At 58.1% G+C, this 40,731-nt stretch carries 36 protein-coding genes; 19 read left to right on the top strand and 17 right to left on the bottom strand.

Features of this window, described 5'->3' with window-relative positions; translation table 11 throughout:
* Nucleotides 1–205: 205 nt before the first annotated feature.
* Nucleotides 206–2,383, bottom strand: coding sequence for a tRNA(Met) cytidine acetyltransferase TmcA (locus ACTH3D_RS02920; RefSeq protein ID WP_441665070.1), 2,178 nt, complete (start codon nucleotides 2,381–2,383; stop codon nucleotides 206–208).
* A gap of 309 nt (nucleotides 2,384–2,692) precedes the next feature.
* On the opposite strand from ACTH3D_RS02920, the gene dctP reads away from it, so the two are divergent.
* The 4 genes from dctP (at nucleotide 2,693) to ACTH3D_RS02900 (ending at nucleotide 6,524) form a co-directional block, all read left to right on the top strand.
* On the top strand, nucleotides 2,693–3,796 hold the full coding sequence (gene dctP, locus ACTH3D_RS02915) for a TRAP transporter substrate-binding protein DctP (RefSeq protein WP_441665068.1): 1,104 nt from the start codon (nucleotides 2,693–2,695) through the stop codon (nucleotides 3,794–3,796).
* A gap of 177 nt (nucleotides 3,797–3,973) precedes the next feature.
* Nucleotides 3,974–4,474: a TRAP transporter small permease subunit gene (locus tag ACTH3D_RS02910; RefSeq protein ID WP_441665066.1), complete on the top strand. Its 501-nt coding sequence runs from the start codon at nucleotides 3,974–3,976 to the stop codon at nucleotides 4,472–4,474.
* Entirely contained in the window at nucleotides 4,471–5,805 is a 1,335-nt protein-coding gene (locus ACTH3D_RS02905) for a TRAP transporter large permease (RefSeq protein WP_441665064.1), read from the top strand. The genes ACTH3D_RS02910 and ACTH3D_RS02905 overlap by 4 nt, the downstream gene beginning before the upstream one ends.
* Nucleotides 5,806–5,843: 38 nt before the next feature.
* Nucleotides 5,844–6,524, top strand: coding sequence for a fumarylacetoacetate hydrolase family protein (locus ACTH3D_RS02900; protein ID WP_441665062.1), 681 nt, complete (start codon nucleotides 5,844–5,846; stop codon nucleotides 6,522–6,524).
* A gap of 89 nt (nucleotides 6,525–6,613) precedes the next feature.
* Here ACTH3D_RS02900 and ACTH3D_RS02895 read toward each other — a convergent pair whose 3' ends face one another.
* Together ACTH3D_RS02895 and ACTH3D_RS02890 are read right to left on the bottom strand one after the other, a co-directional pair.
* Nucleotides 6,614–7,570 carry a homoserine kinase gene (locus ACTH3D_RS02895; RefSeq protein WP_441665060.1) on the bottom strand — a complete coding sequence of 319 codons (957 nt, stop codon included), beginning with the start codon at nucleotides 7,568–7,570 and terminating at the stop codon, nucleotides 6,614–6,616.
* 74 nt (nucleotides 7,571–7,644) lie between these two features.
* Complete coding sequence (locus tag ACTH3D_RS02890; protein WP_441665058.1) at nucleotides 7,645–7,968, bottom strand: DUF2782 domain-containing protein; 324 nt, start codon at nucleotides 7,966–7,968, stop codon at nucleotides 7,645–7,647.
* A gap of 212 nt (nucleotides 7,969–8,180) precedes the next feature.
* Here ACTH3D_RS02890 and polA point away from each other — a divergent pair, with 212 nt between their 5' ends.
* On the top strand, nucleotides 8,181–10,988 hold the full coding sequence (polA, locus tag ACTH3D_RS02885; RefSeq protein WP_441665056.1) for a DNA polymerase I: 2,808 nt from the start codon (nucleotides 8,181–8,183) through the stop codon (nucleotides 10,986–10,988).
* 96 nt (nucleotides 10,989–11,084) lie between these two features.
* On the opposite strand, the gene ACTH3D_RS02880 is transcribed toward polA, so the two are convergent.
* On the bottom strand, nucleotides 11,085–12,110 hold the full coding sequence (locus ACTH3D_RS02880) for a Fe(3+) ABC transporter substrate-binding protein (RefSeq protein ID WP_441665054.1): 1,026 nt from the start codon (nucleotides 12,108–12,110) through the stop codon (nucleotides 11,085–11,087).
* Between the two features lie 398 nt (nucleotides 12,111–12,508).
* Here ACTH3D_RS02880 and ACTH3D_RS02875 point away from each other — a divergent pair, with 398 nt between their 5' ends.
* Nucleotides 12,509–13,585: an ABC transporter ATP-binding protein gene (locus tag ACTH3D_RS02875; RefSeq protein ID WP_441665076.1), complete on the top strand. Its 1,077-nt coding sequence runs from the start codon at nucleotides 12,509–12,511 to the stop codon at nucleotides 13,583–13,585.
* Here ACTH3D_RS02875 and ACTH3D_RS02870 read toward each other — a convergent pair.
* Entirely contained in the window at nucleotides 13,547–15,154 is a 1,608-nt protein-coding gene (locus tag ACTH3D_RS02870) for an ABC transporter permease (protein WP_441665074.1), read from the bottom strand. The genes ACTH3D_RS02875 and ACTH3D_RS02870 overlap by 39 nt on opposite strands.
* A 679-nt stretch (nucleotides 15,155–15,833) precedes the next feature.
* Between ACTH3D_RS02870 and glnA the strand changes: the two genes are divergently transcribed.
* Nucleotides 15,834–17,240, top strand: a complete 1,407-nt coding sequence (glnA, locus tag ACTH3D_RS02865; RefSeq protein ID WP_441665052.1) for a glutamate--ammonia ligase — start codon at nucleotides 15,834–15,836, stop codon at nucleotides 17,238–17,240.
* Between the two features lie 54 nt (nucleotides 17,241–17,294).
* Here the strand turns inward: glnA and ACTH3D_RS02860 are convergent, their stop codons facing one another.
* On the bottom strand, nucleotides 17,295–18,008 hold the full coding sequence (locus tag ACTH3D_RS02860) for a ZIP family metal transporter (RefSeq protein ID WP_441665050.1): 714 nt from the start codon (nucleotides 18,006–18,008) through the stop codon (nucleotides 17,295–17,297).
* A gap of 88 nt (nucleotides 18,009–18,096) precedes the next feature.
* Between ACTH3D_RS02860 and ACTH3D_RS02855 the strand changes: the two genes are divergently transcribed.
* From ACTH3D_RS02855 to ntrC, 3 genes are all read left to right on the top strand, one after another.
* Nucleotides 18,097–18,768, top strand: coding sequence for a DUF4124 domain-containing protein (locus ACTH3D_RS02855; RefSeq protein WP_441665048.1), 672 nt, complete (start codon nucleotides 18,097–18,099; stop codon nucleotides 18,766–18,768).
* Between the two features lie 96 nt (nucleotides 18,769–18,864).
* Nucleotides 18,865–19,911, top strand: coding sequence for a nitrogen regulation protein NR(II) (glnL, locus tag ACTH3D_RS02850; RefSeq protein ID WP_441665046.1), 1,047 nt, complete (start codon nucleotides 18,865–18,867; stop codon nucleotides 19,909–19,911).
* Entirely contained in the window at nucleotides 19,904–21,334 is a 1,431-nt protein-coding gene (ntrC, locus tag ACTH3D_RS02845; RefSeq protein WP_441665044.1) for a nitrogen regulation protein NR(I), read from the top strand. The genes glnL and ntrC overlap by 8 nt, the downstream gene beginning before the upstream one ends.
* A gap of 18 nt (nucleotides 21,335–21,352) precedes the next feature.
* Here ntrC and ACTH3D_RS02840 read toward each other — a convergent pair whose 3' ends face one another.
* Nucleotides 21,353–23,167: an aminopeptidase P family protein gene (locus ACTH3D_RS02840; protein ID WP_441665042.1), complete on the bottom strand. Its 1,815-nt coding sequence runs from the start codon at nucleotides 23,165–23,167 to the stop codon at nucleotides 21,353–21,355.
* A gap of 200 nt (nucleotides 23,168–23,367) precedes the next feature.
* Between ACTH3D_RS02840 and ACTH3D_RS02835 the strand changes: the two genes are divergently transcribed.
* Together ACTH3D_RS02835 and ACTH3D_RS02830 are read left to right on the top strand one after the other, a co-directional pair.
* Nucleotides 23,368–24,705 (top strand): deoxyguanosinetriphosphate triphosphohydrolase, encoded by a 1,338-nt coding sequence (locus ACTH3D_RS02835; RefSeq protein WP_441665040.1) that lies wholly within the window; start codon nucleotides 23,368–23,370, stop codon nucleotides 24,703–24,705.
* 30 nt (nucleotides 24,706–24,735) lie between these two features.
* Nucleotides 24,736–25,506, top strand: a complete 771-nt coding sequence (locus ACTH3D_RS02830) for a ribonuclease T2 family protein (RefSeq protein ID WP_441665038.1) — start codon at nucleotides 24,736–24,738, stop codon at nucleotides 25,504–25,506.
* A 41-nt stretch (nucleotides 25,507–25,547) separates the two neighbouring features.
* On the opposite strand, the gene ACTH3D_RS02825 is transcribed toward ACTH3D_RS02830, so the two are convergent.
* A complete protein-coding gene (locus ACTH3D_RS02825) occupies nucleotides 25,548–26,441 on the bottom strand; it encodes a nuclease-related domain-containing protein (RefSeq protein WP_441665036.1) in 894 nt (297 codons plus the stop codon).
* A 95-nt stretch (nucleotides 26,442–26,536) separates the two neighbouring features.
* Between ACTH3D_RS02825 and ACTH3D_RS02820 the strand changes: the two genes are divergently transcribed.
* Complete coding sequence (locus tag ACTH3D_RS02820) at nucleotides 26,537–27,385, top strand: NAD-dependent protein deacetylase (RefSeq protein ID WP_441665034.1); 849 nt, start codon at nucleotides 26,537–26,539, stop codon at nucleotides 27,383–27,385.
* A gap of 3 nt (nucleotides 27,386–27,388) precedes the next feature.
* Here the strand turns inward: ACTH3D_RS02820 and ACTH3D_RS02815 are convergent, their stop codons facing one another.
* The gene (locus ACTH3D_RS02815) at nucleotides 27,389–27,763 is read right to left on the bottom strand and encodes a translation initiation factor Sui1 (RefSeq protein WP_441665032.1); all 375 of its coding nucleotides are present in this window, start codon (nucleotides 27,761–27,763) and stop codon (nucleotides 27,389–27,391) included.
* A 158-nt stretch (nucleotides 27,764–27,921) separates the two neighbouring features.
* Entirely contained in the window at nucleotides 27,922–28,605 is a 684-nt protein-coding gene (locus tag ACTH3D_RS02810) for an HAD family hydrolase (protein WP_441665030.1), read from the bottom strand.
* Nucleotides 28,606–29,133: 528 nt separating this feature from the next.
* On the opposite strand from ACTH3D_RS02810, the gene folE2 reads away from it, so the two are divergent.
* Nucleotides 29,134–30,030 carry a GTP cyclohydrolase FolE2 gene (gene folE2 / locus ACTH3D_RS02805; RefSeq protein WP_441665028.1) on the top strand — a complete coding sequence of 299 codons (897 nt, stop codon included), beginning with the start codon at nucleotides 29,134–29,136 and terminating at the stop codon, nucleotides 30,028–30,030.
* 42 nt (nucleotides 30,031–30,072) lie between these two features.
* Here folE2 and ACTH3D_RS02800 read toward each other — a convergent pair whose 3' ends face one another.
* Entirely contained in the window at nucleotides 30,073–30,900 is an 828-nt protein-coding gene (locus ACTH3D_RS02800) for a metal ABC transporter permease (RefSeq protein ID WP_441665026.1), read from the bottom strand.
* Nucleotides 30,900–31,673, bottom strand: a complete 774-nt coding sequence (locus ACTH3D_RS02795; protein WP_441665024.1) for an ATP-binding cassette domain-containing protein — start codon at nucleotides 31,671–31,673, stop codon at nucleotides 30,900–30,902. The genes ACTH3D_RS02800 and ACTH3D_RS02795 overlap by 1 nt, the downstream gene beginning before the upstream one ends.
* A gap of 137 nt (nucleotides 31,674–31,810) precedes the next feature.
* On the opposite strand from ACTH3D_RS02795, the gene ACTH3D_RS02790 reads away from it, so the two are divergent.
* The gene (locus tag ACTH3D_RS02790; protein WP_441665022.1) at nucleotides 31,811–32,833 is read left to right on the top strand and encodes a zinc ABC transporter substrate-binding protein; all 1,023 of its coding nucleotides are present in this window, start codon (nucleotides 31,811–31,813) and stop codon (nucleotides 32,831–32,833) included.
* A gap of 151 nt (nucleotides 32,834–32,984) precedes the next feature.
* On the opposite strand, the gene ACTH3D_RS02785 is transcribed toward ACTH3D_RS02790, so the two are convergent.
* Nucleotides 32,985–33,368, bottom strand: a complete 384-nt coding sequence (locus tag ACTH3D_RS02785) for a Fur family transcriptional regulator (protein WP_441665020.1) — start codon at nucleotides 33,366–33,368, stop codon at nucleotides 32,985–32,987.
* 309 nt (nucleotides 33,369–33,677) lie between these two features.
* On the opposite strand from ACTH3D_RS02785, the gene pyrB reads away from it, so the two are divergent.
* The gene (gene pyrB, locus ACTH3D_RS02780) at nucleotides 33,678–34,709 is read left to right on the top strand and encodes an aspartate carbamoyltransferase (protein WP_441665018.1); all 1,032 of its coding nucleotides are present in this window, start codon (nucleotides 33,678–33,680) and stop codon (nucleotides 34,707–34,709) included.
* Between the two features lie 6 nt (nucleotides 34,710–34,715).
* Here pyrB and ruvX read toward each other — a convergent pair whose 3' ends face one another.
* From ruvX to ACTH3D_RS02760, 4 genes are all read right to left on the bottom strand, one after another.
* On the bottom strand, nucleotides 34,716–35,159 hold the full coding sequence (gene ruvX / locus ACTH3D_RS02775) for a Holliday junction resolvase RuvX (RefSeq protein WP_441665016.1): 444 nt from the start codon (nucleotides 35,157–35,159) through the stop codon (nucleotides 34,716–34,718).
* Nucleotides 35,160–35,186: 27 nt separating this feature from the next.
* Nucleotides 35,187–35,744, bottom strand: a complete 558-nt coding sequence (locus tag ACTH3D_RS02770; RefSeq protein WP_441665014.1) for a YqgE/AlgH family protein — start codon at nucleotides 35,742–35,744, stop codon at nucleotides 35,187–35,189.
* Between the two features lie 156 nt (nucleotides 35,745–35,900).
* A complete protein-coding gene (gshB, locus tag ACTH3D_RS02765; RefSeq protein ID WP_441665012.1) occupies nucleotides 35,901–36,869 on the bottom strand; it encodes a glutathione synthase in 969 nt (322 codons plus the stop codon).
* A gap of 118 nt (nucleotides 36,870–36,987) precedes the next feature.
* Nucleotides 36,988–37,665 carry a CvfB family protein gene (locus ACTH3D_RS02760; protein WP_441665072.1) on the bottom strand — a complete coding sequence of 226 codons (678 nt, stop codon included), beginning with the start codon at nucleotides 37,663–37,665 and terminating at the stop codon, nucleotides 36,988–36,990.
* Between the two features lie 163 nt (nucleotides 37,666–37,828).
* Between ACTH3D_RS02760 and ACTH3D_RS02755 the strand changes: the two genes are divergently transcribed.
* The 3 genes from ACTH3D_RS02755 to ACTH3D_RS02745 all read left to right on the top strand — a co-directional run bounded on the left by ACTH3D_RS02755 (nucleotide 37,829) and on the right by ACTH3D_RS02745 (nucleotide 40,681).
* Complete coding sequence (locus ACTH3D_RS02755; protein ID WP_441665010.1) at nucleotides 37,829–38,995, top strand: iron-containing alcohol dehydrogenase; 1,167 nt, start codon at nucleotides 37,829–37,831, stop codon at nucleotides 38,993–38,995.
* Nucleotides 38,996–39,411: 416 nt separating this feature from the next.
* Complete coding sequence (locus tag ACTH3D_RS02750; protein WP_441665008.1) at nucleotides 39,412–40,266, top strand: hypothetical protein; 855 nt, start codon at nucleotides 39,412–39,414, stop codon at nucleotides 40,264–40,266.
* 118 nt (nucleotides 40,267–40,384) lie between these two features.
* Complete coding sequence (locus tag ACTH3D_RS02745; protein WP_441665006.1) at nucleotides 40,385–40,681, top strand: hypothetical protein; 297 nt, start codon at nucleotides 40,385–40,387, stop codon at nucleotides 40,679–40,681.
* Nucleotides 40,682–40,731: the final 50 nt, after the last annotated feature.

Raw genomic sequence — 40,731 nt, 5'->3', positions numbered from 1 at the left:
CTACTCGACGGCTACGGGTCTGAGCGCACGATAAATTTTGAATAGCCACTTAGATCAACCGACCTATTCGATTGTTTTCAATCCAGAAGATTCTACACGTGGGCCTAGTTAGTGCGGCTGCTAGATGATGACGATGATCGAACAACACAGCGAGATGAAACGAGGCGATACACTAGACGTTCACCCTGTGATCACAACTCACTACCTAGCGGAAAGGTGATCTCTTAGCTATCGACAATAACTCCACCAGCTGCTTACGTCGCCAAGCATCCACTTGACGTGAGCCAGTGAGCTCTAACTGCGTGGCTAGCCATCTATCGCTACGCCCCTGAAATGCCCAACCCACTAACAGCACCAGCATTTTTGAGCGACTCTCTATCTGCATGTCCTTTACGCAAGACAGCAGCAGCGCCTGAATAGCAGGCCGCACCATGGCGGCGTCGCGGCTGGCCAACGCCACATCCTGAAGGTCTTGCACGTCACTGGCGTGCCAGTCGCTACAAGTGTTAACTCCGGGAGCTTCGGCCAGCAGTGCCAGCGCGACTTCAGGGACCAGCTCGCGCAACTCAAAGGCCAACAGCCCGGACAGCTGGCGGTGAAAGCGCTGTGTCAACCGCTGCTCCAGCGCCTGCCCCAGGGCACTGGTGGCGGTCAGCGTCATCACGGTGTGCTCACCAGTGGAGGTTTCCCGGGCCAACCCCAGGCGCACGCTGCTCATGCCTTCGCTGCGCCAGAACGCCATCAACCCTGGTTCGGCGCCGAAACTGGCGCCCAGCAAGTCAATGCCCTGCGCGGCAGCCAGCTGGCGCTCTAAGTCAATCATCCAGTGGCCCAGCCCCTGCCTGCGGCGCTGTGGATGTACGGCAATACGCAGCACCCGACGCAGCCTGGCTGTCAGAGCGTCGCGCTCGCCAGCATGAGCGGCCAACGACTGCGCCAGCAGATGACCTCGCACACGGCGCTCACCACGAGCGACATGCTCGGCAAGCTCGGGGGAGAAGCCCCCTTCATCGGCTACAACCATTACTGCTTGGGGGCCAGAGTCATCCTCCAGCGCCACCAGTCGTGTATCTGGTGCGTCCAGCAGGCGGCGTAAATCACTCGGTGTCGTACGATAGTGAGCTTGTACTAGCAGACCAAAAAATGCCCGCAAGCGCAGCTCATCGCGACTCAGCTCGGCCCCCGGCAACTCAACCCGGCGCAATGGGCCGCCGCCGGGCAGCACGGGTTCGGCATCTAGCATCAGCAGCTGGGTGGTCAGTGCTTCCAGCGGGTCGTTTGCCGCCCAGCGGATCGGCTGGTTCAAATGAATGGCGCGCCAGTCAGGGGTATGCTTTTCCAATCGCTGGCGAAAGCGCAGTGCAAAGCCGCGCCCGGCACCTTCATAGCCGTGTACCGTGGTAGCAAAGGCCAAGCGTGGAAAAGCCTTCAGCCACTGGCCCAGCAAAGCAGCAGGAATCGCGGCTGCTTCATCCACAAGCAGGCATTGGCCGGGACCACCAACTTCACCGCGCGCAACCCGCTCACTCAGCGCATCCGGGGCGATAAAGCGAACAACACCAGCGTCTGCATAAAACGCTGGGCCACGGCGCTCACCATCTGGGCGCAGCACAGCAAGCCGCTCGAACAGTGGCTCCACGGCACTGGGTCGCGGTGCGGTAACCAGTATTTCCGCATCGCCATCTGCCAGGCGTCTGGCGCAAGCAATACCCAAGGCAGCGCTTTTCCCCCGCCCACGATCGGCAGTAATCACCACTGGCCGCCGTCGGCGTAATGAGACCAGCCGGGCCACGGCGTCGGCCTGATCCCATGTCAGGCAGTCTGGATCATCGGGGCGCGGCGCAGGCTCACTGGCTATCGGCCATTCAGGGATCTGCGGTACTTGCTCCGGGGACCAAGCAATGACCTGCAATGACTCTCCCAGCAGTCGAGCCAACCGAGCCAAATAGTGCGATGTAAGCGCCTGGGCATTCCAAGGGTGCGCTGCCAGCCGCGAATAATCAGCATCCGGGGCGGTGCCCCAGTTTTCGGGCGTCATTAGCACCAGCAGTCCGCCGGCCTGCAAGGTGCCAGACAGTGCGCCGAAGGCATCGGGGTCAAAGCCGGCGCCCGGCGATACCGCGTCCATCACAATCAGATCACGCTCAGCGCCCAGTAGCTGGCGTGCCTTGCTCATGGGCAGCGCGTAGTTGGCCAGCTCTGACGGTATAGACTCGCTGCCGGTAACCCATAGTGGCGCGGCAGGCGACAGTACCTTCCACAAGGCCAGTGCACGGCGTCGGCAGTCTTCGGCTCCACCTTGCAGCCATACCAGCCCGCGCCAGTGACGTACCAGCAACTGCTGCTGGGCATCAACCAGTGCTTGTAGGGCTGTTGTTCGCATTTTTACGTCCTATGGCATTGAACTTTGGTCTGGCTTTGCGGGGTTATTACAGAGAAACTTCAAGATTTTTCGCGGATTTTCAGCCATTTTGCCGAGCTTTCGTTCGCTTGGAAACAACTCATCTTCTTGATTTAAAAAAACTTATGTTTATATGATACCTGTAGGTAACGATACGACTAGCGTCGAACCCGCATGACAGGATAGCCTCGAATTTCGCGCCCTGAGCATGCTAGCGTATTTGTGATCTTCAGACGCACCAAAGCACAGCTATTCCGAAACGATGCAATAATGACAATCAAGGGAGCACCAATGAAGAGATCACCGTTCATCATGACCGCATTGGCCGCCGGCATTACCATGGCCACCATGAGCAGCAGCGCCATGGCCAAGGAAGAGTGGACCATGACGACTACCTGGCCGGACAACCTGGACCTGATCCAGATTGACCGCCACTGGGTCGACCTGGTCAACAAGCTAGCCGGCGACGAACTGGAAATCACCTTCCGCGCTGGCGGCACCCTGATGCCCGGCACCGAAGTGTTCGACGCGACTGAAACCGGCAGTATCGAAGCCGCCGGCGACTGGCCCGGCTACTGGGCTGGCTTGAGCCCGGCGTTCTCGCCGCTGGCCACCACCACCAGCCTATTCAACGGCGTGGACTATCTGAACTGGATCCAGCAGTGGGGCGGCTGGGATCTCTATCAGGAGGTCTACGGCCAGTACAACATGGTGTATCTGCCCTACGGCATCACCAACAACGAATCGGGCTTCCGCGGTAACACGCCAATCGGCAGCCTCGCGGAGCTTGAAGGAAAGCGCCTGCGCCTCTCGGGCCGTGACCAGGGTCGCGTACTGGAGAAGCTGGGCGGCTCTCAGGTCACCCTGGCAGGCGGCGAGATCTATCAGGCCATCGAGCGTGGCGTAATCGATGCCGGCGAGTTCTCTACGCCGGGTGTTGATTACAAGGCTGGCTTCTCTGAAGTGGCGGATAACTGGTCGGTTCCCGGCTGGCACCAGTCGGCCAGTGTGTTTGGCGTGATGATCAACAAGGACGCCTGGGACGCACTCTCCGAAGAGACCCAAGAGAAGCTGAAGATCGCCGCCGACGCCACCATGGCCTGGTCGCTGGCCTGGTCTGAGCGTGAGTCCAACGAAGGCACCAAGAAGTTCATCGAAGATGGCACCGAGATCAACCAGCTGTCTGCTGAGGATCTGGCCGAAATCCAGAAGGTGACCAACGAAGTGATCGTTCAGGGTGCCTGTGAGGATCCGCTGCACGCCAAGGTGTACCACTCCATGATCACCTACATGGAAGATTACGCCACCTGGCGCGATGTCAGCGCGCCTTATAATATGAGCCGCGTGATCGATAACCTTCCTTCGCTGGAAGAAATCGAGGCCTGCATGGAGTAATACTGGTCTGTGCATTTACCTGTTAAATTCAGGGTCACAGTCGGCCGCTGCCCTCGCGGCGGCGGCCGAACTGTTTCATGCAGTTCATCTCTACCGGCGCACCCCTGCTGGCGAGCTTACTGGTGACTCACCTTTTCTGGTTCAACTCATACGGCAACGCCACACGAGGCCCCTTTCATGAATGCCATTGCCAGGGCCATCGATGCCCTCAACGAATGGTTCGGACGCCTGATCGCTCCGCTGCTCGCCGTCATCACGCTGATCGTGATCTATGACATTGCCATGCGCTTTTTCTTCGGACGCCCCAGCGACTGGGCATTTGATGTCACAAAAATGCTGTTTGGTGCCCACTTCATGCTGATGGCTGCTTACGGCCTGCGACACCATGTGCATGTGGAAGTTGACGTGGTGAAACGTCTGCTGTCGCTGCGTGGCCGCGCGATTATCGACCTGCTGGGCTATGTGATCTTCTTTACCCCCTTCATCTGGATGCTGCTGACCTACAGCTGGTACTTCTTCGAGCGCTCCTTCAGCCGCGGTGAGACGACTTACGGCATGGTATCGATTCCAGTGTACCCGGTAAAAGGCGTGATCTTTGTTACTGCTGTTCTTCTCCTGCTGCAGGCTATCGCTATTGTACTGCGCGCCATTCAAGTATTGCGGGAGGAAGCCGCATGAACCTGAGTCCTGAGCTCCTTACTCTTTTCATGTTCAGCGGCCTGCTGATCGGCCTGTTCATGGGCCATCCGCTGGCTTTTGTGCTGGGCGGCGTAGCTGTGATGGGCGCACTGCTGGGCCCAGGAATCAAGGTGCTTGGCACCCTGATCAACAACATCTATGGCAACTCCATGGACAACTATGTCCTGGTGGCCATCCCGCTGTTCATTCTGATGGCGCGCTTTCTCAACGACTCTGGCGTCACCGAGAAAATGTTTGACACCATGCGCCTGCTGCTTGCCAACCTGCGCGGTGGCCTGGCATTGACCGTGGTTATCGTCTCGGTGCTGCTGGCCGCCACCACAGGCATCGTTGGTGCCTCCATCGCGGTAATGGGCATGATCGCCCTGGTACCGATGCTCAAGTATTCCTATAACAAGGAGCTGAGCACTGGGGTCATCATGGCCAGCGGCTGCCTGGGTATCCTGATTCCACCCAGCATCATGCTGATCCTGATGGCCAGCTACTCGCAGGTCTCGGTAGGTGCGCTGTTTGCCGGTGCCTTGGTGCCGGGCCTGATGCTCGGTGTGATGTACGCGCTCTACGTACTGATCATCTGCATGATCAAGCCAAGCTATGGGCCAAAAGTACCTGCTGAAGAGCGCGCCCAAATATCCACCAAGCAGCTACTGATCATGCTGGCGAAGTACGTGCTGCCGCCAATGTCGCTGATTCTGGGCGTGCTAGGTGCCCTGTTCACCGGCATCGCCACGGCCACCGAAGCGTCAGCGATTGGTGTTTTCATTGCCTTCATCCTGTTCATGATCTTCGGCGACCGTAAGGTCTCAACCTGTTACTGGACGCTCATCGAAGCGAGCAAAACCACCACCATGGTCATGCTGGTGCTGGTCGGAGCCACTGCTTTTACCGGCGTGTTCTCGCGTGGCGGTGGTATGAATGTCATCAGCGAGCTGGTGCTGGCCATGCCTGGCGGTACCATTGGTGCGCTGATCCTGATGCTGTTCCTGGTGTTCATACTGGGGATGTTTCTGGACTGGACAGGCATCGTGCTGCTCAGCTTCCCGATCATGCTGCCCATTGTTGAAAGCATGGGAGTGGATGTTCTATGGTTCGTGGTCATGGTGGCTGTGGTGTTGCAGACCTCCTTCCTTACACCGCCGTTCGGTTATGCGCTGTTCTACCTAAAAGGCGTGGCGCCGCCGGAAATTGAAACCCTGGATCTGTACCGCGCGGTCATTCCGTTCTGTGCCCTGATCCTGCTGGCGTGCGTGCTGATGGCCTTCTTCCCAGTGCTGGTGACTGGCCTGCCTAGCCTGCTGCTGGGACGCTGACGCAAATGACAAGACAACTGGCGAAAGGAGAAGCCGCCATGAGCTTCAAGCTGCAGTTTGCTGACGGCCAAGCGTTTACTCAGCCGCTGGGCAAGATCGTCTGCGTAGGCCGCAACTACGCCGAACATGCCAAAGAGCTGAACAACCCGGTACCGTCAGCGCCACTGCTGTTCATCAAGCCAGCCACCAGCGCCGTCGAGCTGGGCAAGCCGCTGAGGGTAAATAGCGGCCATGGCGAGCCGGTTCACTTCGAAACCGAGCTTGCGCTATTGATCGGTGAGCCATTGAGCCACGTCAGCCCCGAACAGGCTGAGCGTGCGGTAGCGGGCATCGGCCTGGGGCTGGATTTGACCCTGCGCGAGCTGCAGTCGCAGCTCAAGGAAAAAGGCCACCCCTGGGAAGTCGCCAAGGGCTTTGACGGCGCCTGCCCGCTATCGCCGTTTGTGGCACTTGAGGCGATACCGGACTGGCCGGCGCTGAGCTTTACGCTATCAATCAACGGCACCTTACGTCAGCACGGTGTGGTATCAGAGATGCTGTTCCCGATTCCGCAGCTGCTGGCAGAAATGAGCCGCCATTTCACCCTGCTGCCGGGCGACGTCGTGCTAACCGGCACCCCTGCTGGCGTCGGCGTGCTGGAACCCGACAGCGAGCTGGCATTCACACTGGGCGACGGGCAGACAAGCCACCTGAAGGTGACTACCCGGGTAACAGAGTAGCGGCTCGATAAACGAACGCATCATCTGATGCGTGCTTAAACTGAAAAAGCCGTCGAGATCGACGGCTTTTTCATTAGTTTCAACTGTACTTAAGCATCAGGCTCTGGCAACGGCAGCGCGCCTTCTTCAATACGGCGTTTGAGGATAATGCGGAACTGCTCAGGATCATGGGGCGTAAGATCGTGGGCCGGCGGATCAACATACACCACCAGCAGACGCGACAGCCAGTAACGCAACGCCGTCATACACAACATGGTCGGCCACAATTTGCGCTCGGCTGGCGTCAACGGACGCTGGGCCAGGTAGGCACCGAGCAACACATCATGACGCTCAACGTTGAGCCGGCCATCCGGTTCAGTCGCCCAGTCGTTGATGACAATAGCCAGATCGAACAGTAAATCGCCGGTGCAGCCATTGTAGAAATCAATGATGCCACCCAGCCGGTCGCCATCATACAGGGTGTTATCGCGAAACAAATCGCCATGAATTGCGCCTTGGGGCAACTCCACGCCAGAGAGCGCGTCCTGATAACGATCGACTTCGTTCTTCATCAACGTCTGGTCGTCGCTGGAAATATAGCCTAGCACCTGGGTGTGCATGGCCAATAACCAGTGCAGATCACGAGGGTTCGGGCGATGACCGGTAAAGTGCTGTGACACACGATGCATGCGCCCTAAGGTGTCCCCCAGCGTCTGGCACTGGTTCAGATTGGGCCGCTTGGGATAAGACCCGGGCAGGCGCGGAAACAGCAACGCGGGTTTTTCGGCCAGGCTGTGCAGAGCAATTCCTTCGCGGTCATGCACCGGGCCGGGCACCGGCAGACGGTGCTCATCCAGGTAATCCAGCAGGCTGACAAAAAATGGCAGCTCGGCCTTGTCACCCTGCTCGAACAGCGTCAGCACCAGCTCGCGCTGATCGGTGGTAACAAAGAAGGTACTGTTTTCAGTGCCGGCAGGCACGCCCGCCAGGGAAACCAGCGAGCCCACACTATAGCGTTCCAAAAACGCCGCTACCTGGGCGTCGTCAAGCGGTGTAAATACGGCCATTTGTCATCTCAACCGGGTTTGCCAAGGCGCTATTGTAACCAACTGCGCCGCGTCACACGACGCATGATACGCCTTCAGCGACGCTTCACCCAGTCGGGAACGGGCACCTTGCCCGGAGACACCCGCTCGAAGTTTCCATTTCCATTGCGATCCAGCAGCACATAGGCCTTGCCGTTCTCGGGCTGAACCTCAATGGCGAACAGATGGCCATCAAGCCGATACTCCTTCACCGTGCGCTGGCTTTCCTGACGCACGGTCACATCGGGTTCAGCGGCCAGTACCGGCACTGACAACAGTGCCACCCCCAGCACCAGGCTTATTAGCACAGCGAGTATGCTGTGTGAAAACATGGTCCGTGGAGACATGGCCCGTAAAGATATGACGTGTTGCAGATTCATTGTGGTTCTCCCAGGCAGACAGCAAGCGGTTTCTCACTCCTGCTTCTGCTCAGTATAGAACGGCGCAATACCAGTCAGTTCCATACTGACCTGCTCCGTATTGATAGCGGCACTCTGCCAGACGGATGCCGGCAGGGCAAAGCAGGTCTGCAATGCGTATCATGGCTCCCATATACCCATTTATAGCCTAACTATCTGACGGACACCGACTCATGACTGACACGCCCATCGTTCTCGTCGACGGTTCCTCCTACCTGTACCGTGCCTTTCACGCCCTGCCACCACTGACCACCTCGGATGGCCAACCATCCGGCGCCATTCGTGGCGTGCTCAACATGCTCAAGCGGCTGATCAAGGATTACCCGAAAAGCCCTATGGCGGTGGTCTTCGATGCGCCGGGCAAGACCTTCCGCGATGAGTTCTTCGACCAGTACAAGGCCAACCGTCCACCGATGCCCGATGACCTGCGCGCCCAGATTGCTCCGCTGCACGAGTGCGTAAAAGCCCTGGGACTGCCGCTGCTCTGTATTGACGGAGTCGAGGCCGACGATGTCATCGGCACCTTGGCGCGCCTGGCCACCGAGGCCGGTCGCGACGCGGTGATTTCCACCGGCGACAAGGACATGGCCCAGCTGGTCAACGAGCACATCACGCTGGTCAACACCATGAATGATGAAACGCTCGATGTGGCCGGTGTTGAGGGAAAGTTCGGCCTGCCGCCGTCGCTGATCATCGATTTTCTGGCGCTAATGGGCGACAAGGTCGACAACATTCCCGGCGTGCCTGGGGTGGGTGAAAAAACCGCGCTAGGTCTGCTGCAGGGCATGAAAGGAGGACTCGACACCATCTATGCCGATCTCGACAAAGTAAAAACACTATCATTTCGTGGCGCTAAGACGCTGCCCAAGAAGCTTGAGGAGCACCGCGATCAAGCTTATCTGTCGTATCGTCTGGCCACCATCAAGACCGACTGCGAACTGGAACATGGGCTGGACGACCTAGCCATTGCCGAACCCGACCGCGAAGCGCTCAAATCGCTCTACCGCCAACTTGAATTCAAGGCCTGGCTGGCCGAGCTGCTGGAAGGCAAGGACGAAGGTGTAGATGATATCCGGCGCGGCAGCTCGCTTGATGCAGCTGACTCGGATAGCGACAACGGCAGTGAGGAGACATCACACACCGCTAGCGCGGCGCGAGTTGATACGATCATCGTCGAACAGGCTCAGCTTGACGACTGGCTTGCGCGGCTGCGCAAGGCCGAGGCCTTCTGTTTCGACCTGGAAACCACCAGCCTGAACTACATGGAAGCCGATATCGTCGGTGTCGGCCTGGCGCTGGAAGCGGGTGAGGCGGCCTATATTCCGCTGGGTCACGATTATTTAGATGCCCCCGAGCAACTTGATCGCAAGACGACCCTAGCAGCACTTGGCGAGGTGCTCGGCGATGAACGCATTGCCAAAATTGGCCAGAACCTCAAATACGATATCTCGGTGCTGGCGCGCTACAGCATTGAAGTCAAAGGTCCCTTGATCGACACCATGCTGGAGTCCTACGTACTCGATTCCACCGCCACCCGCCACGACATGGACTCGCTAGCGCTGAAATATCTGGGCGAAACGACCACTTCTTTTGAAGCGGTGGCCGGCAAAGGTGCCAAGCAGCTGACCTTCAATCAAGTTGCCATGGAGCAAGCGGTGCCCTACGCCTGCGAAGATGTGGATATCACCCTGCGCCTGCACCGCTACCTGCGCCCCAGAATCGATGCCACCGGCCGCCTGGCCGACGTGCTCGATCAGCTGGAACAGCCACTGATTCGCGTGCTGTCACGCATGGAGCGTAACGGCGTCGCACTGGATGCCAAACGCCTGCATACTCACAGCCAGCAGCTAGGTGAGCGCATCCGTGAGCTGGAAACCAGAGCCTATGAGCTGGCCGGGCGCGAGTTCAACCTGAGCTCGCCCAAGCAGCTGGGTGAGATCCTATTCGAGGAACAGGGCATCCCGGTGCTCAAGAAGACTCCGAAAGGCGCACCCTCTACCGCCGAAGCGGTACTCGAAGAGCTGGCACTGGACTACCCTCTGCCCAAGGTGATCATGGAGCACCGTGGCCTGTCCAAGCTACGCTCCACCTACACCGACAAGCTGCCCAAGCTGGTAGACCCAGCCACTGGACGCCTGCACACCAGTTACCATCAGGCGGTCACCGCTACCGGTCGGCTGTCGTCATCCGACCCCAACCTGCAGAACATCCCGATCCGCAATGAAGAAGGCCGACGCATCCGTCAGGCCTTCATCGCCCGGCCCGGCTACCGTATCGTGGCCGCCGACTACTCGCAGATCGAGCTGCGCATCATGGCACATCTCTCTGAAGATAAAGGCCTGTTGCAGGCGTTTACCGACGGCCGCGACATTCACGCCGCGACTGCCGCGGAGGTCTTCGGTGTGGCACTGGACAAGGTCAGCGATGATCAGCGACGCAGCGCTAAGGCCATCAACTTCGGGCTGATCTACGGCATGAGCGCCTGGGGGCTGGCTCGTCAGCTGCATATCGAGCAGAGCCAGGCCAAGGTGTATATCGAACGCTACTTCGACCGCTATCCCGGCGTAGCACGCTACATGGAGCGCATCCGAGCCCAGGCGGCAGAAGACGGCTTCGTCGAAACGGTGATGGGGCGGCGGCTGTATTTGCCGGAAATTCATGCCCAGAACCGCGCCCGCCGCCAAGGCGCCGAGCGTACCGCCATCAACGCACCGATGCAGGGCACCGCGGCAGATGTTATCAAGCGCGCCATGATCGACGTGGATGAGTGGCTGCAATCCCAGGCCCATGCAGACAGCAGCGACGCCTTCGACGCCTGGATGGTTATGCAAGTCCACGATGAGCTAGTCTTTGAAGTCAAAGAAGACCAAGCCGAAGCATTTATGGCCGAAGTGAAGGCGCGCATGAAGAACGCTGCCCAACTGGACGTAGCACTGGACGTCGAAGCCAAGCACGGCGCCAACTGGGATGAGGCGCATTAAAGATAGCCTGAAGATATAAACCCCAAGGCCCGCAACAGTTGAACTGTCGCGGGCCTTGTCTTCCGGTACGGCTGTCAGGCGGCTAGCCGCCCAAACTTAACGCCAGCCGACACGGTCGAAGATCTTCACCGCTTCGGGATTGTTGTTGCCCAGCTCGCTAATGTTCAGGTCATCTTTCTTGAACTCGCCCCAACCCACCAGCGTTTCATTCATCTCCACACCATCAACCACTGGGAACTCATAGTTGCCACTGGCCAACAGGTGCTGGGCTTCATCAGACGACAGGAACTCAAGGAAGCGTACGCCGTTATCACGGTTAGGTGCGCCCTTCACGACACCAGCACCGCCAACGTTGACATGAACACCGCGGTCATCCTGATTGGGGAACAGGATCTCGACCTTCTCAGCTACTTCACGATCCTTGGCATCATCAGAGTTCATCATGCGCACATAGTAGTAGTGGTTGCTAACGGCAACATCACACTCACCGCTGGCCACGCCACGTAGCTGGTCGCGGTCACCACCTTCTGGATCACGCGCCAGGTTATTAACCACGCCCTGGGCCCATTTTTCAGCTTCTTCTTCACCGTGGTGAGAGATCATTGAAGCCAACAGTGACTGGTTGTAAATGCTGTTGGAAGAACGAATGCAGACTTCGCCTTCGAACTGCGGATCGGCCAGCGCTTCGTAGGTGGCAACATCAGCCGGATCAATTTTTTCCGGATTATAGAAAATCACCCTTGCCCGCTGGCTGAAGCCAAACCACTTGCCATCAGGATGGCGCATGGAGTCAGGCAAGCGCTCATTGAGCACATCAGACTCAACGCTGTCGAAAATGTCTTCTTGCTCGCCGCGCCACAGGCGGCCGGCATCTACAGTGACCATGACATCAGCCGGACTGGCTGCGCCCTCGCGCTTGATGCGCTGGATCAGCTGGTCTGAGTCACCCTGCAACGCATTGACCTTGATGCCCGTTTCTTCGGTAAAGGCGTCATACAGCGCCTGGTCAGAGTCGTAATGGCGCGCAGAGTAGATGTTGACTTCCTCGGCGGCCTGAACGGCAAAACTGGCGCTGGCCATAAGGGCAGCTAGAGGGAGGACGATTCGACGTTGCGTAGACATCAGTTACCTCGGTTGGCTTTGAAAAAAGAAGTGTTGAAAGAAACCATGAGAGAATGATAACGAATTGCATTTAACTTCTGCATTGAAGCGCGCCTATTCCTTCGCGTCAAGTCCCATTTGCATTTCCCTGACCCTGATCAACAAAGGCAACAACATTAGCCGCTGAAACAACGAGTTTTATCCCAGCGTCACCAAACACCAAGCAGGGATATAACCAAAATAGCAACGCATTTGGGAAGCTTTCGCGTTATCATTGCAGTCGAATCAACAACGGTCGGGATATTTCGCCCATGCCCAATACCCAGACAGCGACGCCCCTTGTGGCTTCGCCACCCCAGCAGCAGGCCCAGCAACAGTGTGGCAGATGTCCTGCTCCTGACCGCACGCCCGTGCTGACGATGCGCAACATTCGTCATTCTTATGACGGCGACAGCGACCACAGCGCCGTTGAGCATGTTGACCTTGAGGTCTATCAAGGTGAAGTGGTCTGCCTGCTCGGCCCATCCGGCTGCGGCAAGACTACTCTGCTACGTATTGTGGCTGGCCTGGAGCGGGTTCAACAGGGCAGCGTCACACTCAATGGCAAGGTGGTCGGACAGGCGGGCATGCGCCACCTGCCCCCGGAGAAACGCAACGTCGGCCTGGCCTTCCAGGAGTCCGCGCTGTTCCCCCACCTCAGTGTGCTGGAGAACGTCGTGTTCGGGCTTGAATCGCTGCCAGCCCGGGAACGTAAACAGCGCGCCATGAGCCTGCTGGAACAGCTGGGTATGGAGCGCTTCGCCCAAGAGTACCCACACACCCTGTCAGGCGGTCAGCAACAGCGTGTAGCTCTGGCCCGGGCGCTGGCCCCCTCACCGCAGCTGATGCTATTGGATGAGCCGTTTTCCAGCCTGGATGCTCGGCTACGTGACCAGATTCGTGACGATACGCTGCACGTCCTGAAAGATGTCGGCGCCGGTGCCCTGCTAGTCACCCACGATCCGGAAGAAGCCATGTTCATGGCCGATCGCATCGCCCTGATGCGTGAAGGCCGTATTGTCCAGATCGGCACGCCACAGGAGCTTTACTGCACACCCAATGACCCCTTCGTGGTGCGCTTCTTTGGCGAGGTCAACGAACTGTCGGGCGTGGTCTGGCAGGGGCGGGTCATCACTCCAGTCGGTGAGGTTGATGCCCGTGGTCTGGAAGATGGCACCCTGGTGCGCGTCATGGTTCGCCCCGAAGCACTGTGCGTCAAGACACTGGATCAAGCGCCAGCCTCCGACCACGCCGACGAGCGCAACAGCCATGTATTGATGGCACGCCTGCTGGGACGCACAAGCCTGGTGCATATCTGCGCCCACGGCGATGACGGTGACGAGACCCACATGCATGCCCGGGTACCGGGTGTATTTCTGCCGTGTGAAGGCCAACCCATCAGCCTGGACCTGGACTGCTCACAGGTGTTCGTCTTCCCTGTCGAAGAAAGCAGCTGACTCCTTTCTGGATGCGGACTTGCTGGGGCGAGAGCCCCGCATCGCAATACTCAGCAACACCACCGGGATGATACCGACTGCCACAATCGTCAGCGACGAGGTAGCGGCTTCAGCCAGCCGCTCGTCTGCCGCCAGGTTGTGCGCGCGCACCGCCAACGTATCGAAGTTGAATGGCCGCAGAATGATGGTGGCCGGCAGCTCCTTCATCACATCTACAAACACCAGAATGCCCGCAGCCAGCAAGCTGCCGCGCATGATCGGCGTATGTATCCGGCGTAGCGTGCCGCCAGCCGTCTTGCCCAGAGTGCGCGACGCGGCATCCATGCTCGGCGTGACCTTCCCCAGGCTGGCCTCTAGAGCGTTAAAGGACACCGCCAGAAAGCGCACCACATAGGCATAGATCAGGATGAATGCCGAGCCGCTGAAGATCAGCCCCACAATCATGTCGTAATGATCCCGGGTGTAGGTATTCAGGGTGTGATCGAGCCAGGCAAAAGGAATCAGGATGCCCACCGCCACCACCGAGCCCGGAATGGCATACCCCATGGCGGCAATGCGCGTGGCGGTACGTGTCAGGGTGCCGGGGTGCAGGCGCGCACCATAGCTGAGCAGCAGGCCGAACCCAACGGCCACCAGCGCCGCAAGGGTCGCCAGTATCAGACTGTTACCGGCTATCGACACGAACTCACTGCCCAGCAGGCTGTCTCCGGTGCGCATGGCCATATGCCCCAGCAGGGCACCGGGTAGAATGAAGCCTATCAGTACTGGGGCAAAGCACGCCGCCACCGCCGCTATTGCCTTACCACCTCGAAGCTCAAAGTACTGCAACTGCTGGTAACGACTGGCCGTCTGATAATAGCGCCGCTTGCCGCGCGACCAGCGCTCCAGCAGCACAAAAACAATCACGAACGCCAGCAGGCAGGCCGCCAGCTGAGCCGCAGCAATCTGCTCGCCCATACCGAACCAGGTGCGATAGATGCCAGTAGTAAAGGTATCCACGCCAAAATACTGCACCGCGCCAAACTCATTGAGGGTTTCCATCAGCGCCAGCGACACCCCGCCAACAATGGCAGGTCTTGCCAGTGGCACGGCAATGGTGGAAAACAAGCGCCAGGGGCCGCGTCCCAGAGTACGCCCTACATCAAGCACACCGGCCGACTGTTCAAGAAAAGCCGCCCGCGCCAGCATGTACACATAGGGGTAAAGCACCATGGTAATCAGCACTGCCGCACCAGGCAGAGAGCGGACATTTGGGAACCAGTAATCTCCTCGATCCCAACCAAACAGATCGCGCAACAACGTCTGCACCGGCCCTGCGTACTGGAAGAAGTCAGTATAGGCGTAGGCAATTACATAAGTGGGTACCGCCAGCGGCAACAGCATGGCCCACTCAAAGATCCGCCGCCCCGGGAAGCGGCACATCACCACCAGCCAGGCGGTACCGGTGCCGATCACAAAGGTACCAATGCCCACGGCAAACACCAGAAACAGGGTGTTGAGCAGGTAGCGCGGCAGCACCGTACTGGCCAAGTGTGACCAGACATCGCCCATCGGCATGAAGATATGCATCAGTATCACGATCACCGGTAGCGCTACCACTGCGGCAATGCTCAGCGTCAGAACACTCCACAGATCAAAACGCTGCAACAGCCGGCGCTTCGTCGAAGCGGGCGTGGAGGTGGTGGTTCGGGACACAGGTAACTCCTTGCCGGTAAGGGGGAGGCAACATCGCAATGAGAGTGGTTTACCGGCAAGAATATTATCAGTTGAGCCGCTCGGCTGCAGCTGGCTTCTTCGCTATTCCGCCTGCCCGCGCAAATGTCAGATAAAGTGAACATGTAGAACTCACATCAGATCGACTGAAGAGATGCGTCACGGCCTCAAAGCAGGCCCCAGACATCGCACCAAAACAGGGCAAATACCATCATACTCGCATTGTTTTGGTGCAAAACAGCACCCAAGTAACGGCTTAGCGTGTCAGCTCACAAAGAGCGTGCATTGCTGAGGGCTGTCAGAAAACAAAAAAACCTACGGTAACTCAGAGAGATAAAAAATATGGGTTGAAAATGTAAAAACTGGCACGGTTCGTGCATTATTATTTCATATCACGACACGCATACTATAAACAGCTGTGTGACAGCCATTGAGCCCCGTACCATGGGAAGTCAGCGGCAGTCGTGCTACAAGGTCAGCCCAGCGCCTTTTTGCAGATATATTTTTGCCCTACCGTCCACTCTGGAGGATACTCATGTCCGACAAGACTCTCGCCCTTATCGAAGAACACAACGTCAAATGGGTTGATCTACGCTTCACCGATACCGGTGGCAAGGAACAACACGTCACCATCCCGGCCAGCGCTGTCGATGAGGAGTTTTTCGAGAACGGTCAGATGTTCGATGGCTCATCAATCCCCGGCTGGAAAGGAATCAACGAGTCCGACATGATCCTGCGCCCGGACGACGGCACCGCCTTTCTCGATCCCTTCACCGAAGACACTACGCTGATTCTACGCTGTGACATCATCGAGCCCGTCACCATGCAGGGCTACGAACGGGACCCACGCTCCATCGCCAAGCGCGCAGAGGCTTTCCTGCAGTCTACCGGCCTTGGCGATACCGCCTTTTTCGGCCCGGAGCCCGAGTTCTTTATCTTCGACGAAGTGCACTGGAAAACTGATGTTCAGGGCTCCATGTTCAAGATTTCTTCCGAAGAAGGCGCCTGGGCCACCGACAGCGTGATCGAGGGCGGCAACCACGGTCACCGCCCACGCCTCAAGGGCGGCTACTTCCCGGTGCCACCAGTCGACAGCTTCCACGACATCCGTGGTGCCATGTGTAACACCCTGGAAGCCATCGGCCAGAGCGTCGAAGTGCACCATCACGAAGTCGCCAACGCTGGGCAAAACGAGATCGGGGTCAAGTTCAACACCCTGGTCAAGAAAGCCGACGAAGTGCAGGAAATGAAGTACGTGATCCACAACGTGGCCCACGCCTACGGTAAGACCGCCACCTTCATGCCCAAGCCGCTGGTCGGCGACAACGGTAGCGGCATGCACGTACACCAGTCGTTCTGGAAGGACGGCATCAACCAATTCGCCGGAGACCAGTACGCCGGGCTGTCCGAGATGGCGCTGTATTACATTGGCGGCGTGATCAAGCACGCCCGGGCACTGAACGCCTTCTGTAACGCCTCCACCAACTCCTATAAGCGTCTAGTGCCGGGCTTCGAAGCGCCGGTGATGCTAGCCTACAGCGCGCGCAACCGCTCAGCGTCGATCCGCATCCCCTACACCGCCAGCCCCAAGGGTAAGCGCGTCGAAACCCGCTTTCCGGATCCGACCGCCAACCCCTATCTGTGTTTTGCGGCACTGTTGATGGCCGGCATCGACGGCATCAAGAATAAGATCCACCCCGGCGATGCCATGGACAAGAACCTCTATGACCTGCCACCGGAAGAAGGCAAGGCCATCCCCACCGTGGCCGAAAGCCTAGCGCAGGCGCTCGATGCCCTCGACGCTGACCGTGCCTTCCTTACCGAAGGCAGCGTGTTCACCGACGATATGATTGATGCCTATATCGAGCTCAAGAAGATCGAGGTTGAGCGGCTGCGCATGGCGACTCACCCGATCGAGTTCGACATGTACTACAGCTGTTGATCGCTAACTGAACACTGAGGGCGCCACCAGGCGCCCTTTTTATGCTCTCCATGTTCAGTTAATCAGCATGTCTCCGCCAAGCCCAAGAGCAAAGCCCAACACTGCCCCCAGTGGTGGCGCCCAGTGCTGGTCAAGCCGCGCCTCGGGCGCCAGATCCTGAAAGAGTGAATAGAGGATTCCGCCTGCGGCAAACAGCATAATGCCCGACACTACCTGGGGGTAATGCGATAGCCAGAACAGGCCACTTAGTCCGGCTACCGGCCCAAGCAATGCCATGCCTGTAAACGTCAGCAGCAGCCGACGCCTGCTGTAGTGCGTGGAGTGCCCCAGCTCCTGAATAGCACTGAAGCCCTCAGGCAGATTCTGTAACGCCATCAAGGCGGCCAACAGCACACCACCCTCGCCGCTCAATGCAAAGGCCGCGCCCAGAGCCAACGCTTCAGGCACGAAGTCGGCCAGCATGGCCGCCAGTTGACTAGCCTGGGTGCCGCTGCGCTGAAGCCACACATCCAGCCCCATGAAGCCCAACCCACCGGCCAACAGGCAACCTACGGCAAGCGGCATCTCAAGCTTGGCGGAACCCTCCGGCACCAGCACTAACGCCACCGCTGACAATAACGCACCGCCACCGAAGGCGACGATGCCGTGACGCAGCTCACTATCCAGCCAGACCGGCCCCAACCTGCCGATACCCGACAGCCAGCCACCCAGCGGCATGGCCATGCCAGCCATCAGTGTCAACAAAATAACCGTGTGCCAACTTTCCATGGGTTACTCCCCCCTATCTGCCTACGCCAAGCGACTATACTGCTAATACATCATCCAAAAAGCACTGTTTGACCACGGAGGGTCTCGGGTGAACCACAGGATTAAACCACTGACGCTACTGCTTTCACTGGGTTTTGCGGCCACACAAGCAATGCAGGAAGCCCAGGCCCAGAGCATTTACCAAACGATCGACAGGCACGGCAATGTCACCTTTACCGACCACCCTGGGCATGGTGGCAAACAGATTCATCTCCCACCGCTACCGCTGCTTCCCGCCATGGCACCACAGCAGGTAGCACCCGCCGCTGTGGCTTTACAGCCTGTGTCTGGGTCTGGCTCTGGGCCTGAATCTGAGCCTGGTCAGTCACCCACGCGCCCGGGCTTGCCGTTCATGCCTTACGACACCTTCTCCATCAGTACACCGGTCAACAGTCAGACCTTACCCCTGGGCGCGGCTGGCAATGCTCAGGTATTGCTGAATATCCAGCCAGCCTTGCGCAAGGACCACCGGGTGCGCCTGCTACTGGACGGCCAGATCAGCCAGAGCGCCATGCACACCACCACCTTCATACTGTCGAACCTTAACCGTGGCTCGCATCAACTACAGGCCGAACTGATCGATGCCTCCGGCACAGTGCGCCACCGCACGCCGGCGCAGATAATCCACGTCCAACGCGCCAGTATCAATATGCTGCGTAATCCCAACAATCGCAGTAACATCAATAATTCGGGCGGCCTATTCAACGAGCCCAGCAACTAGGCATATACCAACGCCAAATGTTCAGGTATTACTAAACGCTCAGCCTAACCTGCGCAATAACTCGAGCCACGACATCCCGGGACCATACACCAAGGCATGTACCAGCGCCTAATAGAGCACATGACCACCGCCGTACTGCTGCTCGACGACCAGTTGCGGCTGCAGTGGATGAATCCAGCCGCTGAGGCGCTACTGGCACTAAGCCTTGCCCGGGTAAGCGGTCAGGCACTACTTGAGTTGATTGATACCGACAATGAGGTTGGCGAGCGACTTACCCGGGCATTGCGGGAATCCCACCCCTTTACCCAGCGCGAAGCGCGCTTGACGCTTGCCACCGGTGACAGCCTGACGGTCGACTACACCGCCTCGCCCATCAGTGGGCAGGAACTGCTGCTGGAGGTGGAGCCGCGGGATCGACTGCTGCGAATTTCTCGCGAAGAAGCGCTGCAGTCGCGCCAGGAAACCATCAAAGTACTAACTCGCGGACTGGCCCACGAGGTCAAGAACCCGCTCGGCGGCATTCGTGGCGCAGCCCAGCTACTCGAACGTGACCTCAAAGATCCTGCCCAAACCGAGTTCACCCGCATTATCATTGAAGAGGCGGATCGGCTTCGCGATCTGGTTGACTCAATGCTCGGCCCCAACCGCCTTGCTCGTCACAGCACGCTGAACATTCATCGTGTGCTGGAGCGCGTGGCTGCCCTACTGGCTGCGGAATATCCCGGCATCCACATCGTTCGCGACTACGACCCGAGCCTTCCGGAACTGCACGGCGATGAAGCCCAGCTGATCCAGGCGGTGCTCAATGTGATGCGTAATGCCGCTCAGGCCATGACCGAAGGCGCCACACAACAGCCCGAGCTGGTGCTGCGTACCCGGGCACGCCGCCAGTTCACGCTAGGTGCCAAACGTCACCGCCTGGTCTGCAAGATAGCCATCATCGACAACGGTCCGGGCATTGCCAGTGGCTTTGAAGAGACACTGTTCTATCCGATGGTGTCTGGCCGCGCCGAGGGAAGCGGCCTGGGGCTATCCATTGCCCAGTCGATCCTTCACCAGCACCAAGGGCTGGTCGAATACGAGTCGCGCCCCGGTCACACCGAGTTTCGTCTGCTGATTCCCCTGGAGACACCCCATGACTGATGCCGCCCGCGTACTGGTCGTTGATGACGACCGCACCATCCGCTGGGTGCTGGAGCGCGCGCTGGATAAACCGGACCTAAACGTCGAGTGCGTAGACCGTGCCGAAGCCGCACTGACCCGGCTGCTGACCGACCCCCCGGATGTGCTGCTCACCGATATTCGCATGCCCGGCATCAACGGCCTCGACCTGCTGGCTCGGGTGCGCGAAGCCCAGCCCGAGCTACCGGTCATCGTGATGACCGCCCACTCCGACCTCGATAGTGCAGTGGCCTCCTACCAGGGCGGCGCCTTCGAGTACCTGCCCAAGCCATTCGACGTGGACGACGCCCTGGCACTGGTGCGCCGTGCTGTAGCCCATGCCCGGGAGCGCAAACGGCCGCTGGTGGCTCCCGAAGGCCAGGACGCCGAGATCATCGGCGCGGCTCCGGCCATGCAGGAGGTATTTCGCGCCATCGGCCGCCTCTCGCAGTCGCATATCACGGTGCTGATCAACGGCGAGTCGGGTACCGGCAAAGAGCGCGTAGCCAAGGCACTGCACCAGCACAGCCCTCGCGCAAGCCAGCCGTTCATCGCGCTGAACATGGCAGCGATTCCCCGCGACCTAATCGAGTCAGAGCTGTTCGGCCATGAAAAAGGCGCCTTCACTGGCGCCACTACCCTGCGTCAGGGACGCTTCGAACAGGCCAACGGCGGCACACTGTTTCTCGATGAAATCGGCGACATGCCTGCTGAAACCCAGACCCGGCTGCTGCGGGTACTGGCCGACGGTGAGTTCTATCGAGTTGGTGGCCACCTTCCGGTTCAGGTCGACGTGCGCATCATCGCCGCCACGCACCAGAATCTTGAGACACGAGTTAGCGAAGGCCTCTTTCGCGAAGACCTGTTCCACCGCCTCAACGTCATCCGTGTGCGCCTACCTTCTCTGGCCGAACGCCGCGAGGACATCCCACTGCTCACCCGACACTTCCTGAGTGAGGCCGCCCGCGAACTCGCCACTGAAACCAAAGTGCTTACCGAGGCCGCCGAGCTCAAACTCACCCAGATGTGCTGGCCCGGCAACGTGCGCCAACTGGAAAACACCTGCCGCTGGCTCACCGTCATGGCCTCGGGCCGTGAGATTCTGGTTGAAGATTTTCCGCCAGAGCTTTTGGAAAAAGACAGCAGCCCGTCAGCAAGCGCCACCGTGGCGGCAGCACCTAACAACTGGCGGCAAGTGTTTGGCGACTGGGCTGAGCAAGCACTGGCCACGGGCCAGGATCAGCTGCTGCACCAAGCGGTAGCGGACGTCGAACGTATTCTGATCCGCACTACGCTTAAACATACCGACGGACGCAGGGGCGAAGCCGCCGAGCGGCTCGGATGGGGGCGCAACACCCTGAGCCGCAAGCTCAAGGTGTTGCTGCCGGAGCTGTCAGACGATTAACGCTGTCCGGCAAACTCTCTAACCGCCCAACAGCTGGGTACGCTTTTCAAGCCACGCCAGGGCGTCACCCTCAAGCTTAGGCGCCAGCCGCTCCCTCACCTCTGCGTGGTAGGCGTTGAGCCAGACAATTTCGGCATCGCTGAGCAGCTCGGCCTTAATGGGGCGGGTATCGATGGGGCACAGGGTCAGGGTTTCAAAGTGCAGGAAGTCGCCGAACGGGCTGTCATCAGACGGGCGGTTGACAGCCAGGTTCTCGATACGGATCCCCCACCCACCCGGGCGATAGAGGCCCGGCTCAATGGAGGTAATCATGCCTGACTGCATGGCACCCTGGGGCGTTACCGGAGCATGCCAGGAAATTACCTGAGGGCCTTCGTGTACATTCAGGAAGTAGCCTACGCCATGGCCAGTGCCATGACCGTAGTCCCGCCCGGTAGCCCACAGCGGCGCACGGGCGATGGCATCCAGTTGAGGCCCGGGAATGCCGCGCGGAAAGTGCGCTTGCGAGAGTGAAATGGTGCCCTTAAGCACTAGGGTGTAGTCCTCGCGCTGCAGGTCACTGAGCTCACCCACCGGAATCACTCGGGTAATATCCGTGGTGCCGCCAAGATACTGGCCGCCGGAGTCGATCAGCAGCAGCCCATTACCGTGAATTCTGGAATGCGCCTCTTCGGTAGCACGGTAGTGGGGCAGTGCCCCATTGGCGTTGAAACCGGCGATGGTGGCGAAGCTGCGGCTGACGAAGTGCGGCCGCCGCGCACGGGCTGCGGTGAGATGTTCATCCACATCAAGCTCTGTCAAGGTGTCACCACGCTCAAGCGCGGCTTCAAGCCAGGCAAAGAACTCGCACAGTGCCGCCCCGTCTTCTTCCATGGTACGACGCACATGAGCAAGCTCAATATCGCTTTTGCAGCCCTTGGCGAGCGTGCTGGGCTGGAATGCTTCACACAGGGCTGCGCCTTCGGGCAAGGCCTGACGGGTTGCCAGTGAGATGCGCGCCGGGTCAAGCAGGATGCGTGACGTCGAAGCTAGCTCGCCCAGCCGGGCCGCCCAGTCAGCGTAATCAGCCACGTCAATGCCATCGGCACCCAGCGCTGAAATGGTCGAAGCATCCAGCTTGCCAGGCGTCACAAACAGAGTGGCACTGTGCTGGCCGATCAGCAGGTGCGACAGGAATACCGGGTTGAACTGCACATCACTGCCACGCAGCTGGGTCAGCCAAGCAATATCATCAAGCGTAGAGACCAGGTGACAGTCAGCATTTTTTTCGGCCATGGCGTCACGTATCCGAGCCAGGCGCGCGCTACGCGTCTCATCCAGCCAGTCCTGAGCATGGACATACACCGGCGCCTCGGGAAGCGCCGGGCGCTGCGGCCAAATGGTATTCAGCAGGTCAGGGCCATGACGACGGCGAATTCCCGCTGGCGCCAGATGATCGGCCAGCTTGCGCGCCGTGGCCAGCGATACCACCGCCGGATCAAACCCAACGCACTGCCCCTCTTCCAGCGACTCAGCCAGCCAGCGCATTGGCGCATCCGGCTGGCCCGGCTGCAGCTTCATCAATGCAATGCCGCTACCGGCCAGCTGGGCCTCGGCCTGCTCCCAGTAGCGGCTGTCTACCCACAGCCCTGCTTCTTGCCGGGTGATGACCAGGGTGCCCACCGAGCCATCAAAACCCGACAACCAGGCACGCCCAGCCCAATGCTCCGGAAGATATTCTGAGCTGTGTGGGTCAGAAGACGGTAGCCACCAGGCGTCCATATCGTGCTTCTGCATGGCCTTGCGCAGACCGGCAAGCCGCTGGGCCGCCGGAAAGGTTGCATCGTTACTCATCTATAGCACTCCAGTCGTTGCCCGCTGGCGGGACAGTGAGGAGCCGCACTACCGCAACCTGAAACAGTCGGAGGGCGTGCAGCATAGGCAGATCATACCTGTCATCATCGCGTCCAGCAGGGTCAGCAAGCAACAATTGCGGCTGACTAGGCTAGCGGCACCGTAACTGCGAGAATACAGGTCTCAAGGAGATTCTCTGCATGACGCAAATGAGCTGGCAGCGCTTGCTTGATCCAACGCGGCTGCATGACACCCGGGATGCGCTCCCCGAAGAGCCTGGCCGCAGTCCTTTTCACAAGGACCACGACCGCATTGTGTTTTCTGGGTCTTTCCGTCGCCTGGGCCGTAAAACGCAGGTCCATCCGCTGACCGAAAACGACCATATCCATACGCGACTGACTCACTCGCTGGAAGTCGGCTGCGTGGGGCGCTCGCTGGGCATGAGCGTTGGCGAGGCACTCAATCATCGCCTACCTGACACCATCAGCCCGGCGGATCTGGGCGTTATTGTCCAGGCAGCCTGCCTGGCCCACGATATCGGCAACCCGCCCTTTGGGCATGCCGGCGAATATGCCATTCGCGACTGGTTCAAGAGTGCAAAACTCAACGGCAGCGGCCTGCTCGACGGTCTTTCCGAAGGTGAGCGCCGCGACCTGCTAACTTACGAAGGCAACGCCCAAGGCTTTCGCATCGTCACCCAGATCGAATACAACCAGTTTCGCGGTGGAATGCGTCTGACCACGGCAACCCTGGGCACCCTGCTGAAATACCCATGGACGGTCGAACATGGCGGCAAGGCCGGCAAGTTCGGTGCCTATCAGAGTGAAGCGCCGCTACTGGCCGAGCTCGCCGATCGTCTCGGTCTGATCGCACAGGGCCAGCAGCGCTGGTGCCGCCACCCGCTGGCGTGGCTTGTCGAAGCCGCCGACGACATCTGTTATGCGCTGCTCGACCTGGAAGATGGCCTGGAGATGGAAATTCTTGATTATGGCGAAGTGGCAGAAGTACTAACCCAGATTGCCGGTGGCGTACCCGAAGACTACATCACCATGCAGCAGCAGGGGGCCTCGCGGCGCCGACGCATCGCCGCGCTGCGCGGTGCTGCCATGGAGCGTGCTGTCAGTGACGTCAGTGATGTGTTCGTCCAACACGAACATGAGCTGCTCAGCGGCAGCCTGCAGCAGGACCTGCTGGCGCTGTGTCATCCCGACCTGGACTGGGGCGTGAAGGCCGCCAAACAGTTGGCCCGCGAGCGCATTTTCCGCAACGAGCGCAAAGCCAAGCTGGAAATCGGCGCCTACACCACCCTGGGCATTCTGCTGGAGGCATTCATCGGCGCGGCCCACGAGCTGCACCATACCGGCAGCTCGTCGTTCAAACATGAGCGTGTGCTGGCGCTGATTGGCGAAAACACCCCGCTGCCGTCGTGGTCACTCTACGACAGCTACCGGCGCATGCTCGACTTCATCGGCGGCATGACCGATCACTTCGCCGTTGACCTGGCCCAGGAGATGGGCGGACGCTTGCGCGGTTATTGACGTGCCACAAACCATCAGAGCAGAGAAACCATGCCTGAGCTTTTGTTGAAACGCCTAATCACACTGCTGATCACGCTGTTTATCAGCGTCTCTACCATAGCAGAAATCCCCGCTATCCAGGTCGAGGCGTTTGATAGCTATACCCTTGCCCTGACCTGGCACGGGGGCTTCTGTGAAAGCCGCTCACGCCCGCCACGCGAGTGCCAAAATGTCTCGTTGTCTCAGGGGGCTGACGACGGCTTTGTGCTCCATGGGCTATGGCCTTCCCTGCCGCAGCGGCTGCGCGAGCGCGGCGTAACGGCTGGCCAGTGGCGTAAAAACGGCTGCTTCTTGGAGTCACCGCGCCCCAGCGGCAGCTTTTGTCGTCATCCATCACTGGAGCTTTCCAGCAAGCTCAGCGATGAGCTCGACTACAGCATGCCAGGCCGTGCCAGCTGCCTGGGCCGCTATCAATATGCCAAGCACGCCGCCTGCCTTGGCATCACCGCCGAAGACATTTTCGACACCTCGGTGGCGCTGGTAGAGGCGGTTAACAACAGTGCTTTTGGTGCCTTTGTCCGCGATAACAGTGGGCGCAGTGTGGGCAGGAACGCATTGATTGATGCCTTCGAAAAAGCTTTCGGCCGTGGCACTGGACGAGCACTCCACCTGGCGTGTGGCGGAAGGGGCAAGCGCACACTGACCGAAGTGCGCATCGGCATTCATGCGAACCAGCTGACCCGCTTCCCTGCGCGCGACAGCCTGATGCGCATGAATCGTGGCAACTGTGGCAAACAAATCAACCTGCCAGATCCTGGCTGAGCCCGCACAGCCACTCACTCTTTCATTCTGTCAGCCAAACATCAGCGCGAGTCAAGACGACGCTGCAACGCGGCAATCACCTTACGGTGGGTGGCTGGGTCCATCTCTGGCCCCTGCCAACTGCTGAGCTGACGCGCCAACCCTTCGCCGCTGACCACCCACAGCTCGCCCCGCGGTCCAGTCTCAGACTCGGCACCGACGACCTGCCAACCGGGCAGCACCAGAACACCCTGTACCGGCACAGCCTTGCACAGTTCACGCTCCAGCCACACCGCCAACCAGCGGGTTGACTGCAGGGCTTCTTTCATCGGACGGCGTTCGTTCCAACTGCCAAAACGTAGCCGCTGATGCTCTACGCTGACAACGTTTTGCGGCGCGCCATCTAGGCTGATTCCCGGCGTTCTGGCGCGCGTATCAATAACAAATACACGGCATGGCGTAACAACCACATGGCCCAGAGTGCGCAGCTTTCCAGGCACCTCCTGAAACACCACATAGGGATGCGACTCAGGACGAATCAGCCGCTTGAGCTCTTCACCCACGGCAAGCTCACAGGAAAGCCCGAGCTTGAGGCGGGAGATTTTCTGGAAATCGCGAATCAGCCGCAGCCCGAAAACCAGCGCCAGCACGCTGGTCAACGCGCCGATCATTGCCCACTCCAACCACAATTGCTGAGTGGCAAATAGCATGCGCCCCATGCCGTAGACCAGCGGGGCCAGAATCAGCACAGGCCCCAGCGCACCATTAATGAACAGGCTCACAAAGGACCGGTCAAGACGCTCTCGCAGTGTCTGCCCGGACGCCTTGAGTGGCTGGGTGTCGAACGGAGAAAACGGCTGGCTGTTCAGCAGGTGGCGCAGCGCAAGCACAGCCACGCCGGTGGCAGCCAGTGGAAAGAGAAACAGCAGCGGTAGAAGATACTCAAGCCAGACCATTGCTACATGCCTTTGTTCATGAACACGGGTATTCTAGCCCGGTTGCATGACCAAGCGACACGCGCCCTTATGGTAAGACTCGAGGACTGCCCCGCATGACGCAAACACAGTCTGCTCCCGATACTTTGCTGGACTTTGTTCAGCGTCATTCACGTCTGACCGTGTTGACCGGTGCTGGCATTAGTACCGCCAGTGGGATCCCGGACTATCGCGACGCCGAAGGCAACTGGAAGCACTCGCCGCCAATGCAACATCAAGAGTTCATGGGCAGTCACGGTGCTCGCCAGCGCTATTGGGCCAGGGCGCTGGTCGGCTTTCGCACCCTGGAGCAGGCCCGCCCCAATACAGCCCATGCGGTGCTGGCACGCCTGGAAGCCAGGGGGCTAATCAACGGCATCATCACCCAGAACGTGGACGGCCTGCACCAGCGTGCGGGGTCAAAGCGGGTAATTGATCTTCACGGGCGGGCCGACAGGGTGCGCTGTATGGGCTGCGATATGCGTCGCCTGCGCCATGAGCTGCACGCTGAACTCGCCGAGCGTAACCCTGACTGGCTGACACTGAGTGCCGCACCACGACCCGACGGTGACGCCGATCTGGAGCGCGACTTCAGTGGCTTTGAGGTGCCGGCCTGCCAGCAGTGCCAGTCGGGCGTATGGAAGCCCGACGTGGTGTTTTTCGGTGACAGCGTGCCAGCCAGCACCGTCAAGGATGCCATGGACCTGCTGGCCGATAGCAACGGTCTGCTGGTCGTGGGTTCATCGTTGATGGTCTTCTCGGGCTTTCGTTTTGTCAGGGCAGCCGTACAGCAGAGTAAACCGATCGCCTGCCTGAACCTAGGCCGCACACGGGCCGATGACCTTTACCAGCTCAAGGTAAGCCAAAGCGCCGAACCGGCACTGGTCTCGCTGGAGCAAGGGCTCGAGGCGCTCGAACGGGTCTGACAGTCAGCCACCACTGAGCCTGACCCGATAACCTCGCTGTTCCAGCTCAACCTTGAGCACATCGCGCTGATCACCCTGAATCTCGATCACCCCGTCTTTCAGGGCACCTCCCGTGCCACACCGCTTCTTGAGTGCCTTGGCCAACGCCTTGAGCTCCTCACTGGTCAGCGGCACACCTTCGATCAGCGTAACGCCCTTGCCTTTGCGTCCCTTGGTGTCACGCCGTAACCGCACAATGCCGTCCAGTGCCGCCAAACGCTGCTGCTCAGCATTTTCAGCACAGCGGCATTGGCCGGTGGATTCGCGGCACTCAGGACAGATATCGCCATGTTCAGTGGAATAGACCAGACCACGTAGCTGATCCTGCATTGATGTCATGTGCCAGCTCCTTTGTTTCTGCTAATTAGGAATAATCAAACCAGTAACGGCCGCCAGATGGCAGCCGCCTTATCCAATATATTGGCTCAACATGTTGGTTCAATAAGATGCTTCAATCACATGCAACTGCACAAGGTATCAGGATAGCAGCAGTGCACTCAGCCAGAAGACAGAAGCTGGCGAGTATTGGTCAGGCGTGCGATTACTGTAGGCAGCTGAAACATGCTGGTAATCATGATGGCACCGTCGGGCGTCGACTCGGCATCGGGAAAGCGATTGAGGTGCACCACAGTGCAGCCCGCATCCAGCGCGGCCTTTACGCCAACCAGCGCGTCATCAATGGCGACACAGTCCTGCGGGTGATAGCCCATCCTGCTGGCGGCGTGCCGATACAGGCCGGGATCAGGCTTCCAGCAGCCCACCTCATAAGCGCTGAACAGGTTGTTCCCAAAAGCACTTTCCAGCGCAGTGGCGCCCAGCGAGGTACGCACCTTCCTCAGCGGCCCGTTGGAAACCACGCCCATGGGATGCCCGGCAAGAGCCGCCAATGCCTCGGCAGCGCCTTCTATCACTTCAAGATCAACAGCCAAGCGGCGATCGAGGTTGGCGCGCATACGCTGCTCAAGTATCCTGAGCCGCTCAGCATCAACACTGCCGTAGCGCGCCTCCAGCGTTGCCACAATGTGACGAAAGCGTGCACCGCGAAACTCACCAACGTAATCGCTGGCCCGAAATGGCAAGCCCGCCTCGGTGAGGCTGTGCTCCATTTCTTCGGCCAACAGCGGTTCGCTGTCGACTAAGGTGCCGTCACAATCGAAAAGCAGACAAAGCGGGCGGACCATTGGCAGACCTCTCAGCATGAAGGTGCATTGCTGGTATCAAAAACATTTCAGGCATTGATCGTGATACAGATCATTAAAGACTAGATTTTGCATTTTGTGAACAGTGTTTTTAAATGTCCCCCTCTAACACTTCTGAATTTCTCCCAATTTGGACTTTCAACAATCACTCTACCTTAGTGTCGAGGCCAACTCTTCCACCAGTTCAGTCATTGCTTTCACACCTGACTTAGCCAAATTAAGCAATGCTAGCTAACAGCCCAGCATTACCACCAAAATCAACTATCGCGGCCTTCCTGCTCAGATGGCGCGCAGCTAGGTTCGCAGAGCGCCAAGTGTTATGTTATAACATCAACGCTCTATCCCTTACGTCAGGCACACCTCGCCTGTTCATTTGCCTAAGAATGGGAATGGTGCGCCTTTTTGCGTTTAACGCTGGCTCGGCAAAGCGTCTACTGATGCCGCCAGGAAACTGCTGAACCACCAATCCGATACCTAACGACTCCTCTGACATGCTCAAGCGAGCCCTACATGGAACATAACACCCTAGAAGATATCGCCACCGCGTCTGCCGAACACCTTGGCGCACTGAACTGGGTCGGCATGGAGGGCATCGCCCTGCCACTCCAAGTCGCCGGGCAACCCATCTCTGGGCGCGCTTCCGCGGGCGTCAGCCTTGATGATCCAGCTGCCCGCGGCATTCACATGTCACGCCTTTATCTGGCTCTGGCCGACTTAGAACAAAAAGAGCTCGCGCTGCCGCTGATAGCCACCGTGCTTGACACCTTTTTAGCAAGCCATGAGGGGCTATCACAACAAGCTTTTCTCGACCTCGAAGGTGAGGCTCTACTGCGCCGTCAAGCGCTGATCAGCCCCCTATCGGGATGGAAGACTTACCCCTTCGCTCTACGCTGCCATCGTGACACCCTCGGACTACATGCCACCCTCGAACTGAGCGTGGGCTACTCCTCCACCTGCCCCTGCTCAGCGGCATTAGCACGTCAACTGATCCAACAAGCCTTTTACGATGATTTTGCCGACATAACCGTGACCCGCGATGCGGTGCACACGTGGCTGGGGAGTGACCAGAGCATCCTCGCAACGCCCCATAGCCAACGCAGCCAGGCACATCTTTCCGTGCGCCTAGATACTACCTCGACAGAATTGCCGTTACTGACACTGGTCGACACTATCGAACACGCCCTAGGTACAGCCCTGCAAACCGCAGTAAAGCGCATCGACGAACAGGCCTTTGCCTTAGCCAACGGCCAAAACCTAATGTTCTGCGAAGATGCGGCCCGGCGTCTGCATACTGCCCTACGCGACCAACCCAGTATCACAGGGTTTTCTCTACGAATGGTGCATGCCGAGAGCCTGCATGCCCATGACGCCGTGGCACGCAGTCAGTGGAACTGGCAAGAAATGTAATAACGACCTGAGAACAAAAAAATGCCTAGCGCATCACTGGACTCAAAGAGACGTATCGTAAGATGCCACAGTACGTGCGCTACAGCGTCTGATCTGCGAAACCAGGCTAGATAAAGCAAACAGGATCGCGGCTAGGCAGACAATGGTGGGGCCGGTAGGAGTATCAAGCCAGTAGGCGGCCTGCAAGCCGCCAGTGGTCGAAGCGGCTCCAACCACCGTAGCCAGCAGCGCCATAGCCTCTGGAGAGCGACAAAAAGGACGGGCTGCAGCAGCAGGAATAATCAGTAGAGCAGCAATCAACAGCGCGCCTACCACTTTGAGCGCCACGGCCACGACCACTGCTAGAGCCAGCGTCAGCACCAACTGTTCACGCCTAGGGTCAATACCACTAGCACGAGCTAAGTCAGCATTCAGAGTTGCCGTCAGCAACGCCGACCAACGCCACCCAACTAGGCTCACCACTAATAACGCGCCGCCGCCGATAAGCACCAGATCCCCCTTGCTAACGGCTAAGATATCGCCGAATAGGTAAGCCATCAGGTCGATACGCACCCCCGAAAGGAATGACACGGCTACCAAACCAAAAGCCAGTGCCGAATGCGCCATAACACCGAGCAGAGTATCCATGGCATAGCCCCGCTCGCTGAGCAGAGAAACCAGCGCGGCCATTATTAGTGACACTGCCAAAACGCTTACAAAAACAGACGTAGATAGCAGCAGCGACAACGCTACACCAAGAATGGCCGCGTGAGCGGTAGCATCGCCGAAGTAGGCCATGCGACGCCACACCACAAAGCACCCCAGCGGCGCAGCAGCGAACGCCACACCAAGGCCTGCCAAGGTAGCGCGAACTAGGAAGTCATCAAGCATTAGTGGTGAACCTTTAAGATGTCAGCGTCCGCCGCCCGCCGATGAGGCTCACCGGCAGCAGAGACCTGATGTGACTGATCGTGATAATGACGATAAAGCGCTAACGTTTCGGCGATATCAGAGCCGAATAGCTCTCGGTAAGCTGGCGATGAAAGCACCCGATCGGGCGTTCCTTGGCAGCAAACATGACGATTCAGGCATATTACGCGATCTGATGCCCGCATCACCACATGCAGCTCATGGCTGACCATCAGCACCGCACAACCCATGTCTCGGCGCACGTTTTCGATCTGACGATAAAAATCAGCCATACCGCGGTGATCGAGGCCTTGGGCTGCCTCGTCAAGCAGCAACAGGTCGGGCTTATTTAATAGTGCTCGAGCGAGCAGAATACGCTGCAACTGCCCTCCTGAAAGGTCCGTCACCTGATGTTGGCTCAACCCTGGCACACCGGCTTGCTCCAAGGCTTGGCACACAACCTGTGTTGGATGACGACGCGGCAAATTCAAAAAACGCGTCACTGTCATTGGTAGCGTGGCATCAATGGCCAAACGTTGAGGCACGTAACCGATGATCAGGCCCGGCTGGCGTACCAAGCGGCCGCTACCTGGCTGTATAGCACCAATGATGGTCCGCAACAGCGTCGACTTTCCAGAACCATTGGGGCCAACCACAGTGACGATCTCACCAGGATCGATATGTAGATCGATGCCTTCAAGAATACGGCTTCTTCCAAAAGTGACGTGCAGGTTATCGATCGACAGCAGGGGCATGGCATCCCTCCAATTTTGTCATGTCGATGACAGAAATCATCCAGATCGGCACAGTTGACGAAGCTATGGATGTTATAATATAACACACACTATCACAATAGATTCATTCACTGTCTGCACAAAATAGGAGAAGGATAATGAGAAACAAACTGCTACGCCCACTTTGCCTGCCCTGGTTAATGGCTCCTGCTATCGCGGCTGCCGAGGTGCCTACCGTGGCAGTGGATATTCCACCTGTATATTCACTGGTCGACCAAGTGATGGGGGAGCTAGGCTCTCCCGAGTTGATAGTTCAGCCAGGAGCTTCACCCCACGGCTATTCCATGCGACCTTCTGAAGCAGAAGCCCTTTCACGTGCCGATGTCATCGTTTGGGTCAGTGACGACCTAACGCCATGGCTGGTCAGGGCTCAGAAATCATTAGCTGACGGAGCGATGAGAGTAGAGCTAATGGAGACTACCGGTACACAACGACTCGAATATCGCCAAGGGACAACGTTTGATGCCCATGAACATCAACACGATGAACATGAGCATGAACACGACCATGCACACCATGAACACGACCATGCACACCATGAACATGCGCATGACGACCATGACCACGAGCATGATGAACACGACCATAAACACGAGGGTATAGATCCCCATGGATGGCTCGATCCTGTCAATGCCCAGGTCTGGCTCGGGGCTATTGCCGAATCGTTAGCCGATGCCGACCCTGATAACGCCGAGACTTACCAGCAGAATGCGGCGGAAGGACAGGCTGAATTAGAAACCCTGATCAATACGCTGAATGATCGCTTGGCAGATACTCATGATGCACGTTTTGTCGTATTTCATGATGCTTACCAATACTTCGAGAACCGCTTCGACGTACCGGCTGCAGGCGCAATTTCACTCAGTGATGCTTCAGACCCCAGCCCGTCGCGTATTCGCGAAATCCAGACATATGTCACTGAGCAAGGTGTCCAGTGCGTGTTCCGAGAGCCGCAGTTCAACCCTGCGCTAATCGATATCGTATTCGAGGACACCGGCATCGAGACATCAATTGTCATCGATCCACTGGGCGTCGGCCTTCCTCTCGATACTAATCTCTATCCACAGCTGCTAAACCAGCTGGCTGACGGGATAGTAAGCTGCGCTCAACATGAGCACTAAGCACTAACTGAAACATCACACCATTGGCCCACGACAAAAGGCTGATCCACCATAATCTCGGGGCCAGACTGAGCAGCATCAGCCTGACCCCGAGAAATAATAGCGCTTGAATTTGCATCAACCTCAGAAAGCTGGCGTCAAGAGAACAAGATTAACCTTTAGCGCAGCGGGTACATGTGCCATGTAGTTCGATCGTCGATCTACGCAAGGTAAAACCATGACGACTGGCCATGCTCGCTAGATCACGCTGCAACTCGGCATCATTTAACTCATCGATGACCCCGCAATCGTCGCAAATAACGAATGCAGCAGAGCCGAGACAGTCACCAGATAAGTTGCAGGCAGTATAGGCATTGAGCGATTCAAGACGATGAACCAATCCGAGCGCTTGAAGCTTTTCCAGAGAACGATATACCTGAACCGGTGCACTAAACCCATCTCCACGCAGCCGGTCCAGTAACCCATAGGCGCCCAATGGCATTTCCCCTTCATTTAATGTATCCAACACTAATTGCTCTTTTTTGGCTAGCGTCATGACCCTTTCCTCATTGTACCCTCGCCCCCATTATTTCCAGCAGACCACCCCACACACCAGTCTACAAAGCAAAGAAAACAGCGAAACATTTTCTTTTAGAATCAAGCTATTCTGATAAAAAACGATTCAAGAAGTCCGATCACCATGAGGTAAAGACTAGCTACCCCGACACCTCCATGCAATGGCTCTTCCAATGCCGCGCTGAACACCTAACCTACCGATATGAATAACAACACGACCTACGGCGTGAACCCGGGGCGCTCGCGGAGTACACTATTGCGCGTTATCAACCGCCAGCCGAGGCCTGCGATGAGCTCCCACCTGCTTTCCATCGATTCCCTGTCCCGCGATGATGTCGACCACTTGATCCGCGTCGCCGAACGCATGGAACCCATCGCCCAGCGACGCAAGATCACGCGGGTGCTGGAAGGCGCCGTGCTCGGTAATCTGTTCTTCGAGGCTAGCACCCGCACCCGGGTCAGCTTCAACGCGGCCTTCTGCCGCCTGGGCGGCACCGTGTGCGACACCACTGGTTTCACCTTTTCGTCCATGGCCAAGGGCGAGTCCCTGTACGACACCAGTCGGGTCATGAGCGGCTACTGCGATGCCATCGTGATGCGCCACCCTGATCAAGGCTCGGTGGCCGAGTTCGCCCGCGCCACCAATGTACCGGTGATCAACGGCGGCGACGGCCCCGGCGAGCACCCCAGCCAGGCGCTGCTGGATATCTACACCATCGACAAAGAATTCACCCGACTGGGCAAGACGCTGGCCGGCGCCCACGTGCTGCTGACCGGCGATCTGAAGTACGGCCGCACCGTGCACTCGCTGATCCGACTGCTGTCGCTCTTCGGCCCAATGCGCATCACTTTGGTGTCACCGCCGGGGCTGGAGATGCCCTCAGCACTGATCGAGACCGTCAGTGCCCGCGGGTTACAGGTAGAAGAGCGTGACAGCCTGAACGGCGACTTCTCGGATGTGGACGTGGTCTACACCACGCGTATCCAGAAGGAGCGCTTCACCCAGGAAATGAGCGAAGGCTTCGGCGTGTTATCACGGGATTACACCGTTGATCTGGCTTTTCTCAACCAGCGCTGCAATGACAGCACCATCGTCATGCACCCGCTGCCCCGCGACAGTCGCCCCGAAGCTAACGATCTGGATATCGACCTCAACGGCGACCCGCGTCTGGCAATTTTCCGCCAGACCGATAACGGCATTCCTATGCGCATGGCGATCTTTGCCAACTTGTTGCAAGTAGAAGATCAAATCGAAAAAGACATGCGCGATGTGCGCTGGTTTGTGCCGAAGCGCATCGGCGTAGACGACGCGGCGTTTTAAAACCGCTCAAACACTCGGCAACCCTTCCTGACGCGCCAGCCAGGACTCAAGAATCAGCACCGCGGCAATCCCATCGACGCTTTCAGCGCGATAGTTGCCGCGATGCCCTGCTTCTTTAGCGATGGCCTTCGCCTCGCGGGTTGAGCCACGTTCATCAGCCATCTCGCAGACCACGCCGAAACGCCCGTATAGCCGATTGCCAAACTTGCGGGCACGGGTGCTCATCACGCTTTCGCTGTCGTCCATATTGAGCGGCAGCCCCACCACAAACAGATCCGGCTGCCACTCCTTGACCAGTGCCGCTACCTGCTGCCAGTCGGGAATACCGTCCCGTGCAGGCAGCGCCGCCAGCTCACGGGCATTGCCGATCAGTTCATTGGCTACCGCGACACCAATACGCCGAGTGCCGAAGTCGAAGCCGAGAATCAGACGCTGGCCGGTACGGGGCATGATTGGCAACTCATCAACGGTTTATCACTAGCTGTGCCCGGCTTCGCGGGTCATCAGATTCAGGTCAACGCCCAGGGCACCCGCACTGGCATGCAAGCGCTGCTCTGGCGGCAGCTCAAACAGAATGTCAGCACGGCCTTCCACAGTCAGCCAAGCGTTTTCTTTGAGCTCGTCCTCAAGCTGGCCGGGCTCCCAGCCCGAGCAACCCAAGCACACCAGAAAATGCTCTGGCCCTTCGCCGTTAGCAAGCGCCTGCAAGATATCCATGGAGGTGGTCAGGGCGATATCTTCACTCACCTGCAGGCTGGAGTCCCAGTCACTGCTGAGGCCACGGTGCAGGATGAACCCGCGGTCTTTATGTACGGGGCCACCAAAATAGACCGGGTCGCTGAGCTGAGACGCATCGTGAATCTCAAGATCCAGTTGCTCCAGCAGCGAATCAAGGGTCAGCTCCAGAGGGCGATTGACCATCACACCCATGGTGCCGTTATCGTCGTGGTCGCAAAGGTAACAAAGCGACCCGGCAAACTGGGAATCTTCCAGATGCGGCATTGCCATCAGGAAGTGGTTTTTCAGACTTTGCATAGACTTCTCCGGCAGGGCTACTGCTCGCCGTATGGGAATATCTTACCAACAGGAATAATGAGCTGGAGGCCATCTAGGCACTGGTGCCGATGGCAACCTCTCCAGCTCTTGTCTGGCGTCGATTGTAACACTTATACCCACGCGACTGAGGGTAGGTTATGTTTGCTGACCGTCGCAGAGGCGGCGAATGACGTCCATCAGATCGCTGGCAATGTCGGTGCCACGCTGGTCGTCGATCTCGCGCACGCAGGTCGGGCTGGTGACATTGATCTCGGTGATGTAGTCGCCAATGACATCCAGGCCGACAAAGATCAGGCCCTTCTCACGAATCATCGGTTTAACCTGATCGACCAGCCACAGGTCGCGATCGGTCAGCTCGCGGCTGACACCGGTGCCACCAGCTGCCAGGTTACCGCGGGTTTCGCCAGCCATCGGCACCCTGGCTAGGCCGTAAGGCACTGGCTCGCCGTCGACCAGCAGAATGCGGGTATCGCCGTTCTTGATCTCAGGCAGATAGCGCTGGGCCATGATTTGGAGTTTGCCATTATCGGTGAGCATCTCCAGCACCGCTCCCAGGTTGCGGCCATCCGGCCCCACATGGAAGATGCCACTGCCGCCCATGCCGTCCAGCGGCTTGAAGATCACATCATTGTGCTCTGCATGAAAAGCACGCAGCTCGCTGGCACGACAGGACACCAGGGTCGGCGCGCAGCACTGCGGGAACTGCTGAGCGAATAGCTTTTCGTTGCACTCCAGCAGCGCTCGGGTCGGATTGACCACCAGCACGCCCTCGCGCTCGGCAAAACCGAGCAGGTGGACCGCATTGAGGAAGTGCTCATCGACCGGCGGGTCCTTGCGCATCAGGATCACGTCCAGATCAGCCAGCGGCCGAGCCGTGGGCTCACCCAAGGAATACCAGCGCTGCGGATCACGATAGACCTCAAGGTCACACATCCGGGCATAAGCGCGTCCATCGCGCAGGAAAAGATCCTCCTGCTCCATATAGTGCAGTGACCAGCCACGATCGCTGGCGGCCCACAACATGGCCAGGCTGGTGTCTTTCTTATAGTTCAGGTCGGCGATGGGATCCATCACCACACCAATTCGCAGGGTGCGTTCGCTCATGGTATCTCTCGCAAATACCGCGCCGAGGCGCGGTCAGTAAATACGTTGGAGGGCAGTATGCAGCCACCCGTAAAACGGCTCTAGCCGCTCACTCTCACTCATACCCTCATTCATACCCTCATTCGGGGTGCGATGACCTATCCACCGCCAGCCGGATGCCATCGGGCTCAATAACAATGCGCTGCTGCTTGTACAGCCGGCCGATGGCCTGCTTGAACGCGCCTTTGCTGACACCAAGACGCGCCTTGATCTCGCCGGCCGGCGAGCCATCGCTCAGCGACAGATAACCGCCGCTCTCGCGCAGCGCTTTGAGTACCGTATCGCCCACCACATCAAGCCGCGCCGAGCCAGACGGCAGCAGCGATAGATCCAATCGGCCATCTTCCTCGCGCACACGTTTGATGTACCCCTTAACGCGCTGACCACGGCGCAGCGGCCGGGTCACATCGTCGCGATACAGCAACCCCCAGAAGCGGCCATTCACTGCCGCCTTGTAGCCAAGGTCGGTCTGCTCAGCGATCACCAGCGCTACCTCATCGCCCGCCTTCAGCCCCACGGCGTCATCCACCAGGTGACGATCCAGCCGCTGGGTCGCCACCGGACGCCCCTGATCGTCTTCATAGATCAGCACCAGCACACGCCGACCAACGGTGGGCCGGAACTGTTGTTCGCCATAGGGCAGCAGCACATCGCTGGCATGGCCCCAGTCGAGGAAGGCGCCGGTATTGTTGACCGTCACCACCGGCAGATAAGCCACATCGCCCACAGCGGCTTTGGGCTCTCGCCCACGGCGCATAGGCTCCCGGCGCGGGACACCAGCGCGGGCAGGACGGCGATCACGAAAGTCAGACATCAACGGTTTCCGCAGAAAATGAACGTGTTTCCACTAGTATGGGGGCGGGGCAACAAGATACAAAGGCATCATGCACAGCCCAATCATTAATAATAACGGAGCCACCATGTCCACCCAGATTATTCTGCCACGTCTTATGCAAGTCGGTGACAACGCCAGCCATGAGCTGCCCGCCGTGCTGAAAAGCCTTGGCTGCCAGCGCCCACTGATTATTACCGACAAAATGATGGTCCAGCTCGGCTACATCAGCCAGCTTCAGGACATGCTTAGAGAACACAAAATTGCCGTGGACGTGTTTGATGATACCGTGCCGGAACCCACCGTCGGCTCGATTCAGGCCGGCGTGGAGATGGCGCGCAACGGCAGCTACGACAGCCTGATCGCGCTGGGCGGCGGCAGCCCCATCGACAGCGCCAAGGCCATCGCAATACTCGCCAGCCACGGCGGTGACATGCACGACTACAAGTTCCCGCGCCAGGTTAATGAAGCAGGCCTGCCGATCATTGCCATCCCCACCACCGCAGGCACTGGCTCTGAAGCCACGCGTTTCACCATCATCACCGACGAAACCAGCGATGAAAAAATGCTGTGCGTCGGCATGGGCTTCATGCCGGTTGCGGCCCTGGTCGACTACCGCCTGACCTTGAGCCTGCCACCGCGCACCACCGCCGATACCGGCATCGATGCGCTGACCCACGCCATGGAAGCCTACGTCAGCAAGAAACGTAACCCCTACAGCGACAGCCAGGCACTCTCGGCCATGCGACTAATCGGCCCGAACCTGCGCCGCGCCTACCACGACGGCAATGACCAGGAAGCCCGCGAAGCCATGATGCTCGGCTCCACCCTGGCTGGCGTGGCATTCTCCAACGCCTCGGTGGCCCTGGTACACGGCATGAGCCGCCCCATCGGCGCCCACTTCCACGTGCCCCACGGGCTCTCCAACGCCATGCTGCTGCCCAGCGTCACCGCCTACTCGATACCCGCCGCCACTGAGCGCTACGCCGACTGCGCCCGCGCCATCGGCATCGCCAGCGAACAGGACAGCGACGACACCGCTAACCATAAACTGCTCGATGAACTAAAAGCGCTTAATGAAGAACTGCAGGTACCCACGCCAGAACAGTTCGGCATCCAACGCCAGCATTTCTTCGATCTGCTGCCAGAGATGGCCAAACAGGCACTGGCCTCCGGCTCACCCGGCAACAACCCTCGCGTACCCGATACCGACGAGATCATCGAGATTTACCAGCAGCTGTGGGCAGAGGACTAAGCTGAACTAACCCGCCATCGATAGCCGCCGCTTTTAATGCTCAACAGCAGAGAAAACGGCGGTTTTTGGTTGCGCCTGGTCAATGATTGACCAGACCAGCCTTTCGTACCGTGGGATTAAGTGGTCAACAATGCTAATTTAGCTGTAATGGACTAGAGCAGGATAAAAACAGCTTATGGCATGACTGGAATCACACCAAAGCGACTGTATAGCAAAGGCAGCGAACACGTTCATCGGGGATATGCAGCATGCGTGGCGACTGGTGTTATGTGGCCGGGCTATACATGACTCCCAACATTTTCAATAGGCTAAGAGAGGCGCAGGCTAGCTTCATAAGATTATTGAACGCACGTGCTCGTTCAAGTCAATAAACGAGCACGCTGTCTAATACCTGTTAGCTAAAATCGAGGAAAGATGTGGAGAAGCCTGATTATCTATACCATTACACAAGTATCGAGGGTCTTGCGCATATCCTTGAGTCCCGTCAGATTCGTTTTTCACGGCTAGACCTGCTTGATGACATCACAGAAGGCCAATCACAAGACGCCGTAGATTGGAGGAAATTTTTCTTCGTAAGCTGTTGGACCTCGGACGAAGAGGAGTCGATTCCGCTTTGGAATCTTTACACTCCCGACATGCGCGGAGTTCGTATCAAGCTTCCGACGGATTTGTTTAAGAAGTTTTTTATCGACCCGTCCGAAGTACCTAGTTTCATCCATATCGCCGACACTAGCGGCGCACCAGAAGGGGCTCGTATAAGTCTTCAGTCCTATTTGCCATACGATCGAATGCATGGTGAAGACTACTTTGTTATGCCGCCTAGCTTCCAGGCAGATCAATGGCCTTTTCCAATCCAATATACCTCAGATGAGACGCTCTTAAATCAGAACCTTGTTTCGTATGATGATGCATCCGAAAGGACAGTGCTCAGCCCTTTCGAAGTAGCGAAGTACAAGAGACCCGTCTGGTCATTTCAAAAAGAATGGCGTTTTCGGCTTTACTGTCACCCAGCGGCGTCAAGAAGCTTGAAGGGATCGTTATCCGATGACGATTACATGGCATTAATGCTTAAAGAGCTAAGTGACCTCACTCAGGGAGTTGATCATGAGTATTTTTTCATGGATATCGACGACTCGGCCTTTGAGAATATCGAAATCGTTCTAGGACCGAAGGTTGCTCCTGCACACAGAATTATTGTGGAGGCGTTGGCGAAAGCTCACTGTTTAAAGGTAACCGTTCAGTCCAGCAGTCTTACTGGTTCTATAAGATGACAGCTAAACAAATCGCTGCAGTTGACCGCCCAAAGCGCTGTCGCGCGTTGGGTTCCCTCCACGGCCTCCGGCCGTTCCGGCGGCAACTGAGCTTCGGCGTATATTTCGAAGGAAGCTTATGGAAGACTATTTAAAAAAACTTGAAAATGAGTTGTCTGCCATCGAACAGCTTGCATCGCAAGGAGGTGTAAATGGTTTCTTTGGCCAAGAAGCGTTGCGTTTTTACTCTATTGCAGGAACACTTCTTGAAAGCTTCAAATGCGACAAAAGTGCTAGCGTAGATGAACGCTATATAACTCATATTCTCTCCAGGTCTATCCTTGAAAACTATTTCTGGATTATCTATTTATTTGATGATCCTGCTCAAACAGAAGTTCGATACACTGGTATGGTTGATGCGTTTAAGCGGGATTAAGTGCCTAACCGAAAGTTTTCGTGCATAATGTATGTAGGATAACTGACACG

Source organism: Halomonas sp. (assembly GCF_052095765.1).
Taxonomy (GTDB): domain Bacteria; phylum Pseudomonadota; class Gammaproteobacteria; order Pseudomonadales; family Halomonadaceae; genus Halomonas.
This window is presented reverse-complemented; position numbering and strand designations above follow the sequence as displayed.

Coding starts and splice junctions, on each gene's coding strand:
- ACTH3D_RS02920 (WP_441665070.1), bottom strand. CDS start 2,383: ATGCGAACAACAGCCCTACAAGCACTGGTTGATGCCCAGCAGCAGTTG.
- dctP (WP_441665068.1), top strand. CDS start 2,693: ATGAAGAGATCACCGTTCATCATGACCGCATTGGCCGCCGGCATTACC.
- ACTH3D_RS02910 (WP_441665066.1), top strand. CDS start 3,974: ATGAATGCCATTGCCAGGGCCATCGATGCCCTCAACGAATGGTTCGGA.
- ACTH3D_RS02905 (WP_441665064.1), top strand. CDS start 4,471: ATGAACCTGAGTCCTGAGCTCCTTACTCTTTTCATGTTCAGCGGCCTG.
- ACTH3D_RS02900 (WP_441665062.1), top strand. CDS start 5,844: ATGAGCTTCAAGCTGCAGTTTGCTGACGGCCAAGCGTTTACTCAGCCG.
- ACTH3D_RS02895 (WP_441665060.1), bottom strand. CDS start 7,570: ATGGCCGTATTTACACCGCTTGACGACGCCCAGGTAGCGGCGTTTTTG.
- ACTH3D_RS02890 (WP_441665058.1), bottom strand. CDS start 7,968: ATGAATCTGCAACACGTCATATCTTTACGGGCCATGTCTCCACGGACC.
- polA (WP_441665056.1), top strand. CDS start 8,181: ATGACTGACACGCCCATCGTTCTCGTCGACGGTTCCTCCTACCTGTAC.
- ACTH3D_RS02880 (WP_441665054.1), bottom strand. CDS start 12,110: ATGTCTACGCAACGTCGAATCGTCCTCCCTCTAGCTGCCCTTATGGCC.
- ACTH3D_RS02875 (WP_441665076.1), top strand. CDS start 12,509: ATGCGCAACATTCGTCATTCTTATGACGGCGACAGCGACCACAGCGCC.
- ACTH3D_RS02870 (WP_441665074.1), bottom strand. CDS start 15,154: ATGCATATCTTCATGCCGATGGGCGATGTCTGGTCACACTTGGCCAGT.
- glnA (WP_441665052.1), top strand. CDS start 15,834: ATGTCCGACAAGACTCTCGCCCTTATCGAAGAACACAACGTCAAATGG.
- ACTH3D_RS02860 (WP_441665050.1), bottom strand. CDS start 18,008: ATGGAAAGTTGGCACACGGTTATTTTGTTGACACTGATGGCTGGCATG.
- glnL (WP_441665046.1), top strand. CDS start 18,865: ATGTACCAGCGCCTAATAGAGCACATGACCACCGCCGTACTGCTGCTC.
- ntrC (WP_441665044.1), top strand. CDS start 19,904: ATGACTGATGCCGCCCGCGTACTGGTCGTTGATGACGACCGCACCATC.
- ACTH3D_RS02840 (WP_441665042.1), bottom strand. CDS start 23,167: ATGAGTAACGATGCAACCTTTCCGGCGGCCCAGCGGCTTGCCGGTCTG.
- ACTH3D_RS02835 (WP_441665040.1), top strand. CDS start 23,368: ATGACGCAAATGAGCTGGCAGCGCTTGCTTGATCCAACGCGGCTGCAT.
- ACTH3D_RS02830 (WP_441665038.1), top strand. CDS start 24,736: ATGCCTGAGCTTTTGTTGAAACGCCTAATCACACTGCTGATCACGCTG.
- ACTH3D_RS02825 (WP_441665036.1), bottom strand. CDS start 26,441: ATGGTCTGGCTTGAGTATCTTCTACCGCTGCTGTTTCTCTTTCCACTG.
- ACTH3D_RS02820 (WP_441665034.1), top strand. CDS start 26,537: ATGACGCAAACACAGTCTGCTCCCGATACTTTGCTGGACTTTGTTCAG.
- ACTH3D_RS02815 (WP_441665032.1), bottom strand. CDS start 27,763: ATGACATCAATGCAGGATCAGCTACGTGGTCTGGTCTATTCCACTGAA.
- ACTH3D_RS02810 (WP_441665030.1), bottom strand. CDS start 28,605: ATGGTCCGCCCGCTTTGTCTGCTTTTCGATTGTGACGGCACCTTAGTC.
- folE2 (WP_441665028.1), top strand. CDS start 29,134: ATGGAACATAACACCCTAGAAGATATCGCCACCGCGTCTGCCGAACAC.
- ACTH3D_RS02800 (WP_441665026.1), bottom strand. CDS start 30,900: ATGCTTGATGACTTCCTAGTTCGCGCTACCTTGGCAGGCCTTGGTGTG.
- ACTH3D_RS02795 (WP_441665024.1), bottom strand. CDS start 31,673: ATGCCCCTGCTGTCGATCGATAACCTGCACGTCACTTTTGGAAGAAGC.
- ACTH3D_RS02790 (WP_441665022.1), top strand. CDS start 31,811: ATGAGAAACAAACTGCTACGCCCACTTTGCCTGCCCTGGTTAATGGCT.
- ACTH3D_RS02785 (WP_441665020.1), bottom strand. CDS start 33,368: ATGACGCTAGCCAAAAAAGAGCAATTAGTGTTGGATACATTAAATGAA.
- pyrB (WP_441665018.1), top strand. CDS start 33,678: ATGAGCTCCCACCTGCTTTCCATCGATTCCCTGTCCCGCGATGATGTC.
- ruvX (WP_441665016.1), bottom strand. CDS start 35,159: ATGCCCCGTACCGGCCAGCGTCTGATTCTCGGCTTCGACTTCGGCACT.
- ACTH3D_RS02770 (WP_441665014.1), bottom strand. CDS start 35,744: ATGCAAAGTCTGAAAAACCACTTCCTGATGGCAATGCCGCATCTGGAA.
- gshB (WP_441665012.1), bottom strand. CDS start 36,869: ATGAGCGAACGCACCCTGCGAATTGGTGTGGTGATGGATCCCATCGCC.
- ACTH3D_RS02760 (WP_441665072.1), bottom strand. CDS start 37,665: ATGCGCCGTGGGCGAGAGCCCAAAGCCGCTGTGGGCGATGTGGCTTAT.
- ACTH3D_RS02755 (WP_441665010.1), top strand. CDS start 37,829: ATGTCCACCCAGATTATTCTGCCACGTCTTATGCAAGTCGGTGACAAC.
- ACTH3D_RS02745 (WP_441665006.1), top strand. CDS start 40,385: ATGGAAGACTATTTAAAAAAACTTGAAAATGAGTTGTCTGCCATCGAA.